Source organism: Variovorax ureilyticus (assembly GCF_037889935.1).
Taxonomy (GTDB): domain Bacteria; phylum Pseudomonadota; class Gammaproteobacteria; order Burkholderiales; family Burkholderiaceae_C; genus Variovorax; species Variovorax ureilyticus.
On record NZ_JBBKZU010000009.1, the window covers coordinates 112430 to 168870 of the forward strand.

Here is a 56441-nt window from a genome sequence, read left to right on the forward strand (position 1 = left end):
CGTCTTCGACCATCGAGAGCGCGATGCGATCCTTGATCGAGCCGCCGGGGTTGGCGCGCTCGGACTTGATCCAGACCTGCTGCGTCGCGTTGCCGAACAGTCGCTGGATGCGGATGTGCGGCGTGTTGCCGATGGTCTGAAGGATGTTGTCTGCTTTCATGTTGTTGCTCGCCCCCAGGCTGCGCGCACTTCGTGTCGCTTCGCCAACCCCCTGCCGGGGGCAATGCCAGTGGCCCGGCGAAGCCGGTTCCACGGCATTCCTGATTTGGCGAGTGTGCGAAAGCGGTGACCGATGGACTTGTGAGTGAACGGGAGCGCCATTGTGGCGATAATCGCCGCGTGAAGCACGCCGGACCGCCGCTGGTGCATGTCTCGAAAGAGCGCACTGGAGGAACGTCCGGACTGCACAGGACAGCGCAGGAGCTAACGGCTCTCCACCGCGAGGTGAGGATCAGAGCAACAGAGACGAGTCGGCCAGGGGCAACCCCGGTCGGGTGAAACGGGCAATCTCTGCGCGCAGCAACACCAAGTAGGCCAGCGTCGATGTGGTTCCGCAGAGCTGGCGGGTAGGTGGCACCGAGCCGTTTGGCGACAAACGGCCCAGAGTAATGGCGGTCACGCTGGGGTTCGCAAGAGCTTCAGTGCACAGAATCCGGCTTACAGGCGTGCTTCACACTATTTTCAACCCATCTCATGCCAACGACAGCGCGTCGAGGAATCTGCGCGCCACGACCGGTGGGGCGAACTGCGCCACGTGCGCCCTCGCGCCTTGCAGGTAGCGGCGATAGCCCGATGCTTCGCCCTGGCGCCAGTCATGGGAGCGAACCTGCGCCATGCCGGATACCACCGCGCCGGCCAATGCATCGATGTCAGCCGTCGCTACAAGTCGAGCCAAGCCGCCGGTGATGGCCGGCACGTTCGAGTTCCCGTAGGCGACGACGCTGCAGCCGCTCGCGATGGCCTCAATGATGGGAACGCAAAAACCTTCATGGTAGGTGGGCAGGACAAACATGTCCGCGGACGCGAGGATCGAATGCTTGAGCTGATCCGATGCATTTCCCTGCAGATGGATTTCGAGCTGCGGAAACGATTCGCGCAGTCGTCTGATGTCGTGATCCAGCTGAGCAAGCAGCGATGCGTCCGAAAACTGGAGGTTGCCGATGAGATCGAGCCGGACCCGTCCTGCCAAAGCGGAACAACGTTGTTCTCGCCGCAGGACGCACTCCATGGCGCGGAGAAGATCCTGCGGTCCCTTGGCGCGCGTGAAGCGGCCGACAAAAGCGATTCGGATCTGATCATCGTCGAAGCTGGGTTTGGTTTCAGGCGCGGCCAGCGCAGACGTTATTGCCAGCGGCACCACCACCGCGTCCGTCCTGATGCCGCGCCCTTCGAGGACCTGCAGATTGCTGGTGCTGTCGCAGACCACACGATCGGCCCACCGGATGTTGTCCAACTGGACGAAGGACTTCTCGATCAGCCAGTGGTCACGGGAAGGAACAAGTTCCTTCGGTGTGACGTTGTGGAAGACGACGATCCGCTTCGAGCCCTTGGGGGCAGCTGGAAGCAGGTCGAACAGCGGGTAGTAGACGCCAAAATGAAAGACGACGATGTCGCTGGCTTGAAAATGAGGACTCAGCGCGATGTTTGAAGTCCGCTCGACGCAGCTGTGCGGCAGGTCCGAATAGTCGCAGGCATGCGTATAGAGATGTACGTCCCTGTAGCCTGCATCATTCAGGAATCCGAGTTCGTCGCGAATGGCATTGGAGATAGCGTCATGATGGACACACACGCCGTTGATGTAGGAGATCTTCATTCGCTGGGTTTCCGGAAGTTTGCTTGCGCCAACCGGTACAACTCGACACTGCCCTCTGCCATGCGCGCGGCGGTGAATCGTTCCTCGAAGACGTGACGTCCGGCTTTCCCCAATCGATCCCTGGACTCAGGTGATCGAATGAGTTCGAGCAATGCCGCGATCAGTTCATCCGCATTTCCGGGCTTGACCAAGAGTCCGGTTTGCTGATGTCGGATGATTTCCGGCATGCCGCCGACGGCGCATCCAATGACGGGCTTCGCCTCGCGCATCGCTTCGAGAAACACCAATCCGAAAGATTCGAACCGGCTCGGGGCGACGAAGATATGGCAACCGGCGTAGGCGGTGCGCAACTGCTCGTCAGTCACGCGGCCTTCGAAGACGACCTTTCCCTTCCATCGCCGGCCCTCGTCACTCTTCTCGAATTCCTGCGAAGGGTTGTAGCCGTGCGGATCCGTGATCGTGTTGTCGCCCAGGATCCGGAATCGCACATCGGGCGCGCGTTCCAGGACTCGGGGGATTGCCTGCAGGAGGACATCGATGCCCTTTCGGTGTTCGAGGCGGCCTACGAAAAGCACCGTGCAGACCCCATCCGTCGGCGCTTCTGCGCTGTGTGTCTCAGATAAGAGGCCCAAGGGAAGCACCCTGAGCGTCTCTGGCCGGAAGCGCATGTCGTATGCCGCCTCGATGTCGCATCGAATCGCGTTGCTGATGGATCGCACGGCGTCGGATCCGATCATCAACGCTCGCTCCGCACGAAGCATGGGCGTCCCGAATGCTGTCATCCAGTCCGCGTCATTTCTGCGTTCGGGATGAGATTCGAGCCAAAAATGAAGTGTCGTCTGAAGGCTGGTTGTGAGCGCCCAGCGACGATCCAGCAGGAAGGCTATCCCTTCGCAATCCCAGATGGGCGCTTCCACGACATCAACGCGGCGGTGACTGGCGATGCGGGCCGTCTCCTCATGTGCCACCGCCGACCAATTCCAGATGTGTTGTGGCAATCGCAGCGTGACCGCAGCCGGAGGGCGCTCCATTTGCCTCGGAACGAGACGATGAATCCAGACGCCATTCTCGAAGTCGACGCGGTTGATGTCCGAACTTTGCGTGATGACGTGCACGGTGTTCCCGCGTGCGGCGTAGGCCTCGGCGAGATCCTTGGTAAACGTCGCAATCCCGCCACTGTGACCCGGCGGAAAGTCCTTGGAGATCAGAACGAGGGTGGACGAGTCCGTCTCGCGCAGGGGATGGAACCGATGGAAATCGCCCGCCCATTGCAGACGCTTCGCAGCCGTGAGCATCATGTCGGGCTTGGCGCCTTCAAGGCCCCGTTGCAGGCCCACGGTGAGCGCAAGATCGATGTCGTTCTGGAAAGCTTCGTGTTCGCTTTGCGATATCAGACCATCGGACGCGGCCCACGTCATTTCGTCGCGTTGGCGTTGGACGAAGTCAGCCTGCTCCTTGAGCACCCGATCCATGGAATGAAACTCCCGCCCATGCTTGAGCGAGAAATAGACCTTGTTCTTGATGATCGGGTAGCGATTGCGCACAACACGGTTGACGCCTCTCAGATTGCTGGATGCGAATTTGTGATGAACATAGGCATTGGGCAACTGCGCGATCAGGTAGCCCGCATCCACGATGCGCAGGCAGACGTCCGTCTCGTCGAGGAAATACTCGTACTCTTCGTCGAATCCGCCGATTTCAAGGAGGGCCTGGGTTCGGAACGAAGAGTTGGCGCCGAGAAGATGCGGGAAGCGGTAGCTCTTGGGAAAGCAGAGGTCGGGCGTTGCGCCGGAAGGCGTCAGGTCGGCATTGCCGAACCGGTCGACCAGACAGTAGCGATACTGGAACGAGTAGCCGGTATGGTCGAACACAAAGCCGCCAGCGGCGCCGACCATCGGGTTGTCGTAGGCCGACGCCAACTGATCGAGCCACTCTGGTTCGGGTATCGCGTCATCGTCGATGAATGCGACGATTTGACCGCGCGCCATGCAGATCCCTATGTTTCTGGATACGGACAGGTTGGCGACGGGGCAGCGCGCAGTTCTTATGGACCCGCTCCATTGCTCGATGACTTGCTCGGAATGGTCCGTCGAGGGTCCGTTGACGACGATGACTTCGAACGCTCCGGTGTAGCGTAGCCAGCGAAAGCTCTCCAAAGTGGCCTGCAGGCTGGAGGCTCGGTCCAGGGTGTTGATGACAATCGACACCGAGGGACGGTGCGGGGATGCCCCGATCTGCGGTGAACTCATGGCGAATCCGTCTGCTTCGTCGCCACGATCTCGAATTCGTAGCAATCACCGTTCCGGCGCCCGCTTTCAACGATGCGCACATTCATGAAGCCCGCTTCTTGCATCAGTTCGGTCAGGGATGCCGGCGTGAACATGTTGAAGTGAAAATCGCCCTCATAGTCTTGACCGCCAAAGGTGACTTCTCGAAGCGACTGGTATGGGTATTCGCCGCGCGAGTAGTGCTCCATCATGGCCTCTGCGTCCGGCACCACGGCGCGCAGCATTCCGCCCGCCCGGAGCAGGCGATGCCAATAGGGCAACAGCGATCGACGTAGTTGTTCTTGTGGAAAGTGCTCGAGGACGTGAGCGGAGTGGATTTCCGCGATTTCCCTGTCCTGGAATGGCAGGTCGTCGATCTCCGCGACGAGATCCACGCCCGGGAGTGCGCGCCGATCGACGTTGAGGTATCCATCGAGCGGTACATGTCCGCATCCGAGATTGAGCCTGAGGCCCTTTTCCCTCGCATCCTTCAGCTTTTCCGGGGCCAGTATCTGGGTGGTTGCTTGGAGTCTTTCGCCTGCGCGGTGCTCCATCGAGGCGCCATAGCGAAGCTCGTACAGCAGTTCACGTCGAACGAACTCGACGCGCCCGAACAGATAGCCGGTTGCGTTTGACAACTCCGAGACTTTTTGGTCCTGCCTCCCGTTGATTTCTTCAGTGCTGGCAATCCGTTGCCCGAGTTCGATGCTCTGATGATGGATGTCTCGTCGAATGGCGCGCAGGGCCACAGGAACCGATTGCGCGAGGGATTCCTGTTCCGCGGCAATCCTGGATTGGCGGTGATTGATCTCGGACAGTGATTCGAGAATCTTGGGGAACTCGTGATGGAAGAAGGCCGTAAAGCGCTCGTTGTCCGCAAGCAGTTGCGCCTGCCGCTCGCGCAGCTGCGCGTGTGAATCGGCCAGGTGCACCTGCGCCTCCGTCAGTTGCGCGCGGGCATCCAGTAGCTGCGGGCCCCGGATGATTGCCACGCCGATCCGGGCGAACCGCCCCACCAACGGCCAGCTACCGATGCGGCGGATCGTGCGTCGCAGGCGAGGCTTCAAGCCTTGTGCGGCGATGTCGCTCACGGTTGCGCTCCCGACGCATGCGCGCACGGGGCAACCGATCGGATGCGGGCTGTCGTTGAATGGTATGACGAGGCTGTTGGCATTTACTTCTCCCTGAGTTGCAATGCTGCGCCGGTGGTGGCGCAGCGGATAGTCGAAATCTGGTGCAGAGCCCGCACGTGCGGCCGGTGACACGGCGCTCGCGGGGCGACCGATAGGCGATCGGTCTCTCGAGGTTCGATCAGTCGATGAGGTCGGCGATCCGTACGTGGCGCGGGCTGTCGCCGGGAATCGCGAGGATGTTGATGAAGCCGCCAGACGCAGGATCAATGTCGGAGGAAAGTCGCGCCTGCAGGCGCCGACGGGTGAGCGTGACCAGTCTCGGATGGGCCTCCGAGACCTCGTACATCAGATAGCCCAACTGCTCGAGCCGATCCGGAACCGCATGGGGTCCATCGCCGGAATGCTGAAGGCCAAAAGGCCAGAACTCGAGCAGCATCACGGGCCGCCAGCCGGCATCGAGGAGCTGGCGCGCTCCCGAGAGCATCCGCGCTTCCGAGCCTTGCGTATCCGACTTGACGATGTCGGGAAGACGCTGTTCTCCACCGAGAACGGTGTCGAGACTGCCGATAGGGACATCGACGAACGAGCGCGATGTGCCGTCGTCGAAGACCCGATGGTCGCCGAGATTCGTGTCTGAAAGGTAGAGCCGTGCGGTTCCATTGGTTTCGCCGACCGCTTCGCAGCGCAGTTCGGCAAGAGGAGCCACCGCGTTGCGCCCGACGTTGCGGCGAAGCAGCGCATGGTTGAGCGGATCCGGTTCGAAGCACATGAGACGTCCGCGTTCGCCGATCAGCTTCGAGGCGACGACCGAGTACCAGCCAATGTTGGCGCCAATGTCCAGCACGAAGTCACCGGGACTGCAGAGCCGCCGAAATACCTCGGTCTCGAATGGCTCCCAGACATGGTCGCGCGCCAGGTCACCGGAGATGTATTGGTCCGGCTTGCGGTGAATCTCGAATTGAAAGTGCGGGAGATTCGGCGCGCGGGCTTCGATGATCCAGGGACGTTCGACGCACTGCCGTATTACTGCGCTCTTCAGCCAGCGGAGGCTGCTGCGATGTCCGCTTCCATGCCCGGCGAGCCAATATCGCGGGGGTTGATACAGCGTTCGCGCCGTATGGACTGGAAAGCAATGGGCGAGATCCTGCCGGACAAAGAAGGCGTTGACTCCGCTCAGCCCGCAGCTGACCAGCCGATAGCCTTCCAGGCCATCCACCCAGGTCTCGAGGGATGCGCCGAAATAGTCATCGCCCGACCAGCGGTGGTCGGGGTCGTAGTCCATTTCGAGACGGCACGGTGGTGGGAACTTCGCGTTGTATTCGACGCACAGCAGCTTGGGCCGCACCCATTCGAGCGCGGCCCGCGTCAAATGCGTGTCGTTGCCGTCGATGTCGAGCGAAAGGAAATCGACTTCATCGGTGCCGAGAAAGGCTTTGGCATCCCGGACGACGTTGTCGATGGAGTCGAGCGTCAGGAATGCATGGAGGACGTGCAGCATCGGAGTCTGGAGGCTTCCGAGCTGTGACTCGATGAACTTGATCTTCGCTGCGTCGCCATCGACCCAGAACCCGGCGAAGCCTTCCAGAGCCAGTTGGTGCGTATTGTTTTCGAGGCCGTCGGAACAGCCGATTTCGATGAACGTGCGCGAGAGCGGAGTGGCGTTCGCAATGCGCTGGAGACACTCGCCAATGATCCCGTCTTCATCGCATTGCGAATAGGAGCGCCAGCCCTGGATCGCAGGATTGCCCGGTGTGGTCCGGGCCAATGCGATCTTCAATGCGGCGATGCATTGCTCCGCTTCGTGTTGAAGGTTCGGCTGCGCAGGTGCTGAAACCCGACGCAGAAGCTCGATCGAGCCTGAGTCGATGTGCTCCACCCGGCCATCGCTGACGGATGGCACGCGCGCGGCCGCAATTGACGCTGCTTCGGCCAATGATGTTCTCCCTGAACGTTTTGAATCATTGTATTCAACCGAATTTGCGCCGAGCACCAGATTTGTCAGAAACGCTCGTGCGGCAAGAGATAGCGCCACTGGCTGGGGAGCAGCCCCGCCAGAGGTATGCGCCCGATCCGGATACGCTTCATCGACAGGATGCGCAGCCCGGCCTGGGTGCACAGGTTGGCGATCTGCCCGGGGCGCGGGCCCTTGATCGCGAAGCGCAGGCCGGTGTGGCCCTCGCCGCGCTGGCCGACGCTCACGCGCGCGGGCGAGCGGTCGAAGTGCGCGAGGGTCTCGGGGCCGATCGCGCCTTCCACATCCACCATGATCTCGTGCTCGATGATGGCGGCGTCCTCCTGCAATCTGCGCTCGATGCGCCATTCCTGCGTGAAGACGATCAGGCCGCTGGCGCCGGTCTCGAGCGGCGTCATGCAGCGCTGTCCGGCGACGTGGCGCGGCAGGAAGCGCAGGCCGGCACGTTCGGGATCGTGGTGGTTCGCAGGCACGAGCAGCCGATGCGCGTTGTCTGTCGGCATGCCGGCGGGCTTGTGCAGCAGCAGGGTGACCGACACCACCGGCTGGGGACGCGCGCCGGGTTCGATCTCCACGCGCTGGTGCGGCAGCACGCGCATCTGCGGCACCAGGGAGGGTTCGCCGTCGACGCGGACTGCGCCGTTCTCGATCAGCAATTCGGCCTCGCGTCGCGAGCAACCGGCGAGCGCCGCCACGCGCTTGGCGAGACGGATGCCTTCTTCCGCGTCGGTCATCGCACGAACCTCATGCCTGCGAGACCTGGCGGATGCGCTCGACGTGCGCCGCCAGCGAACGTGCCGCCACCGGCCACATGCGCTGCGGCACGTCGTCGTAGGCGAGCGGCAGCCAGTCTTCCGGCGTGCCTTCGGGCAGCTTGCGCATCGCGGCCGCGATCTTGGCTTCGCGCTTGAGCCGGTGCGCTTTGAGATGCGCGAGCGCCGCGCGCGCATGGCCGAGCACATAGCCGTGCGCGGGCAGGATGAAGTCGATGCCGCCCTGCTCGCAAGCTGCGTCGAGCTTGTCGAGGGAGTCGAGGTAGGCGTTCATGTTGCCGTCGGGTGGGTCGATGACTGTGGTGCTGCCGTTGAGCACATGGTCGCCGGAGAAGAGCAGGCCGTCTTCCTCCAGCACCAGGCACAGGTGGTTGGCCGCGTGGCCCGGCGTGTGGACCGCGCGCAGGGTGTGCGTGTGCGTTCCCGAGCCGAGGACGACCCGTTCGCCATCCACCAGTTCGCGGTCGGGCGTGAAGCGCGCGGACGATCGCGCAGTCCACGCCGACGCCAGTCCGAGGATCGGCGGGGGCGTCTTGCACAGCCGCTGCAGCGGCGCGGCGCCGGGCGAATGATCGGCGTGCGAATGCGTGCAGACGATCACGCGGATGTCGCCGCCGGTCGCGCGCCAGAGCCGGTCGATGTGCCCGGCGTCGTTCGGGCCAGGATCGATCACGAGGTAGCCGGTGGACGCATCACCCACGATGTAGCTGTTGGTGCCGGGGCCGGTCATCGCGCCAGGGTTGGGCGCCGTCAGGCGCCGCACGTTCTTCAGCAGCGGCACGGGCTTGTCGCACTGCCAGTCGAGCGTGTGCACGATCTGGCCGTCTGGGCTCACCAGCGCGAGTTCGCCGAAAGCCGACTCGTGTTCCATGAAGCGCGCGTCCTTCCCGCGAAGCAGGCCGGCACGCGGGCAACTGGTCCACAGCGGACCTTCGCCGCCCTCGCGGTTCCCGCAGGCATCGAGCAACGCATCCACCGACTCGTAGGCGGCGAGCCGCTCCAGTGTGCGCAGCGTCGGGAAGATCATGAAGAAGGTGCCGGCCTCGTGGCGTGCCAGTGCATCGGCGGGTCGCACCCAGCACGGCTCGAACTGCTCGGCTTCGTCGGCGCTCGGCGTCTGGCCTTCGGGCATGCGCGCCACGAGGAAGGGCACGTCGAAGCGCTTGGGCAGATCGCGATCGGTGATCCAGTGCGCGAGCGTGAAGACCTGGTCGGTGGACAGCCGCAGGCCGCGCTGCGCGCACTGCTCGGCGAAGGCGACCGTGGTCGCGGCGGTGCTGCGGTCCATGGTGGCGAATTCATCGGCGGTCACCGGCCGTCCATCCGGGTGGTGGGCCAGCAGCACGCCCAGTTCCTCGAAGCTTTCTCGAATCGCGGCGATGGCCTGCGTGAGCTGCTCGTCGCTCTGCGTGCCGCGGCGCGTGGCAATGGCACGTGCGGTCGCGTCGCCCTCGTCGATGCGGCCGCCCGGGAAGACGTACGCGCCCGGTGCGAAGCTGGCGTTGGCCGATCGGCGCGTCATGAGCACTTCGACGCCTTCGGGCGTGTCGCGCAGCAGGAGCACGGTCGCAGCGGAATAGGGGCGCGCCGGTTCGCGCTGCGGATGGAGCAGTTGGGTGGGTCGTACCATGATCCAGGGATTATCGGGAGAAGCCCGCCGGCGCGCCCCGCAGCGCTTGCCGGTGCATAAGCTCCGAACGGATCGGGCATGAGCGACGCGCCACAATCCTGCCGTTGACCCGATCGAAAGAACGCCCATGACCGCTCCATCTTCCGGCCGCATCTGCCGACTCCTCGTGCTCGCCGCGCTGGCGGCCTCCGCGGTGGCGCCGGCCGCCTTCGCCCAGTCCGACTGGCCGCATCAGCCGATCACGTTGATCATGGGCTTCCCGGCCGGCTCGGGCGTCGACGTGGTCGCGCGCACGATCCAGGAGCCGTTGCAGCGCAAGCTCGGACAGCCGGTGGTGATCGACTACCGCGCCGGCGCGGCCGGCAACATCGCCAGCGAATACGTCGCGCACGCCAAGCCCGACGGCTACACGCTCTCCTTCGGCACCGCGGCGACGCACGGCAGCAATGCGGCGCTCTACAAGAAGCTGCCCTTCGACGTGGAAGCCGACTTCGTGCCGGTCGCGCCGGTGCTCGATGTGTCGAACGTGCTCACGATCAACCCCGACGTGATCAACGTGAAGACGCTCAAGGAATTCGTCGACGTGGTGAAGGCGAACCCCGGCAAGTACAACTACGCCTCCACCGGCAACGGCGCCGGCACGCACATGGCCTTCGCGGAGTTCAATTCGCGCCTCGGGCTCGACATGGTGCACGTGCCTTACAAGGGCGGCCCGGAAGCCATCACCTCCGTCGTGCGCGGCGAGACCTGCTGCATCATGAACCAGGTCCAGACGGTGCTGCCGCAGTACAAGGCGGGCAAGGTGCGCCTCTTGGGCGTGACGACCGCGACGCCGGTGGCGGCGGTCAGGGAAGTGCCGACCATCGCGTCGAGCGGCATTCCGGGCACCAAGGGCTTCGACAGTTCGATCTGGTTCGGCGTGTTCGCGCCCAAGGGCACCGATCCGCGCATCGTCGAGAGGCTCAACGCGGCGATCCAGTCGGTGCTGGAGCAGCCCGACATCCGCGAGAAGTTCGAGAGCCAGGGCAACACGATCCGCATCGAGTCGCCGGCGCAGTTCAGGCAGACGGTTCACGCCAATCGCGTGAAGTGGGCCGAAGTCGCGAAGACCGCGAACATCAGCATTGACTGAACTCACCCCCAGGCTCGCGCACTTCGTGTCGCTCTCCACCCCCGACCGGGGGCAGCACCGGCGGCCCGGCGGAGCCGGTTCCGCGGTGCTTCACCAACGGGCCTGGCTGCGCCGGCCCAGCATGCATTCTTGGCGGCGCGCAGCGCACGCCCGCTCGTGGACTGCCGCGGAACCGGCTTCGCCGGGCCGCTGGCTGTGCCCCCCGGCGGGGGGTGCCCGAGCCACACGAAGTGGGCGAGGCCGGGGGGTCATTTCTTCTTGTAGTCGGCGATCTTTTCCTTGAGTTCGGTGTACTGCTCGCAGGGCAGCCAGCACAGCTTGTCCAGCGCCTTGAGGTGCACCTCGGCATCCGCCACGCGGCCCACCTGCAGGTAGGCCTCGCCGATGTATTCGTGGGCGTCGCGATGCTTCGGGTTGATCTGCAGGGCGCGCTCGTAGTGCTTGAAGGAGTTGTCCATGTCGCCGATGTGCCGGTAAGAGAAACCGAGCAGGTTCCACGCATCGGCATTGTTCGGGTCGACCTGGATCACCAGCGTGAGGCGGCCAATGGCTTCCTTCCACTGCTCAGCCTTGATGGCGGCCTGGGCCGCAGCGTAGTTGGGGTCGACGGGCTTCGTTTCGACGGTTCCGCCACCCCCACCTCCGCCGCCGCCACCACCCGCGGGCCAGGCGGGCAGATTCAGAAGGGCGACGCACACCGCTGCTGCCAAAGCTGTCTTGCGCATGTCGATGCTCCCGGGATGAATCATCGGGGCTGAATTCAATTCCGGCGCCTTGCGGGTGTCAACGCGGCGCCGGGCATACGCATCTCGCGTTCAGGGTGTTTCTCTCGTTTGCTCTGCTGCGATGCCATGTGACAGCGTCCCTCCCGCTCCCTAGAATGAAACGATGAGGTCCGCCAGAGCATGGTTGACGGGACTGGTCCTCTCCGCCTTCGCGGCAGGAGCGGCCGATGCCCAAGCCGTGCCCGCCGCGCCGGCCGCCGCCGCGAAGCCCGGGACGGTGGTGCTGATGGAACTCGATGGCGCCATCGGCCCCGCGTCCGTCGACTACATCCGGCGCGGACTCAAGCAGGCGGACAAGGCGGATGCGCGCCTCGCGGTGATCCAGATCGACACGCCCGGCGGGCTCGATGCCTCGATGCGCAGCATCATCAAGGACATCCTCGCATCGCCCGTCCCGGTGGCGACCTTCGTCGCACCCAACGGGGCGCGCGCCGCGAGTGCCGGCACCTACATCCTCTACGCGAGCCACATCGCGGCCATGGCGCCGGCTTCCAATCTCGGCGCGGCGACACCGGTCGCGATCGGCATGCCGAATCCGGCCGGGCCGGCCCCCAAGCCCGAGTCGTCGGGCAAGGGCGAGCCCGAGGGCGACGCGATGACCGCCAAGCGCCTTTCCGATGCCTCCGCCTACATTCGCAGCCTCGCGCAGCTGCGCGAACGCAACGCGGAGTGGGGAGAAAAGGCGGTGCGCGAATCCGTGAGCCTGTCGGCGCAGGAGGCGAAGGAGAAGAACGTCGTCGACTTCGTGGCGCGCGATGTGTCGGACCTGCTGATGCAGGCCAACGGACGCGAGGTGCGCACCATCAACGGCAAGGTGAAGCTCGCCACGCAGCGCGCCGAGTTGCTGGTCATCGATGCGGACTGGCGTACCCGGCTGCTGTCGGTGATCACCGAGCCGAGCCTGGCGCTCATCCTCCTGATGATCGGGGTCTACGGCCTGTTGTTCGAGTTCTCGAACCCCGGCTTCGTGCTGCCCGGCGTGGCGGGCGCGATCAGCCTGATGCTCGCGCTTTTCGGGCTGCAGATGCTGCCGGTCAACTATGCGGGGCTGGGGCTCATCTTCCTCGGCGTGGCGTTCCTGATCGCCGAGGCCTTCCTGCCGACCTTCGGCGTGCTCGGCGTCGGCGGCGTGGTGGCCTTCTGCATCGGCGCCGTGCTGCTGATCGACAACGAGGCGCCGGGCTTCGGCGTGCCGCTATGGCTCATCGGGCTGCTGGCGGCGGGATCGGCCGCATTCATCCTCGTCGTCGGCGGGGTTGCGGCGAAATCGCGACGACGGCCACTGGCGGTCGGCGTCTCGACGCTGGTCGGCGCGACCGGCGAGCTGGTCGAGTTCGCCGACGGCGAAGGCTGGGCACAGATCCAGGGCGACTATTGGAAGGTGCGCGGCTCCGATGCCCTGCGGCCCGGACGGCGCATCCGCGTCACACAGGTCCAGGGCCTCGCACTGCAGGTGACCGACGAAGAAGGACAGCAAAGCCCCGCCGGGGCCTGAAGCGAGGCAACCACCATGTTCATCAACTTCAGCCTCGTGCTCGTCGCCTTCTTCGTCGTGCTGCTGGCCATGCTGGCCGCCGCCTCGCTGCGCATCCTGCGCGAGTACGAACGCGGCGTGGTGTTCCAGCTCGGCCGGTTCTGGAAGGTCAAGGGGCCGGGGCTCGTGATCCTCATCCCAGGCATCCAGCAGATGGTGCGGGTGGGGCTGCGCGTGATGGTGCTCGACATCCCGAGCCAGGATCTCATCACCCGCGACAACGTTTCGGTCAAGGTGAACGCGGTGCTGTACTTCCGGGTGATCGATCCCGAGAAGGCGATCATCCAGGTCGAGAAGTACTTCGAAGCCACCAGCCAGCTCGCGCAGACCACGCTGCGCGCGGTGCTCGGCAAGCACGACCTGGACGGCCTGCTCGCCGAGCGCGAGCGGCTCAACCTCGACATCCAGAAGACCCTGGAGGCGCAGACCTTCCAGTGGGGCATCAAGGTCACCAACGTCGAGATCAAGCACGTCGACCTCAACGAGACCATGATCCGCGCGATCGCCCGGCAGGCGGAAGCGGAGCGCGAGCGGCGCGCGAAGGTGATCCATGCCGAAGGCGAGCTGCAGGCTTCCGTCAAGCTCGCCGAGGCGGCTGAGATCCTGGGGCGACACCCGCAGGCGCTGCAGCTGCGCTACCTCGAGACGCTCACGGTGATCGCGGCCGACAAGAACTCGACCATCGTGTTTCCGCTGCCCGTGGACGTCATCGGACCGTTCATGCAGGTCATGCAGGCCATGCAGCACAAGCCGGACGCACCGAAGCCCTGACTGCGGGACTCAGCGCGCGAACGGGTCCAGTCCCTGCACCAGCCGCTTCGCAAGCCGGGGCTGCCGCAGCTGGTCGAGCCACCACTGGAGGGCGCGGCCCTCCTGACCCTCCTGCTCGCCGCGCCAGGCGACATAGAGCGTGTTGGGCTCGCGCGGATTGGCGGTCTTCTTCTCGACCAGTTCGCCGCGCGCGAGCAGCGAGGCGGCGCGCTGCCGCGGCAGCCAGCCGACGCCCAGGGCCTCGCGCTGCGCGAGGATCTTGGCGCGCATCGTCGGCACCGCCAGCGTGGCCTGCCCGCCCTGGACGCCGTAGGCGCTGCCGCCGGTGGCGCGCGAGCTGTCGGCCACGACGACCGCGCGGTGGCTCGCGATCAGGTCGCGGCCGAGCGGCTCCTTCGCCTTGGCAAGCGGATGACGCGGCGACACCGCGAAGACCCATTCCATGACGCCGAGCTCGAACCAGCGCACGCCCTGGTAGGCCGGCGGTTCGTTGGTCGCGCCGACCACCAGATCGGCGCGGCCGTCGCGCAGCGCTTCCCAGGTGCCGCGGAGCACTTCGTGCGTCACACGCAGCGGCACGCCGGACTCGAGCGCATCGAAGGCGGCGATGACCGGGAGGAGCGTCTCGAACTCGATGACCTCGTCGGTCACGATCCAGAGGCGGTCCTCCCAGCCGCTGGCGACCTGCCGCACACGCTGCGAGAGCCGCGAGACATCGAGCGCCAGCCGGGCCGCTTCCTGCGCGAGCAGCTGTCCCGCGGGCGTGAGCTGCAGGCGGTAGCGCCGGCGGTCGAAAAGCAGGGCGTCGAATCTCTCCTCGAGCTGCCGGGCTGCATGAGAGACGGTCGAGGGCGCCTTGCCCAGCCGGGCGGCCGCGCGCGACAGACTCCCGCTCTCGCGGATCGCCTCCAGCAGCGCGAGTTCATCGTTCGACAGCATGTTCGGTCCCCTCCGGCGAGTTCGACGCCATGATGGCATGTCGTGCCAAAACGTTCGATGCTTTCGAACATGTTCATCGCGAAGGCGGTACGTCAAAAACCGCCGGGAAGCCGACCATTCATCCACGGTGATCGCACCGCAACCCAATGGATTCGAATGGAGAACATCATGGAACGCTTTCAAGACAAGACAGTCCTCGTCACCGGCGGCACGAGCGGCATCGGCCTCGCCGCAGCCAGGGCCTTCATCGCGGAAGGCGCCCGCGTCGTCATCACCGGCCGCGATACCGCGGCGCTCGACAAGGCGCAAGCCGAACTCGGCCCGCGCGCCGTCGCCGTGCGCAACGACGCCGCGGCGCCCGGGGCTGCGAAGGAACTCGCCGCGGCAATCTCGGGCCACGGCCTGAAGCTCGACGCGGCATTCCTCAACGCCGGCATCGCGAAGTTCGCGGGGCTGTCCGACGTGACCGAAGCCCTCTGGGACGAGACCTTCGACATCAACGTCAAGGGCTTGTTCTTCCAGGTGCAGGCCCTCGCGCCGCTGCTCGCGCAGGGTGCGTCGATCGTGATCAACGGCTCGATCAACGCCCACATCGGCATGCCGGGCAGCGCGGTCTATGCGGCGAGCAAGGCGGCGGTCGTTTCGATGGCGAAGACGCTGTCGGCCGAGCTGCTGCCGCAAGGTGCGCGGGTCAATGTCGTGAGTCCCGGGCCGATCCGCACGCCGTTGTACGGCAAGCTCGGCTTCGACGCGAGCGCGCTGGAAACGGTCGCCGCGCAGATCCAGGCGCAGGTCCCGCTCGGCCGCTTCGGCACGCCGGAAGAGTTGGCATCGACCGTGCTGCATGTGGCAGCGCCGGAGTCGGCCTTCATCGTCGGCACCGAGATCATCGTGGACGGCGGCATGAGCCAGCTCTGATCGCCCGCTGGACATGGCGGCCCATGGCAAGATGGGCCGTCTTTGTCTCCCGGGGGTGAACCGCATGCTCGTCAACTGCGTGGTCTACGAAAACGGCAACAAGCTGGCCGACATCCCGGTCGCGAGCATCAGCGAATACCTCCAGCTCCCGGGCTGCTTCGTCTGGGTGGCATTGCACGATGCGACGCCCGAAGAGCTGGAAGAGGTACGGCAGGAATTCGCGCTGCACCCGCTGGCGGTCGAGGACGCGCAGCACGGCCACCAGCGGCCGAAGGTGGAGGAATACGGCGATTCGCTCTTCGTGGTCATGCACCTGCTGGAGCCCGGGGGTGATGGGCAGCCGACACTCGGCATCGGCGAGGTCGACGTCTTCGTCGGCCAGAACTACGTGGTGTCGGTGCGCAACCGCAGCGAGCACGGCTTCACCGAAGTCCGCGCGCGCTGCGAGCGCGAGCCGGAGCTGCTGAGGAACGGCCCGGGCTTCGTTCTCTATGCGCTGATGGACGCGGTGGTGGACCGCTACTTCCCAGTCATCGATGCCTTCGAGGTCGAACTGGAGACGATCGAGGAGCGCATCTTCACCAAGGGCGAGGCGCGCGAGAACGTGCAGCGGCTCTACGAACTGAAGCAGCGGCTCACCCTGCTCAAGCATGCGGTGGCGCCGCTGCTGGAGGGCGCGGGCAAGCTTTACGGCGGCCGGGTGCCGCAGATCTGCATGGGGTCGCAGGCCTACTTCCGCGACGTGGTCGACCACCTCGGGCGCATCAATGCGTCGACCGACACGATCCGCGACACCATCGGCACCGCGATCAGCGTGAATCTCTCGATGGTGACCATCGAGGACAACGAAGTCACCAAGCGCCTCGCCGCCTGGGCCGCGATCTTCGCGGTGTGCACCTCGTTCGCGGGCATCTGGGGCATGAACTTCAAGAACATGCCGGAGCTGGAATGGCGCTACGGCTATCTCGTCGCGCTGGGGCTCATCGCCTCGCTCTGCGGCTACCTGTATTTCCGGTTCAGGCGCGCCGGCTGGGTTTGAGCCGGCGCGTCGTGCTCAGCGCTGCGGCGGTGGTGGGGGCATGAAGACCAGCCGCCCGTCCGGCGCGCGCTGGCAGGTGCCCTTGAACGGCTCGCCGTGGCGCCCGCTGAGCTGGACGACCGCGCCTTCCTGCTGACCTTCGCAGGCGCGCATGACTTCCGGCGGCGGCGGGCGTAGTTCGTGATGATGGGGCGGCGGGGGTGGCGGGGGTGGCGGAGGCGGCGGCATCACGCAGCCCTGCAGCGCGGCAGCAAGGCCGAGCAGGCTCCATCCACAGGTACGAGTCACGGGGGTATTCCTTCCTTCCATTGCGGCTTCGATGCTCGCCCGCAACTTCGGAGGAATGTGGGAGCACGCCAGTGGCGGTTCAGTCCTCCGGCGGCTCGAACGCGAAGCCGACGCCATAGACCGATCGGATCCAGTCGTGCTCCGAGCCGGTCGCGGCCATCTTGCGCCGGAGGTTCTTGACGTGGCTGTCGACGGCGCGCTCGGTCACCTCGGCGGCGTCGTCATAGGCGAGGTCCAACAGTTGCGAGCGCGAGAAGATCCGCCCGGGCTGCCGCGAAAGCGCCTGCAGCAGCCGGAATTCGAGTCGCGTGAGCGTGAGCTGCACGCCGTCGAGCGACGCGCGCCACAGCGAGTCGTCCAGCTCCAGCCGGCGATCGGCCGGCGCGGCCGGTTCGTCCTGCGCGGCGCTGCGGCGAAGCACGGCGCGCACCCGCGCGACGACTTCGCGCGGAGAGAAGGGCTTGCAGACGTAGTCGTCCGCGCCGAGCTCGAGCCCGACGAGCCGGTCGACCTCCTCGATCCGTGCGGTCAGCATGATGACCGGCCGCGCGTTGTGCTTGCGGATCTCGCGCAGCACCGACATGCCGTCCAGGCGCGGCAGCATCACGTCGAGCAGCGTGAGCGCAGGCGGGTCGGCCAGCATGCGCTGGAGCGCGCTCTCGCCATCGGCGACGCGCTCCGGCTCGTAGCCCGCGTGACGCAGGTAGTCCACCAGCACCGAAGCGATGTCGTCTTCGTCTTCGACCACGAGGATGCGCGTCGTCATGCGGCATTCTCCAGCGGCAGGGTGACGGTGAGGCGCAATCCGCCGAGCGGCGATGGCGCGGCGTCTATCGATCCGCCGTGCGCCTCGAAGGTGATGCGGCAGATGGCGAGCCCGAGCCCGGAGCCGCCGAGCGCGCGGCTGCGCGACGCCTCGCCGCGGAAGAGCCGTTCGAAGAGGCGCGGCATTTCCTCGGGTGGAACGCCGGGCGGGCTGTCGTCGAAGCGAAGCACCAGGCGGTCCCTGCCTTCGCTGGTCTCGATATGCGCATCGATGCGCATGCGACCCCCGACGTCGGTGTAGGAGAGCGTGTTCTCCAGCAGATTCATGAAGGCCTGGTGCAGCCGGCGCGCGTCGCCGCGGGCCGCGGGCGGGTGCCTGCCGGCGAGGGCGTCCAGCGCGGTGGCATCGAGCGAGATCATGCGCTGGGCGAAGCGTTCGCGCGTGAGCGCGAGCGACTCCCTGAGGATCGCCAGCGGATACACCGTGACGAAAAGAGATGAACTCTCGCTCTGCTCGCGCATGCTGCTGCGCAGATCGTCCACCAATTGCCCGAGCCGCATGACCTGCCGGTGCAGCCGCAGGGCGGTCTTCGCGTCGAAGGTGCGGATGCCGTCCTGCAGCGCCTCGATCTCGGCGCGCATCGCGGCGAGCGGCGTGCGCAGTTCGTGCGCGACGTCGGCCAGCCATTCGCGGCGCGACGCCTCGATGCTGTCGAGGCGCTCGGCCATGTCGTTGAAGGTGCGGCCCAGCAGCGCGAGTTCGTCGCTTCCGTGCACCGGCACGCGCGTGTCCAGCCGGCCCTGCGCAATGCGTTGCGCGCCCTGCGTGAGCGCGTCGATCGGCGCGAACCAGCGTCGCGCGAGCAGCCACGCGAGCAGCAGCGCGAGCGCGAGACCTGCCACGCCCGTCCAGATCACGAAGCCGGACTGGCGCGCGACGAAGGCGCGGTCCGCATCGGTCTCCAGCCCCTCCAGCGGCGCGAGCACCAGCGTGCCGATCACGCGGTCGCCGTCGCGCAGCGGCAGGCGCGCGGCGGTCGATGGATCGACCTTGGCGCCGACCACCCACGTGCCGTTCGCGTCGAGCAACCCGAGTCGTCGGTAGACGGAGTCCGGATTGCGCAGCAGAGCGCCCAGCAGGCCGGGCGGCGGGGGAAATGACTGCCGCGGCGGCAGCAGTTCGGGCGGCCCCGGCGGGCGCGAGTGAAACTCGCCGCCGGAGGGGCCGATCTCCCACGACGGCGGGCGGAAGTCGTGCGGCGGCCATGGCGGGACGCGCCGCGGCGGCTCGCCGGGCGGGCCGCCGATGGCGGAGTTGTGCTCGACCGCGCCGAAGGCCGTCATCGGCAGGCGCAGCCATGCGGCCTCGTTGCTGCGCAGGTCGTCCCAGTTGCCGTGCGCGGCATGGTGCTTGCGGAGCAGTTCGGCGAACCAGTCCATGCGGCGGATCTCGATCTCGGCCACGTAGGCGCCGAGGCCGCGCTGGAGGCCGAGCCACGAGAAGGTGGTGAAGATCGCAAGCAATGCCGCGAGCAACAGCACCAGCGCGAGAAGGATTTTCCGGAAGAGGGTGAGGCGGGGCATGGCGGCGGATGCGGGGGCGCCGCATTGTGCGGCATCCATGGCTGGCGACTGGTGGGTGCTCAGGCTGCGATGAGGCGACGCGCAACGGCGCACGCGCAGCCCTGCAACTTCATTTGGCGGCGCACTTCCTGTCGGTCGCGGTGAGCGGGGCGTGCGCGGGGCTGGTGGCCATGATCGGCGCCAGCGTCGAAGGATTGGTCGGTGCCATTGCGTTGCCGCAGGTGGTGCCCGTGGCTGCGAACAGTCCCAACACACCGATCGCGCAGATCGCACCGAGGGCATGGCCCAGGCCGGGGGCGCGGAGTGAAGACAGGACCATGTTCGTGGCTCCGGGGAGCGCGAAGCGAGAGGCGGCGAGTCTGCGCGGCGATGTGGGAGAAAAGACGGAGCTCAATACACGCTCCCGATCGCGTCCTGCAGCGGAAGCCGCAAGGTGATGCCCAGGCTGCCCAGGGGCGAGGGCGCAGCGTAGATGCGGCCCCGATGCTCGGAAACGATCTGCGTGCACAGCGCGACGCTCGCCGCCGTGTCGCCGTCGCCGCGCCCTGCTGCGGTGGCCGTGCCTGCCGCATCGAAGCAGCGCGCGAGGCGCGGTTCGCCGGCGCCGGGCGCGGCATCCATGAAGTTGACCACCGCGTGCGTGCCCTCGACGCGGCCGAGCACGCGCAAGGTGCTGCCGGCCTGCATGGCGCGGCATGCGAGATCGACGATGTGCGCAAAGACCTCCTGCATGCCCGAGCGATCGAGCAGTACCGGGAGCGGGTCGGCGGGAAGCATCATCTCGAGCGCCATGCCGGCGGCCTGGAGCCGCACGCGCAGCGAGTCCGACATCTGGCCGAGCAGCTGGCGGATGTCGGCGGCGTGTTCCGGCCGGCTCGCCATGCGGCCCTGCTGCGCGATCGATGCGGCCGGACTGGGTTCGTCGCTTTGCCGCAAAAGGATGCGCCAGAATGCATAGAGCAGGATGGTGACGAAGACGACGAGGCTGATCTGGGCTGCTTTCATGCAGTTCGACTGTTGTTGCGGTGCGTCGGATTAACGCTTGCCGAGGGCCTTTTCGCAACAACGCCCCGACCGGGCGACCGGCCTTCAAGATGTCTCCTCAATCCTGGTTCATGGAAGGAAAGAACGATGTACGAAGAGAAGTTCATGCAGCGCGCGATTGCGCTGTCGGCACAGGCGCTGGAGACGACGGGCACGGAGCCCTTCGGCGCGGTGATCGTCCGCGACGGCGCGGTGGTGGGCGAGGGCTTCAACCATTCCGTCGCGCACTTCGATCCGACGTCGCATGGCGAGGTCGAAGCCATCCGTGATGCATGCCGCAACCTGAAGACCGTGAACCTCGGCGGATGCGAACTCTACACCTCGTGCGAGCCGTGCGCATTGTGCGTGGCCGCAATGCGCATCGCGGGCATCCGCAAGCTCTACTACGCAGCGTCGCTCGCGCAGTCGGGCGAGGCCTTCGAGGGCGTGCCGGTGGCGGCGCGGCATCCGATCGACGTGGACGCGCTGCGCGCGGAAGCCGGAGCGCCGCTCGAAGCGCGCGCCATGCCGTCCGAGCAGAAGATGGATCGCGAAGCCGTGGCGGTGCTCGAAGCGTGGGCCGCTGGCCGTCGCGCATGAAAAAACCTGCGTGCTCCGCCAGGAGCAGCAGGTTCGTGGGCTGAAGAAAAGAAGGCGGGCTACGCCTGATTCGGCGTGGCGTGCGACTGGGACTGGCTATCGGACAACAGCGCACGGTAGATCAGCGCACCGATCACCGCGCCTGCCAGCGGGGCGGCCCAGAAGAGCCAGAGTTGGTCCATCGCCCAGTGCGGAGCGAACAGGGCCGGGCCGGTGCTTCGTGCCGGATTGACCGAGGTGTTCGTCACCGGGATCGACACCAGGTGGATGAGCGTGAGGCACAGGCCGATCGCGAGGCCCGCCATGCCGCCGGTCGCGCGGCTCGCCGTCGCGCCGAGGATCACGATCAGGAACACGGCCGTCGTCACCACTTCGGTGATCAGCGCGGCGGTGATGCCGTAGCCGCCGGGCGAGTGCTCGCCGAAGCCGTTGGCCGCGAAGCCACCGAGCTCGGCTCCGGGCTTCCCGCTGGCGATGAGATAGAGGATCGCGGCGGCGACGCAGGCGCCCGCCACCTGCGAGACCACGTAGCCGGGCAGCCGCCCGATCGGCATGCGGCCCGCCGCGACCAGGCCGAGCGAGACAGCGGGATTGAAGTGCCCGCCCGAGATCGGTCCGAACGCATAGGCGCCGGTGACGACCGTGAGGCCGAAGGCGAGCGAGACGCCGAGCAGGCCGATGCCGAGTTGGGGAAAGGCCGCCGCGAGCACCGCGCTGCCGCAGCCGCCGAAGGTCAGCCAGAAGGTGCCGAGGAATTCGGCGGACCAGACTTTGAGATTGCTGTTCATGTGGTTTGTGACTCCCTGAAAAAAAACCGTCCGCAATATAAGCAGCGCCTTGAATGATTCGATGTAACGAGGCGCCGATCCGATGCAAATCTCACGCGCGGCATGCACGGTGAGAAGATTCACCGATCGATCGAGGAAATCACATGAACATTGCAGTGATGGGCGCCGGCGCTGTCGGCTGTTACTACGGCGGCATGCTCGCGCGCGCCGGGCATGCGGTGACGCTGATCGGCAGGCCGCAGCATGTGGAGGCGATCCGGCGAGACGGCCTGCTGCTCGACACCCGCACCTTCAGGCAACACGTGCGGCTCGAAGCGAGCACCGAGGTGAACGCGGTGCGGGGCGCGGATCTGATCCTCTTCTGCGTCAAGTCGACCGACACCGAAATCGCCGCGGACGAGATGAAGCCTCACCTGAAGCCGCAGGCGCTGGTGCTCACGCTGCAGAACGGCGTCGACAACGCCGAGCGCCTGCAAGCGCGTCTGTCGCAGGTCGTGGTGCCGACCGTGGTGTATGTGGCCACGGAGATGGCCGGCCCGGGTCATCTCAAGCACCACGGGCGCGGCGAACTGGTCATCGCGACGACCGCCGCGAGCGAAGGCATCGCGAAGACCTTCGCAGAGGCCGGCATCCCGACGCAGGTGTCCGACAACGTGATCGGCGCGCTGTGGATGAAGCTCATCCTGAACTGCGCCTACAACGCGCTGTCGGCGATCACGCAGCTTCCCTACGGCCGCGTGGTGCCCGGCGAAAGCGTGGAAGGCGTGATGCGTGACGTGGTGCAGGAGTGCGTCGCGGTCGCGCAGGCCGGTGGCGTCAGGCTGCCCGGCGACGCGTGGCAGGTGGTTGCCGGTCTCGTGCAGACGATGCCGACGCAGTATTCGTCCACCGCCCAGGACCTCGCGCGCGGCAAGCGCAGCGAGATCGACCATCTCAACGGCTACGTGATGCGCAAGGGCGAGTCGCTCGGCGTGCCGACCCCCGTCAACCGCACGCTCTTCGCGCTCGTCAAGCTGATCGAGGCGCGGCAGGCGACGGCCGCCTGAGCCTCGCGGCTCACGCGTCGGAGGCCGGCGGCACGTACCAGCGGGTGGCGATGAGTTCCGGCTCGTCGTGCGCCTGCAGGCGGTCCCAGTGGCGGTCCGCGTCTTCGACGAACAGGTCCCGCGCGATGCCTTGCGCGAGCCGCGCGGCGCCGATGGCGAGACCCGGAATGTCCCCCGCCAGGGCGCCGTGGCTCATCGTCGCGCCCCAGTTGAAGAGCCGCATGCGCGCGAGCGCCGCCGCTTGAGGGTGCGCTGCGTCGGCACTTCGCATCTCGAACCCTGCGCCCAGATACGGGAAGCGGGCAGGCTCCGGGTGTCGCTCGGCCTCGGTCGCGGAGACGTGGTGGGCCCACGTGTCGATCTGTGCCGTGTAGGCCGCGATCTCGGGCCGGTCGAGCAGATCCACGTCGAAGCCGGTGCCGAAGATCACCGCGTCGAAGCGCTCCATGCCGCCGTTGGGCAGCGTGACGGTCACGCCGTCCTCGTCGGGCGCGACATCGACCCACGGCGTTCCCAGCCGCAGCTCGAAGGCATCGTGCGCGTCGCAGCGGCGGACGGTTTCCCACGGCGGCGGAACCTGCTCGTCGAAGATGTAGGTGTAGACGCGCCATTTGCGCGCGTCGTCGAGGCCTTCGAAGCCGCGCAGGAAGCCGTGGTTCGACGCGGCCTTGCTCTTGTTGACCTGCGGCAGGTGCGCGCGGCGCGCGAACAGGGTGACGTTGGCGGCGCCCGCCTCGAGTGCGCAGGCCGCGTTGTCGAAGGCCGAGGCGCCGGCGCCGAGCACGCCGATGCGGCAGCCTTCCCAGCCCTGGAAGTCGATCGGATCGGCGGAATGGAACACGCGCGCGGCCGCCAGCGGATCGTCCCGGCGCAGCGACGGAAAGTCCGGCCATCGCGGCGCGCCGCTTCCGTCCCGGCCCAGCGCGAGCACCAATTGGCGTGCACGCACCGTCTCCCGGCGGCCGTCCGCGTGTTCGAGCGTGATGTGCAGCAACTGGCCGTCGTCCGAATGCGAGACCGAATTCAGCGCCACGCCGTTCTCGACCGGCAGCCCGACCGTGTCGCGCACCCACAGCAGGTAGTCGCGCCAGTCCACGCGGCCGATCTTGTGCAGCGCCTGCCAGCCGGGCGCGCCCAGTCCGGACAGCACCGCACCCTCACCGTGCTGCGCCTCGTACCACGCGCGAAAGCTCAGCGATGGCACGCCGAGTTCGGGGCCGCCGATGTGCTTGGGGCTGCGCAACGTGAGCATGCGCGCATAGGTGCCCCACGGGCCTTCCTCGCCGCGCGCGGCACGGTCGATCACCCGGACATCGGTGACTCCTTCGCGGCGCAGCGCGAAGGCGGCCGTCTGGCCGCACATGCCGGCGCCGGCCACCAGCACGTCGAGCACCGGCGACTCGGGAGTGGACGATTCGGCCGGCAGCACCCAGGCGGGCGGCGGCACATTGATGCGTTCGAGGTCGGCACGCGCCTGCGCGGTCAGGCGGTCGAGCGCCTCCGTGTGGCGCGGGCTCGCGACGAATTGCAGAGGAACCGCAGGAAGCGCCGGTTCAGCGGGCGTGGGCACGGGGTCTTGGGAAGCCATCGCGCAAAGATAATCCAGATCATGATCGCGCTCGACTGCTACTACAGCCTGTCTTCTCCCTGGGCCTACCTCGGCGGCCCGCAACTCCAGGACATCGTGCGGCGCCACCATGTGAAGCTCACGCTCAAGCCCTACGACTTCCAGGCGGTGGTGCCTCAAACCGGCGGGATTCCGCTGAAGACCCGGCCCGAGGCGCGCCGGACGTATCACGCGCTCGAACTGGAGCGCTGGCGCGACTACCTCGGCATGCCGCTCGTGCTCGAGCCCGCTCACTATCCCAAGGGAGCGCCGAGCGATCGCGACTGGAACAAGTATCCCGGCTGGATGGTGATCGCCGCCCAGCTGCAGGGGCTCGACGCGCAGCCGCTGTCCCATGCGCTGCTTCGCGCCCTCTGGGCGGAAGAGCGCGACACCTCCGACGCGGCGGTGCGCATCGCGGTCGCCGACGAGAACGGCTACGACGGCGCGGCGCTGCAGGCGATGGAGCAGAAGGCCGAGACGCAGGCGGTCTATCGCGCCTACACCGCCGAGGCGGTGGACAAGGGGGTGTTCGGCTCGCCGATCTTCATCCTCGACGGCGAACGCTTCTGGGGACAGGACCGGCTGGTGTTCCTCGACCGCGCGATCGACCGCCTCCGGGCGGCGCGCGGCGCTTAGGGCCTGCTGACACTATTTTCATAGTGCCCGTTGCCCCACAAAGGTGGTGGCTGCAAGGCGCAAACCGCAGCCGGGCTGCCTGCCCGGCGAGGATTTGCAACGCCGCAGACGCCGCCTTTGCGGGGCAACCCTTCGGGCAAGGCAGTAAAAGGCCGCACTCGTCGTTGCGCGCCTTGTCCATGCATTAGCATGGACTGCGGCACGCGCCTAGATTGCGGCCTTTTACTGCCTTGCGGGCACTATGAAAATAGTGTCAGCAGGCCCCAGTCGCGGGCGGCAGCAGATAATTCCCCGATGCGAATCCGCTTCACCAAGATGCAGGGCGCCGGCAACGACTTCGTCGTGCTGGACGAAACCCGCGGGCCGCTCGGCCTCGGGCCTGCGCAATACCGCTTCCTGGCCGACCGCCATTTCGGCGTCGGCGCCGACCAGATCCTGTCGGTGCGGCCCTCGCCCGGCGAAGGCGTCGACTTCCAGTACGTGATCCACAACGCCGACGGCGGCGAGGTCGAGCAGTGCGGCAACGGCGCGCGCTGCTTCATGCGCTTCGTGCACGAGCACGGCCTCACGCCCAAGCGCACGGTGCGCGTGCAGACGCTCTCCGGCGTCATCGAGCCGCGCATGGGCGCCGACGGCCGCGTGACCGTGGACATGGGCGCGCCGATCTTCGAACCCGCACGCGTTCCGTTCGACACGGCGGGGCTCACGCCGCTGCACGAGAACGGCTGGCACAAGTGGCACCTGGCGCTCGGCACGCATGCCGACAGCGCGATCGTCTCGGTCGCGGTGCTGTCGATGGGCAATCCGCATGCTGTGCAGCTCGTCGACGACGTCGACACCGCGCCGGTGGCGAAGCAGGGCCCGCTGATCGAGCACCATCCGCGCTTTCCGCAGCGGGTCAACGCCGGCTTCATGCAGGTGGTCGATCGTTCGCACGTGCGGCTGCGCGTCTTCGAGCGCGGTGCCGGCGAGACCCTGGCATGCGGCACCGGCGCCTGCGCGGCGGTGGTCGCCGGCATCCGGCTCGGCCTGCTCGAATCGCGCGTGGATGTGGAAACGCGCGGCGGCCTTCTCACCATCGAGTGGGCCGGGGACGGCGCGCCGGTGCTGATGACCGGCCCCGCGGTTACCGTGTTCGAAGGCGACATCGAAGTCCCGGACCTGCCATGAAGAATTTCAACCAAGACGTCATGAATCCGATCACCGAAGACGACATCGCCAACTACCTGTCCAACACCCCCGATTTCTTCGAGCGCCACGCGCAGTTGCTCGGGCAGGTGCAGCTCACCAGCCCGCACGGCAACCGCGCGGTCAGCCTGCAGGAGCGGCAGGCCGAGATGCTGCGCGAGAAGATCAAGGCGCTGGAGCACCGCATCATGGACATGGTGCGCCACGGGACCGAGAACGGCGTGACGGCCGACCGGCTCCAGCGCTGGACCCGCGCGCTGCTGACCACGCGCGATCCGCGCCGGCTGCCGACCGAGATCGCCGCGCAGTTGCAGGACCTCTTCCTGGTGCCGCAGGCGGCCATCAAGGTCTGGGACTGCGACAGTGCCTACCAGGGCGAGCCCTACACCCAATCGGTGAGCGACGACGTGAAGACGCTCGTCACTTCGCTCACGGCCCCTTACTGCGGGCTGAATTCCGGTTTCGAGGCGGCGGGCTGGCTGGCCGAACCGCAAGCCGCGGTATCGATAGCGCTGATCCCGCTGCGCGATTCGGCCGAATCGCCGGCGTTCGGCCTGCTCGTGCTCGCGTCGCCCGATGCTCAGCGCTACAACGCCGAGATGGGCACCGACTTCCTGGAGCGCATCGCCGAGCTCGCCTCGAGCGCGCTGTCGCGGCTGCGGTCTTGAGTCCTGCGCTCCGGCGCGGCCTGTGGGGCGCGCTGCTGGTCTTCCTGCTCGGCTATCTCTCGATCTCCTTCACGGTGTGGCGCCATGCGCGCGAAGTGCTCGCGCATCCGCCGCAGCGCGCGGCGGACGTGGCACTGGTGCTCGGCAACCGGGCCTATCGCGACGGCAAGCCCAATCCCTGCCTGACCGGCCGCGTCGATGCCGGCATTGCGCTCGCCAAGGCGGGGCTCGTGCAGAGACTGGTCTTCAGCGGCGGCGTGGACAGCGAGGATGGCCGCATCGAGGCCGAGGTGATGGAACTGCATGCCCGTGCCTCCGGCTATGCCGGTCCGCTGCTCCTGGAGCCGCGCTCGCAATCCACGCTCGAAAACCTCCTGATGTCCGGCCCGCTGATGCAGGCGGCCGGGGTGCGCAGCGTGATCGTCGTTTCCGAGCCCTACCACCTTTGGCGTGCCGAGCGGCTGGTCCGGGGGGCCGGCTTCGACCGGACGTTCGACGTCCAGTACGCCGCCGCGCCCACGTCCTGCTGGAAGCGCTGGGGCATGGTGTTCAAGGGTGCATTGCGCGAGCCCTTCGCGATCGTGAAGAATGCCGTGAACTATTAGCTCGCCCCCAGGCTTGCCCACTTCGTGTGGTCGACCCCTGCCGGGGGGCAGCACCGGCGGCCCGGCGGAGCCGGTTCCGCGGTGTTTCTGGAAGGAATGGTCGTTGCCTCCGTTGATTGAGCGCTATCTTGAATATGTTCGCGTCGAGCGCCGCCTCGCTGCGCGCACGGTGGAGCTTTACAGCATCCACCTGAAGACGCTCGCCGAGAAGGCCGAGGCGGCCGGGGTGGCGCTCGACGAGGTCCAGACCGCCCATATGCGCCGCTGGATGGCCCAGCTCCACAGTGCCGGGCGCGAGTCGCGCGGCATCGCGCTGGTGCTGTCGTGCTGGCGCAGCTTCTATCGCTGGCTCGGCCATGAAGGGCTGGTGGGGTCGAACCCGGTGCAGGACGTTCATGCGCCGAAGGCGGACCGGCCATTGCCCAAGGCACTCGCGGTCGACGACGCCGTGCAGCTTGCGGATCTCCACGACGCGGAGGCCGACCCATGGACCGAAGCGCGCGACCGCGCCATCGTCGAGCTGCTCTACGGCTGCGGCCTGCGCGTGGGCGAATTGACCGGGCTGGACGCGCGTCCCAGCCCCGTGGCGCGCGGCTGGGTCGACCTCGAAGCGGCCGAAGCCAATGTGCTCGGCAAGGGCAGCAAGCGGCGCATCGTGCCCGTGGGTCGCAAGGCGGCGGAAGCCCTGCGTGCCTGGCTCGCGGTACGGGACGACTGTCCGGCTGCCCCGGCGGCGCGGCTGCGCGACCCTGACAGTGCGGCGGCGCTCTTCATCGGCCGCAACGGCCTGCGCTTCTCGGCCCAGTCGGTGTGGAAGCAGTTGCGGCAGCGCAGCCTGAAAGCCGGACTCGCGGTGCCGGTCCATCCGCACATGCTGCGCCACTCCTTCGCCAGCCATGTGCTGCAATCGAGCAGCGACCTGCGCGCGGTGCAGGAGCTCCTGGGCCACGCGAACATTTCCACCACGCAGGTCTACACGCGGCTGGATTTCCAGCATCTCGCGCGGGCCTACGACGCTGCCCATCCGCGGGCGCGTGCCCGGGACGAGCAAGAGCCGCCCGCGGGCGAAAGAAAGATCAAGAGCAGCAAATCATGAAAGTCCTCCGTCTCCGGCCCGGCAAGGAGCGCTCGCTGCAGCGGCGCCATCCGTGGATCTTCGAATCCGCCATCGCCAAGGGCGGCGCCGATGCGGGCGAGACCGTGCGCATCGAATCTGGCGACGGCCAGTTCCTGGCCTGGGCGGCATTCAGCCCGAATTCCAAGATCCGGGCGCGGGCCTGGAGCTTCGACGAGAAGCAGCGCATCGATGCCGCCTTCTTCGCGGCCCGGGTGGCCAGTGCGGTCGCAGCCCGGGAACTGTTCGACCTGCAGAGCGACGGCGTGCGGCTGATCCATGGCGAGGCCGACGGACTGCCGGGGCTGATCGTCGACCGCTACGGCGACACGCTGGTCGCGCAGTTCCTCTCGGCCGGCGTCGAGCGCTGGAAGGGCGCGCTGGCGGATGCGCTGCTGGCTGCCACCGGCCTGCAGAAGCTCTACGAGCGTTCCGACGCCAGCGGGCGCGAGCGCGAAGGACTGCCCCCGGTCACCGGCTGGCTGCGCGGCCATGGCGAGACCGAGCTGACGATCCGCGAGCATGAATGGCGCCTCGGCCTCGACGTCGCGACGGGCCACAAGACCGGCTTCTACCTGGACCAGCGCGACAGCCGCAAGCGCTTCGCCGAACTGGCCGCGCGACGCCGGTTCCGGCGCGTGCTCAACTGCTTCTGCTACACGGGCGGATTCACGGTCGCCGCGCTGGCGGGGCTGAAATCGGCAGGCGCGGTCTCCGGAGCCGAGCTCATCTCGATCGATTCGTCGCTGCCCGCGCTGGAGCGTGCGCGCGCCCATCTGGCGCTCAACGGGTTCGAGGAAGCCCAGGCAGAGTTCCTCGACGCCGATGTCAACGCGTCGCTGCGCCGCTTCGTCGAGGAGGGCCGGAGCTTCGATGCCATCGTGCTCGATCCGCCGAAGTTCGCGCCGACCGTCGCGCATGCCGAACGGGCCGCGCGGGCCTACAAGGACCTCAACCGGCAGGCCTTCAAGCTGCTCGCGCCGGGCGGCCATCTGCTGACCTTCTCGTGCTCCGGCGGCATCGGCGCGGACCTGTTCCACAAGATCGTGGCCTCGGCCGGCATCGATGCCGGCGTGGACGGCTACATCACCGAGCGCCTCGGCGCCGCCCCCGACCACCCGATGACCATCGAGTTTCCGGAAGGCGAGTACCTGAAAGGCTTGGTCGTGGTGCGCAAATGAGCGGCGCCGGGCCGCCCCAAGCTGCGAAGGCCCCCTCGGGGGCAGCGAGGACACGCCAGTGCTGGGCGTGGGGGCCGGATGAGTTTTGACCCTGGCCGCAGCGCGCCCGCCAGGCCATCGCTAAACTTTCGGCTTTTCACAACCACCCGCTTCACCACAACATCTGAAACTGGCCCGACCAAGCCAGGGCACCCGCGGAACCGGCTTCGCCGGGCCGCCGGGTGCGCCCCCGGAGAGGGGGTGCAGAGCCACACGAAGTGGGCGAGGCTGGGGGAGATTTCATACTTATGGCCCTCATCCCTGCGACCATCCTCACCGGCTTTCTCGGCTCCGGCAAGACCACGCTGCTCAAGCGCATCCTGACCGAGGCGCACGGGCAGAAGATCGCCGTCATCGAGAACGAGTTCGGCGAGGAAAACATCGACAACGACATCCTGGTGACCGAATCCAAGGAGCAGATCGTCCAGATGAGCAACGGTTGCATCTGTTGCACGATCCGCGAAGACCTGCGGGAGGCGCTCCAGTTGCTGGCCGCCAAGAAGCGCAAGGGGCTGCTCGACTTCGACCGCGTCGTCATCGAGACCACCGGCCTGGCCGACCCGGGCCCCGTCGCGCAGACTTTCTTCATGGACGACGAGATCGCCGAGAGCTACCTGCTCGACTCGATCCTGACCCTGGTGGACGCCAAGCACGCGCCCCAGCAGCTCAACGACCGCCAAGAAGCGCGCCGCCAGGTGGGCTTTGCCGACCAGATCTTCATCAGCAAGACCGACCTCGTCGCCTCGGACGAAACCGATGCGCTGATCCATCGCCTCAAGCACATGAACCCGCGCGCGCCGCAGCAGAAGGTGCATTTCGGCGAAGTGCCGCTCAAGGATGTGTTCGACTTGCGGGGCTTCAACCTCAACGCCAAGCTGGATATCGACCCGGACTTCCTCAAGGAAGAGGACGAGCATGACCATGACCACGCGCATGGCGAGCATTGCGACCACCCCTCGCACGATCACGACGGTCACGGCCACCACCATCACCATGACGACGACGTCAAGAGCTTCGTCTACCGCGCGGACCGGCCGTTCGATCCGGCGCGGCTCGAGGATTTCCTCGGCGCGGTGGTCAACATCTACGGACCGAAGATGCTGCGCTACAAGGGCGTGCTGCACATGCAGGGCACCGAGCGCAAGGTGATCTTCCAGGGCGTGCACCAGCTCATGGGCAGCGACCTGGGTCCCGCGTGGGGCCCCGACGAAAAGCGCAACAGCCGAATGGTCTTCATCGGCATCGACCTGCCGCGCGAAATCCTGGAGCAGGGCCTGGACCAGTGTCTGGTCTGAGACCGGCGCCGGGCCGCCCCAAGCCGGTTTGAGGCCGCCGTGGGGGGCGGGACGGCGCGCAGTGGGGAGCGTGGGGCTGTCCCACCGGGCGATTCCACTTCTCTATACAATCGCGCGCCTGTTACGGGAGCCACCCCGCCCTTCTTTTGGGGCGAGGTGTGACTTCCGGCATAAGACTGCGTGCGTTTTTGGGTCGTTTTCAGGGGTATAACCCTTGGGTTCGCCGTCGGCGAGCACCCGTGGAATTCACGGGGGAGACATCCATTGAATGTGCGTTTCGAGTTCGTCGAAGGAGCCAGTCACTGTGAAGAAGCCTGTCGCCAACGCCAAGCCAGCGTCGAAGCCTGCCGTCAAGAAGACGGCGGTTGCCCAGCAGGCTGTGCCCGCGGCGAAGAAGGTTTCAGTTGCCAAGCCCGCCCAGCCCGCCGCCGCATCCACGGCCTCCGCCACAAGCAAGGTCAAGGCGGCGACTGCCGGCGCCTCGTCCTCCAAACCGGCCGGTTTCCACGCCGTGCCACCTGCACCACCGACTCCCATGAAAAAAACGGCTGCCTCCGAATCCTCCACCGCCACGGTGACTCCTGCTGGAACCGCCTCGTCCGTGCCCGCCCGCAGCGCGCGCCCGTCGTCCCGGCTGTCGCAGGTGACCGTGCCCTCCATGCCGCAGGCGGTCGCGTCGACCGCAGCGAAATCCAGCTTCGTGCAGACCACGTCCAATCCGCTCGTGCCACCGCCGCCGGTCGCGATCAAGAAGGACCCCAAGCTCGCGAACAACTGGAAGGCCAAGTCCGCCGAGGAACTGACCGATGCCGAAGTCATCGCGATGCCGGATTCGGAGTACATGAACGACAAGCAGATGGCGTTCTTCCGCCTGAAGCTGCTGGAACTCAAGCGCGGCATCCTCGAGAACGCCGGCGAGACGACCGAGCATTTGCGTGAAGACACCGTGGTCGTGCCCGATCCGGCCGATCGCGCAACGATCGAGGAAGAGCACGCGCTCGAACTGCGCACCCGCGACCGCGAGCGCAAGCTCCTCAAGAAGATCGAGCAGTCGATCCAGCGCATCGATGCGGGCGACTACGGCTACTGCGACGAGACCGGCGAGCCGATCGGCGTCGGTCGCCTTCTGGCTCGTCCGACCGCCACGCTGTCCCTCGAGGCGCAGCAGCGTCGCGAACTCAAGCAGAAGATGTTCGGAGACTGATCCCGCGGGAGCCGGACGGAGACGAAGCGCATGGGCAAGGAAGAAACCGGCCGCCTGCTTTCCAAGGTCGCGAAGTTCGTTCGCAATCCGCTGAAGGACTGGTCGGAGCTCGACGCCGATGATTCGGCGTCGCTCGAGAACGGCTACAGCCGTGAAATGCTCAAGGAGATGATCGAGCGGCGGCAGCGGAACGACTTCGTTCGCCGCCGCGAGTTCGACATGCTCCGCAAGCTGCGGCAGCGCGAGGCCGCGGGCGGCCGCGATGCCGCTGCCACGCCGTCTTCCTTCAACGTCAGCAGCACCTCCGGCAAGTCCGAGGGCAGGGCGCTCACGCTCAAGAAGATCGACGAGATCGAAGAGCAGATGTCGCAGCAGTGGTGGAAGGCACGCAACGGCCGCTCCGAGGACAAGCCCGAAGGCGAGGCGACCGCCGAGCCGATGGCCGTGCAGCACTCGCGCGCCTACGCCGACACGGTGCCGGGCGTGCCGCAGGGCGGCGCTGCCGCACAGGCGCCTGCCGATGTGCCCACGCACGACGGCAGCATCGAGGAGGCCTCCATCCGCTTCGCCCATGGCGACGACGTCGGCGCCGAGGCGGTCCTTCTGCAGGTGCTGGCGCCCGACAGTCCCACGGGGGACCACGACGACACGTGGCGCACGCTGCTCGACTTCTATCGCGCCACGGGCGACGCCGAAAAGTTCGTCGCGACGAGCACCCGCTACGCGCAGCGCATGAAGCGCACGCCGCCCGAGTGGATCTCGTTCCGCGCGCTCGCGAATTCCGTGCGCGCGGCCTTGCCGGTGCAGCCGTCACCCGACGTGCCGAAACCGGCCGGTGCGGATTGGTCGAGCCCGCCGCGCCTGACGCGGGAGGCGCTGATCGGCCTCACGCGCGCGCTCGGTGCGGCCGGCCCCTCATGGAAGCTCGACTGGAACGCCCTCGACACCATCGAGGCCGACGCGGCCGGGCCGCTGCGCGCGCTGTTCAATCACTGGGCGGATTCGACGGTCCAACTGCGCTTTGCGGGCGCGGACCAGCTTCTTCTGGTCCTGGCGGAAGCGACGCCGGCCAACGAGCGCAGCGTCGATGCGGTCTGGTGGCAGCTCCACATGGCCGCCCTGCGCGTGATGCATCGGGCGGACGAGTTCGAACTGCTCGCGCTCAACTACTGCATCACGTACGAGGTGTCACCGCCGCCCTGGGAAGATCCCAAGGGCGACTACGCCCCGCTGCTCCTCCCGAAAGCCGCAACGCCGGCGCACAGCGGCTTCGCGCTCGGGCCGGATGGCGTGTCGAGCCCGGCCCCGTCGGCGGCCGGCGTGGCGTTGAGCGGCGACCTCGCCGGCGAGTGCGTTTCCACCTGGCAGCGGCTCGACGGCGAACTCGGCGATACCACGGCGCCGATCATCTCCTGCGCGGCCCTGGTCCGGATGGACTTCACCGCGGCGGGCACGTTGCTCAACTGGGTGACCGCGCGCCACGCACGTGGGCAGAGCGTCCAGTTCACCGATGCGCATCGCCTCATCGCGGCGTTTTTCACCGTCGTCGGCATCGCGGACCACGCGAGCGTCAAGACGCGGGGCTGAGCCCGGCACGGCCCGCCCGGGCCCGCCCTGATCGCCCCGCGCCGGAGGTGGGTGCGCACCCCCAGTACGGCGGGGCGGGGGGCGACCAAAGATAATGTCGCATGGAACAATTTCACGGAACCACGATCGTCAGCGTCCGTCGCAAGACCGCTGGCGGCGACCAGGTGGCCATCGGCGGTGACGGCCAAGTCACCCTCGGCAACATCGTCATCAAGGGCAGTGCGCGCAAGGTTCGCAGGCTCTATCACGGCAAGGTGCTCGCCGGATTCGCCGGCGCGACCGCCGACGCATTCACCCTGTTCGAACGCTTCGAGGCCAAGCTCGAGAAGCACCAGGGGCATCTGGCCCGCGCCGCGATCGAGCTCACCAAGGACTGGCGCACCGACCGTGTGCTGCGCCGTCTCGAGGCCATGCTGGCGGTGGCCGATGCGACTACCTCGCTGATCATCACCGGCAACGGCGACGTGCTGGAGCCCGAGAACGGAATCGTTGCGATCGGCTCGGGTGGCGCGTATGCGCAGGCCGCAGCCAAGGCGCTCCTCGACAGCACGGAGCTCACCGCCGAGCAGATCGTGCGCAAGTCGCTCGAGATTGCCGGCGAGCTCTGCATCTACACCAACATGCACCACACCATCGAAAGCCTGTGAGACCTCCCATGTCAATGACGCCACAGGAAATCGTTTCCGAACTCGACAACCACATCGTCGGCCAGCCCGAGGCCAAGCGCGCCGTGGCGATCGCGCTGCGCAACCGCTGGCGCCGGCAGCAGGTCGAGGAGAAGCTGCGCGCCGAGATCACGCCCAAGAACATCCTCATGATCGGCCCGACGGGCGTCGGCAAGACCGAGATCGCACGGCGCCTCGCGCGGCTGGCCGATGCGCCCTTCATCAAGGTCGAGGCGACCAAGTTCACCGAGGTGGGCTACGTCGGCAAGGACGTCGACTCGATCGTTCGCGATCTCGCCGAAATCGCGGTCAAGCAGACGCGCGAGGCCGAGAGCGCCAAGGTCCGCATGCGCGCGGAGGATGGGGCCGAAGAACGCATCCTCGACGTGCTCCTGCCGCCCGCTCGCCTGCCGGACGGCGGCAGCACTTCCGACACCGGCAACGCCACCCGGCAGGCCTTTCGCAAGAAGCTGCGCCAGCACGAGCTGGACGACAAGGAAATCGAGATCGAACTGGCCGACACCAAGATGCCGCTCGAGATCATGGGCCCGGCCGGCATGGAAGAGATGACCGAGCAGCTTCGCGGCATGTTCGGCCAGCTCGGTGGGGGCAAGCGCAAAACGCGCAAGCTCAAGATCTCCGAGGCGATGCGCCTGCTGATCGAAGAGGAAGCGGCCAAGCTGGTCAACGAGGACGAGATCCGCAGCCAGGCCATCCAGAACGCCGAGCAGAACGGCATCGTCTTCATCGACGAAATCGACAAGGTCGCCTCGCGCGCCGAGGGGCAGGGCGCGGATGTCTCCCGCCAGGGCGTGCAGCGCGACCTGCTGCCGCTGGTCGAAGGCACGGCCGTGAGCACCAAGTACGGCGTGGTGCGAACCGACCACATCCTCTTCATCGCGAGCGGCGCTTTCCACCTGAGCAAGCCGAGTGACCTGATCCCCGAGTTGCAGGGGCGCTTCCCGATCCGGGTCGAGCTGCAGTCGCTCTCGGTGTCGGATTTCGAAAGCATCCTGACGCAGACGCAGGCTTCCCTCGTGAAGCAGTACCAGGCGCTGCTGGCGACGGAAGGCGTGACCCTCGAATTCACGCCCGACGGCATCACCCGGCTCGCGAGCATCGCCTTCGAGGTGAACGAGCGCACCGAGAACATCGGCGCGCGGCGCCTGTCGACCGTCATGGAACGCCTGCTCGACGAGGTCAGCTTCGACGCTACCCGCCTGGGCGGCCAGTCGGTGCGCATCGATGCCGCCTACGTGGATGGGCGGCTTTCGGCATTAAGTCACGACGAAGATCTCTCTCGTTTCATTCTCTGATTCCCGCCTGTGTAACGAGCGCTTCACGCAACACATTCATTGCGTGAGCTAAGTGCTTAATTTGCAACGGAATTCGCTTTTCAGTGGTTGCAAAAACAGCGCTAAGTCGTTGATTCCATTACAAAAAATTCCGGCAACCTCCCGTTGCGCAGTAGACGTTTCCTGCTACAGTGCAAAAAAGTGCAGTTAAGTGGGAAAAAGTGTCGAGAACTGCCGCAGTGACTCATGCGGCGGCTCTTCCAACGGGGTTTTCAGGTCGTGTTTCAAGGCGCTTCATCGCTCAGTCTCGATGCCAAGGGGCGGCTCTCGGTGCCGACCCGGCACCGTGACGTCCTGAGCGCGACGGCGGGCGGCCAGCTCACGATCACCAAGCACCCCCATGGCTGCCTCATGGTGTTCCCGCGCCCCGAGTGGGAGAAATTCCGTGAGCGCATCGCCGAGCTGCCGATGTCGGCGCAATGGTGGAAGCGCGTCTTCCTCGGCAATGCGATGGACGTCGAGATGGACGGCACCGGCCGCGTGCTGGTGTCGCCCGAGCTGCGCGCCGCCGCCGGCATCACGCGCGATGCCCTGCTTCTCGGCATGGGCAACCACTTCGAGCTCTGGGACAAGGCGACCTACGATGCCAAGGAGGCCGAGGCCACCCAGGGCCAGATGCCGGACGTATTCCAGGACTTTTCGTTCTGAGGCGCGAAGTGGACGAGCCATGGACTCACACGACCGTCATGTTGAAGGAAGCGGTGGATGCCCTCTTCCTCGACGGTCCGGACGCGTCTGCGCCTTTCGGCACCTACGTGGATGCCACTTTCGGCCGCGGCGGACACAGCCGAGCGATCCTCGCGAGGCTGGGGCCGCAGGGCCGCCTCATCGCGTTCGACAAGGACGCGGAAGCGGTGGCCGAAGCAGCGCGCATCCAGGATGCGCGTTTTTCCATCCGTCACCAGGGATTCAAGGACCTGGGAGAGCTCCCGCCGGCCAGCGTGTCAGGCGTGCTGCTGGACCTTGGAATCAGCTCTCCCCAGATCGACAACCCCGCCCGGGGTTTTTCTTTTCGTTTCGAGGGCCCGCTCGACATGCGCATGGACACCACGCGCGGGGAAAGCGTGGCCGAGTGGCTGGCAACGGCCGACCAGCAGCAGATTGCGGAGGTGATTCGTGACTATGGCGAAGAACGGTTTGCTGTTCAGATTGCAAAGGCGATTGTTGCTCGCCGACAAGAACGGGGCGCAATTTCAACCACCACCGAGCTGGCCCAGCTCGTGGCTGGCGCGGTCAAAACCCGCGAGCCGGGCCAGAACCCTGCAACGCGCACATTTCAGGCTCTTCGGATTTTCATCAACGCCGAGCTTGAGGAGCTGCAACAGGCGCTAGAAGCGAGTCTCGTCGTGCTCAAGCCCCAGGGTCGGCTCGCGGTGATCAGCTTCCATTCACTGGAAGACCGCATCGTGAAGCAGTTCATCGCCAAGCATTCGCGCGAGGTCTACGACCGCCGCGCGCCTTTTGCTGCGCCGAAGGCGATGAAGCTCAAGTCCCTGGGCCGCGTGAAGCCTTCGCAAGCCGAAGTGGACGGCAATCCGCGTGCGCGCAGCGCGATCCTGCGTGTGGCCGAGCGCACGGCGGACGGGAGCTGAGCCATGGCCCGCCTGAACCTGCTCCTGCTGATCGCCGTGCTGGGCTCGGCCATGTACCTCGTGCATACGCAGTACCTGTCGCGGCAACTCTTCACCGAGCTGCATCGGGTGGAGCTGGAGACCCGGCGGCTCGAACTCGACCAGGACCGCCTGCAGGTCGAGAAGCGCGCGCAGGCCACGCCCCTGCGCATCGAGAAGCTCGCGAAGGAGCAGCTCAAGATGCGCACGGCCACGCCCGCGATCACGCAGTACGTGCGTCAGGACGGCACCGTGATCCCGGCCGTCGCCGCGCCTGCGCCTTCGACCACGACGCCGGCGCCGGCGCAGCGCCCCGCCGCCACGCGAGGAGCGCACTGACATGGCACGGCGCAGCGTCCAGTACACGACGAGCCCCCTGCTCGCGAGCAAGACCCCGGTCTGGCGGAGCAAGTTCATCGTCGCGGGCATCGCGCTGGGCTTCGGTGTGCTCGGCGCGCGCGCTGCCTACGTGCAGGTGATCGGCAACGCCTTCTTCCAGCGCCAGGGCGAGGTGCGCTTCACCCGCACGCTCGAGCTGCCGGCGAATCGCGGGCGCATCCTCGACCGCAACGGCCTGCTGCTCGCGCAGAGCGTCGTCGCACCGAGCATCTGGGCGATTCCGGAGGACATCGAGCGCGACGATCCCGAGGTCAAGGCCAAGCTGCGGCAGGTGGCCAAGCTCCTCGGGATGTCGCAGAAGGACTTCGACAAGAAGCTCGAGGACGAGGACAAGTCCTTCGTCTGGGTCAAGCGCCAGGTCGACGAGCCGATCGCGAAGGAAATCGCGGCACTCAACATCAAGGGCATCTACCAGCGCAAGGAATACAAGCGCCAGTACCCCGAAGGCGAGTCCGCGGCGCACGTGGTGGGCTTCACCAACGTCGAGGACAACGGGCAGGAAGGCATCGAGCTCGCCTTCAACAAGGACCTGGCGGGCAAGCCAGGCTCGCGCCGCGTCATCAAGGACCGCCTCGGCCGCGTCGTCGAGGGCGTGGGCGAGCAGGTGCCGCCATCCGAGGGCAAGGACATCCAGCTCAGCATCGACAGCAAGGTGCAGTTCTTCGCCTACCAGAAGCTGCGCGACGCGGTGACCTTCCACAAGGCCAAGGCCGGCAGCGTGGTGGTGCTCGACGCGGTCACGGGCGAGGTGCTCGCGCTGGCCAACTACCCGAGCTACGTGCCGGACAAGCGCCAGAACCTCACCGGCGAGCAGCTTCGCAACCGCGCGCTGACCGACGTCTTCGAGCCCGGTTCGACGATGAAGCCGATCACGGTCGCCACCGCGCTGGAGGCGGGGCGCATCAAGCCGCAGACCATCATCGAAACCTCGCCGGGGCGCTACAGCCTCGGCGGCTTCACGATCAGCGACACCCACAACTACGGCTCGCTCACCGTCGAAGGCGTGATCCAGAAGTCGAGCAACATCGGCGCGCTGAAGATCTCGCAGAAGATGACGCCCCACGAGATGTGGGACAGCTACACCGCACTTGGCTATGGCCAGAAGCCGCAGATCCAGTTCCCCGGTGCGGTCACGGGCCGTCTGCGCCCGTGGAAATCGTGGAAGCCGGTCGAGCAGGCCACGATGGCCTACGGCTACGGGCTGTCGGCCTCGCTGTTCCAGATGGCGCATTCGTACACCGCCTTCGCGCACGACGGCGACGTGATCCCGGCGACCATCCTCAAGAGCCCCGAGCCGGCGGTCGGCGTGAAGGTGTTCTCTCCGCAGACAGCCGCCTCGGTGCGCCGGATGCTGCAGATGGCGGCCGGGCCCGGCGGGACCGGTCCGCTCGCGCAGACCATCGGCTATTCGGTGGGCGGCAAGTCCGGCACCGCGCACAAGCAGGTCGGGCGGGGCTACGCGAGCAAGCAGTACCGCTCGTGGTTCACCGGCCTCGCGCCGATCGAGAAGCCGCGGATCATCGTGGCGGTGATGATCGACGAGCCGAGCAATGGCCAGTACTTCGGCGGCATCGTGGCCGCCCCGGTCTTCAGCGAAGTGGTCCAGCAAACGCTGCGCATGATGAACGTGGCGCCGGACCTCGCGGTCAAACCCCTGGTGATCACCAAGGGCGTGGAAGAGAGCTTCTGATGGCCACGACGATGCTTCGCACACCGGACGATGCCGCACGCTGGCTGCGGATGCGCGTTCGCGGGGCGCTGCATGCGGACAGTCGCTCGATCGGCGCCGGCGACGGCTTCATCGCCTGGCCCGGCGCAGCGACCGATGGCCGGCGCTTCGTGCCGTCCGCGCTGGCGCAGGGCGCGGCCGCCTGCCTCGTCGAGGCGGAAGGCAGCGGGGACTTCGGATTCGAGGGTGAGGCGATAGCGATCTATCCCGGCCTCAAGGCCGCGACGGGGCCGATCGCCGCCGCCTATTACGACAACCCGTCCGAACAGCTCGATGTGCTCGCCGTCACCGGCACCAATGGCAAGACTTCCACCGCGTGGTGGCTGGCACAGGCGATGTCGCGCGGCGGTCGGCCGCCGTGCGCGGTGGTCGGCACGCTGGGCGTCGGCGTGCCGCCCGAACTGACTTACACGGGGCTCACAACCCCCGACCCGGTGCTTCTGCAGCGCGAGCTGCGCGGCTTCGCCGATCGTGGCTTCGGTGCCTGCGCGATCGAGGCTTCCTCGATCGGCATCGTCGAGCGACGCCTTGATGGCACGCGCATCGCGGTCGCGGTGTTCACCAATTTCACCCAGGACCATCTGGACTACCACGGCAGCATGGATGCGTACTGGCAGGCCAAGGCCGAGCTGTTCCGCTGGCCCGGGCTGCGTGCGGCGGTGGTCAACGTCGACGACGTGCACGGCGCAGCGCTGGTCGGCAATCTGATCGAGACCGGCGTCGGCGCGCTCGATGTCTGGACCGTGTCCGCGGCCGGCGCGGCCGCGCGGCTCGTGGCCGAGGACATCGGCTATGACGCGGAAGGTCTCGGCTTCACCGTTCGGGAACAGGGCGTGCCGCCGGTGGGGCTGTCGACGCAGCTGATCGGGCAGTACAACGTGTCGAACCTGCTCGGCGTGATCGGTACGCTGCGAGCGGTCGGGCTGTCGCTCGAAGACGCGGTGGCCGCGTGCACCGGGCTCGACAGCGTTCCGGGGCGCATGGAGCGGCTGAGCGTGCCGGGGCATCCGCTGGCGGTGGTCGACTACGCGCACACGCCCGACGCGCTCGACAAGGCCCTTGCAGGGCTGCATCCGCTCGTGCAGCAACGCGGCGGCAAGCTGTGGTGCGTCTTCGGCTGCGGCGGGGATCGCGACTCCGCCAAGCGTCCGATGATGGCGGCGGTTGCCGAGAAGCAGGCCGACCGCGTGGTCGTGACCAGCGACAACCCGCGCAGCGAGAAGCCCGCGGCGATCATCAGCCAGATCCTGCTGGGCCTGGCGAGCCCGGAGGCCGCGCAGGTCGAGCCCGACCGCGCCAAGGCCATCGCCGACACGCTGGCCCAGGCCCGTCCCGAGGACGTGGTGCTGATCGCGGGCAAGGGCCACGAGGCCTGGCAGGAAATCGCCGGCGAGCGCATAGCATTCTCCGATCGCGTGCATGCCATCGACGCGCTCACACTGAGGAGCGGCGCATGACAGAGGCCAACGCGATGGCGCCCATGATGACCCTCGGCCAGGCGCATGCCTGGATCCAGGGTTCGCGCCTCGTCGGCGATCCAGCGACGCCGATCCTGCGCGTGCACACCGACACGCGCACGCTCGCCGCCGGCGATCTGTTCGTCGCGCTGAAGGGCGAACGCTTCGACGCCAACCAGTTCCTCGCCGATGCGAAGGCGCGCGGCGCTGTCGCGGCCATTGCGCACGCCGGTCTCGAAGCCGCGGGCCTGCCGGGCCTCGAAGTGCCGGACACGCTCGCGGCCCTCGGCGCGCTGGCGGCCGGCTGGCGCAGCCAGTTCGATCTGCCGCTCATCGCCGTCACGGGCAGCAACGGCAAGACCACTGTGACGCAGATGATCGCCTCGATCCTGCGCGTCGCCAGCGGCGAGGGCGCGCTCGCGACCGCCGGCAACTTCAACAACGAGATCGGCGTGCCGCTGACCCTGCTGCGTCTTCGGGCGCGGCACCAGCGCGCGGTGGTCGAGCTCGGGATGAATCATCCCGGCGAGATCGCGCGGCTCGGAGCGATCGCGAAGCCCACCATCGCACTGGTCAACAACGCGCAGCGCGAGCACCAGGAATTCATGGCCACCGTCGAGGCAGTGGCGCGGGAGAACGCGTCCGTCTTCTCCGCGCTGCCCGATGGCGGCACGGCGGTGTTCCCCTTCGGCGACGAGTTCACGCCGCTCTGGCAGGCCATCGCACGCGAAGGCGCGGTGCGGCGCACGTTGACCTTCGGCGTGCATCCCGACGCAGACATCGCGCTGGCATCCGCCGAATGGCAGCACGGCGCTTGGCAGTTCGAGGCGCGCACGCCGGTGGGCGAGGTGCGCTCCACGCTGCGCATCGCGGGCCGCCACAACGTGGTCAATGCGCTCGCCGCGATCGCATGCTCGCTCGCCAGCGGCGTCTCGCCGGACAAGATCGGCGAAGGGCTGGCCGCGTTCGAGCCGGTCAAGGGCCGCTCGAAGGCCGCCGAACTGAAGTTGGCCGACGGCCGCACGATCACGCTCATCGACGACACCTACAACGCCAACCCCGATTCGATGCGCGCCGCGATCGACGTGCTCGCGAGCCTGCCTGGGCCGCGCGTGCTGGTCATCGGCGACATGGGCGAGGTCGGCGACCAGGGTCCTCAATTCCATTCCGAAATCGGCGCCTGGGCGCGCGAGCGCGGCATCGAAACCGTGTTCGCGCTCGGCAGCGAGACCGTGCACAGCGTCTCGGCCTACGGCTCGCCCGCCGAGGGCGAGGCCCGGCATTTCGGCGACATCGATTCGCTCAACGCCGCCGTGCTCGCGCAATTGCCGCGCACCGCGAGCGTGCTGGTGAAGGGTTCGCGCTTCATGCAGATGGAGCGCGTGGTGCAGGCCGTCATCGCCTCGGCGCCACAACAACAAGACAGGGAGGCCGGCCATGCTTCATGAGCCGCGCGCGTTCACATCATGCTGATGACATTGGCCCAATGGCTGCAGGCGAGCTCGCCGGAATTCGGTTTCCTGCGCGTGTTCCAGTACCTCACCTTCCGCGCCATGATGGCCGCGCTGACCGCGCTGCTGCTCGGGCTGGCAGCGGGGCCCTACGTGATCCGCCGCCTCACTGCGCTCAAGATCGGCCAGCCGGTCCGCGGCTATGCCATGGAGACACACCTCACCAAGAGCGGCACGCCGACCATGGGCGGCGTGCTGGTGCTGTTCTCGATCGCGCTGGCGACCCTGCTCTGGTTCGACCTGTCGAACCGCTTCGTGTGGATCGTGCTGTGGGTCACGCTCGGCTTCGGCGCGATCGGCTGGGTCGACGACTGGCGCAAGGTGGTCAACAAGGACCCTGAAGGCATGCGCTCGCGCGAGAAGTACTTCTGGCAGTCGGTGGTGGGGCTGGTCGCGGGCTTCTATCTGCTGTTCAGCATTTCCGAGAGTTCCAACTGGCGCGTGCTCGAACTGTTCTTCTCGTGGGTGCGCTCCGGCTTCGACCTGAACTTCCCGCCCAAGATCAACCTGCTGGTGCCCTTCTTCAAGGAAGTGAGCTATCCGCTGGGCGGCATCGGCTTCGTGATCCTGACCTACCTGGTGATCGTCGGCGCAAGCAACGCCGTGAATCTCACCGATGGGCTCGACGGGCTCGCGATCATGCCCGTGGTGATGGTCGGCTCGGCGCTGGGCGTGTTCGCCTACGTCACCGGCAGCGCGGTGTATTCGCGCTACCTGTTGTTCCCGCACATTCCCGGCTCGGGCGAGCTGCTGGTGTTCTGTTCCGCGATGGCGGGCGCGGGGCTCGCCTTCCTTTGGTTCAACACGCATCCGGCGCAGGTGTTCATGGGCGACGTGGGCGCGCTCGCGCTCGGCGGCGCGCTCGGCACCATCGCAGTGATCGTGCGGCAGGAGATCGTGTTCTTCGTGATGGGCGGCATCTTCGTGGTCGAGGCGATCTCGGTGATGGCGCAGGTCACCTATTTCAAGTACACCAAGAAGCGCTTCGGCGAAGGGCGGCGCGTGCTCAAGATGGCGCCGCTGCATCACCACTTCGAGAAGAGCGGCTGGCGCGAGACGCAAGTCGTCGTGCGTTTCTGGATCATCACGATGCTCCTGTGCCTCGTGGGTCTTTCCACCTTGAAGCTGCGGTAGGACGAGCATGCTGCATCTCAAGGACCTCCACGTTCTGATCCTGGGCCTCGGCGCATCCGGGCTCGCGATGGCGCGCTGGTGCGCTCGCCACGGCGCAAATGTCACTGTGGCCGACACGCGCGAAGCGCCGCCGCAACTGGCGACGCTGCGCGAGGAGCTTCCCGGCATCGCCTTCGTCGGCGGGCCGTTCACGGCATCGCTGGTCGAGGGCACGCCGGTGCGTGCGGTGTACCGCTCGCCGGGGCTTTCGCCGGCCACCGTGGCGGCGGTGGTCGATGCCGCGCGCGCGGTCGGGCTGGCGGTGGGCGGCGAGCTGGATCTGTTTGCGCAGGCGCTGGCCGATCTGCGGACGATGGAACTGGCCGAGGACGGAGAAGCGCCCGAGATCGCCGACGTGGGAGAGGCGCAGGCGGCGACGGAGCCGCAGACACCCGGCGAGGTTGAAACGATCGAGCCCGCAGCCGGGTCGGCGACTGAGCCGGCGACTGAATCCGCGCCTCCGCTTCTGGACGATGACGATGACTCGTTCACGCCGACGCCCGAAGTCATCGCGCCCCCGCCGAAGCCCCAAGGCTACACGCCCGCCGTGCTCGCGATCACGGGAACCAACGGCAAGACGACGGTCACCTCGCTCACCGGCCAGCTGGTCGAACGCGCCGGCAAGACCGTCGCGGTGGCGGGCAACATCGGTCCGACGCTGCTCGATACCCTCTCGGCGCACATGGACGCCGGCACGCTGCCCGACGTCTGGGTGCTGGAGCTGTCGAGCTTCCAGCTCGACGGCGTGCAGGACTTCGAGCCCACGGCCGCCACGGTGCTCAACATCACGCAGGACCACCTCGACTGGCACGGCGACATGGCGGCCTACGCGGCGGCCAAGGCGCGCATCTTCGGCAGGCAGGGTGCGATGGTGCTCAACCGCGACGACGAAGCCGTGATGGCGATGCGCCCGGCGCCGGTCAAGCTCGCCAAGGGGCAGGTGCCGCGCACCGTGGTCACCTTCGGTTCGGGCATGCCGAAGCGCCCCGGCGACTACGGCATCGAGCGGCTGCACGGCATGACATGGCTGGTCCGCGCGCTGGAAGCCGACGAGACGCAGAAGCGCAAGCGGGGCGCGCCGGTCGAGGAAGAGGAGATCCACATCCAGCGCCTGATGCCCGCCGATGCCTTGCGCATTCGCGGCCGGCACAACGCGCTCAATGCGCTCGCGGCCCTCGCGCTCGCGACGGCGGCGGGGTGCCAGCTCGCGCCGATGCTCTATGGCCTGCGCGAGTACCAGGGCGAACCCCACCGCGTCGAGCCGGTCGCCATCATCGATGGCGTCGAGTACTTCGACGACAGCAAGGGCACCAACGTCGGTGCGACCGTCGCCGCGTTGACCGGCCTGGGCGAAGACCGCCGCGTGGTCGTGATCCTCGGCGGCGATGGCAAGGGCCAGGATTTCACGCCGCTCGCCGCGCCGGTGCAACAGTACGCGCGCGCCGTCCTGCTGATCGGCCGCGATGCGCCGCAGATCGAGGTGGCACTCGAATCCACGGGCATCTCGATGCAGAACGCCGCGTCGCTGCCCGAAGCTGTAAGGCTCGCTTCCGAGCGCGCGCAGCCCGGCGATGCGGTGCTGCTGTCGCCGGCTTGCGCGAGCTTCGACATGTTCAAGGACTACGCGCACCGCGCGGCCGTGTTCTGCGAGACGGTGCAGGAACTCGCGGCCGAAGGAGGGCTCGCATGAGCGCCGCCCGGCCGCCCGAAGGCGCTCGCACCGCAGTGCGAAGCACGGAGGTTGCTCGCATGCACGCCGCCCGGCCGCCCGAAGGCGCTCGCGCCGCAGTGCGAAGCACGGAGGTTGCTCGATGAGCGCAGCCGCGCCCAACGCCAAGCCCGGCCGCTTCGCCGGCTGGTTCAGCCGTGCCAAGAGCAGCATGGACGCCTTGCCGATCCACCTGCCGGTGCGCCTGGGCAGCGCCGGCATGACGCAGACCAAGGCGGCGCCGGTGCGTGTGCTGGGCTTCGACCAGGCGCTGGTCTGGGTCACGGTCGCGCTGCTGGCCTGGGGGCTCGTGATGGTCTATTCGGCCTCGATCGCGATGCCGGACAACCCGCGCTTCGCACGCGCCGGCTACAGCCCGACCTTCTTCCTTACGCGCCATGCCGCATCGCTCGCGATCGCCTTCGTCGGCGGCATGCTGGCCTTCCAGGTGCCGATGCGAACCTGGGAGCGCGCTGCACCGTGGCTCTTCGTCGTGTCGCTGCTGTTGCTGGTGGTGGTGCTGGTCCCGCACGTCGGCATCAACGTCAACGGCGCGCGTCGCTGGCTGCCGCTGGGCTTCATGCGCTTCCAGCCGTCGGAACTGGCCAAGCTCGCGATGATCCTCTACGCGGCCAGCTACATGGTCCGCAAGATGGAGATCAAGGAGCGCTTCTTCCGCGCGGTGCTGCCGATGGGCGTCGCGGTGGTCGTGGTCGGCATGCTGGTGATGGCCGAGCCCGACATGGGCGCCTTCATGGTGATCGCCGTGATCGCGATGGGCATCCTCTTCCTGGGCGGCGTGAACGCGCGCATGTTCTTCGTGATCGCCGCGCTCGTGGTGGTGGCCTTCGGGACCATCGTGGCGACCAGCCCGTGGCGGCGCGAGCGGATCTTCGCCTACCTCGATCCGTGGAGCGAGGAGCACGCGCTCGGCAAGGGCTACCAGCTTTCGCATTCGCTGATCGCGATCGGCCGCGGCGAAGTGTTCGGCGTCGGCCTCGGCGGCAGTGTCGAGAAGCTGCACTGGCTGCCCGAAGCGCACACCGACTTCCTGATGGCCGTGATCGGCGAGGAGTTCGGCCTCGTGGGCGTGCTGCTGGCCATCGGCCTCTTCCTCTGGCTCACGCGGCGGATCATGCACATCGGCCGGCAGGCGATCGCGCTCGATCGCGTGTTCTCGGGCCTCGTGGCGCAGGGCGTGGGCATCTGGATCGGCTTCCAGGCCTTCATCAACATGGGCGTGAACCTCGGCGCGCTGCCGACCAAGGGGCTCACGCTGCCGCTGATGAGCTTCGGCGGCTCGGCCATCCTGATGAACGTGATCGCGCTGGCCGTGGTGCTGCGCATCGACTACGAGAATCGCGTCCTCATGCGGGGAGGTCGCGTATGACCAGAACGGCACTCGTCATGGCGGGCGGCACCGGCGGGCACATCTTCCCGGGCCTGGCCGTGGCGGAGGCGCTGCGCGATCGCGGCTGGCGCGTGCACTGGCTGGGCGCGCCCGGCAGCATGGAGCAGCAGCTCGTGCCGCCGCGCGGCTTTGTCTTCGAGCCGGTGCAGTTCGGCGGCGTGCGCGGCAAGGGACCGCTCACGCTGGCGCTGCTGCCGGTGCGGCTGCTGCGCGCGTTCTGGCAGAGCCTGCGCGTGGTGCGCCGCGTCAAGCCCGACGTGGTGGTGGGCCTCGGCGGCTACATCACCTTCCCGGGCGGAATGATGAGCGTGCTGCTTAACAAGCCGCTGGTATTGCACGAGCAGAACTCGGTCGCGGGCCTGGCCAACAAGATCCTTGCGGGTGTGGCGGACCGTGTGTTCACCGCGTTCCCGAACGTGCTCAAGAAGGCGCAATGGGTGGGCAACCCGTTGCGTGCGGCGTTCACCTCGCAGGGCGAGCCCTCCAGCCGCTTCGCCGGTCGCACCGGGCCGCTCAAGCTCCTGGTGGTCGGCGGCAGCCTCGGCGCGAAGGCGCTCAACGCGGTAGTGCCCAAGGCGCTCGCGATGATCGCGCCCGCCCAGCGCCCGAGCGTCACGCACCAGAGCGGCGCCAAGCAGATCGACGAGCTCCGCGCCAACTACGCCCAGGCGGGTGTCGAGGGCGAGCTCACCCCTTTCATCGACGACACCGCACGCGCCTACGCCGACGCCGACCTCATCGTCGCGCGCGCCGGCGCGAGCACCGTCACCGAAATCGCGGCCGTCGGCGCAGCAGCGCTGTTCGTGCCTTTCCCATCCGCGGTGGACGACCACCAGACCACCAACGCGCGCTTCCTCGTCGACGCGGGCGGTGGCTGGCTCGTCCAGCAGACTGAACTGACACCCGAATTGCTGGCTGATCTATTACAGAAAACGGGGCGCGATGCGCTCCTGGATCGGGCCCTGAAGGCCCGGACGATGCGAAAAACCGAGGCGGTGGACGCTGTGGTCCGCGCCTGCGAGGAACTCGCCGAACCTAGACGTGGAGGCCGCGCATGAAGCACGCTATCCGACGCATCCACTTCGTCGAGTCCAGCAAGGCCGACGAAGGTTCTCGCAGGCATGGAGGCCGCGCATGAAGCACGCCATCCATCACATCCACTTCGTCGGCGTGGGCGGCTCGGGCATGAGCGGCATCGCCGAAGTGCTGCTCAACCTGGGCTACAAGATCTCCGGCTCCGACCTCGCCGACAGCGCAACGCTGCGCCGGCTCGCGGGACTCGGCATCACGACCTACGTGGGCCACGACGCGGCGCACATCGCAGGCGCCGATGCGGTCGTCACGTCGACCGCGGTGAACGCCGACAACCCCGAGGTGGTCGCGGCGCGCGAGAAGCGCATTCCCGTGGTGCCGCGCGCACTCATGCTGGCCGAACTCATGCGCCTCAAGCAGGGCATCGCGATCGCCGGCACGCATGGCAAGACCACCACCACGAGCCTCGTCGCGAGCGTGCTCGCGGCCGCGGGGCTGGACCCGACCTTCGTGATCGGCGGCCGGCTCAACAGCGCGGGTGCGAATGCGCGGCTCGGCAGCGGCGACTACATCGTCGTGGAGGCTGACGAGTCGGATGCCTCGTTCCTGAACCTGCTGCCGATCATGGCGGTGGTCACGAACATCGACGCCGACCACATGGAGACCTACGGGCACGACTTCGCGAAGCTCAAGAAGGCCTTCGTCGATTTCCTGCACCGCATGCCTTTCTACGGCGTTGCGATTCTCTGCACCGACGATCCGGCGGTGCGGCAGATCGTGACCGAGGTGTCCTGCCCCGTCACCAGCTACGGCTTCGACGAGGGTGCGCAGGTGCGGGCGGTCAACGTACGGGCCGTGGGCGCGCAGATGCACTTCACGGCGCAGCGCCGCAACGGCGTGACGCTGCCCGATCTCGACATCGTGCTGAACCTGCCCGGCGAGCACAACGTGCGCAATGCGCTGTCGGTGATCGCGGTGGCGGTCGAACTCGGGATTCCCGACGAGGCTGTGCAGCGTGGTCTCGCCGACTTCAAGGGCGTCGGGCGACGCTTCCAGCGCTATGGAGAAGTCACGGCGAAGGACGATGCGGCCGGCAGCTTCACGCTGATCGACGACTACGGCCATCACCCTGTGGAGATGGCCGCGACCATCGCGGCTGCGCGCGGGGCATTCCCTGGGCGCCGTCTGGTGCTGGCCTTCCAGCCGCACCGGTTCACCCGCACGCGCGACTGCTTCGAGGACTTCGTCAAGGTCATCGGCCAGGCCGATGCGGTGCTGCTCGGCGAGGTCTATGCCGCCGGCGAAGCGCCCATCGTGGCAGCCGACGGACGTTCGCTCGCCCGCGCGCTGCGCGTCGCGGGCAAGGTCGAGCCGGTGTTCGTCGATGACATCGCGGCCATGCCGCAGGCGATCATCGACAACGCGCGCGCCGGCGATGTGGTGATCTGCATGGGGGCGGGCTCGATAGGCGCCGTGCCCGCCAAGGTTGTTGAAATGGTGCGCGAAGGGAGTGCGCAGTGAGCGTGATCGACCCCAAATCCCTGGGCAAGGTTGCCGTGCTGTTCGGTGGCAGTTCCGCCGAACGGGAAATCTCCATCATGTCCGGTACCGGCGTGCTGGCCGCGCTGCAGTCCTGCGGCGTCGATGCGCATCCGTTCGATCCGGCGGAACACGATCTGGCCGACCTGCGCCGCAATGGCTTCCAGCGCTGCTTCATTGCGCTGCACGGCCGCCACGGCGAGGACGGCACGGTGCAGGGCGCGCTCGAACTGCTCGGCATCCCCTACACCGGCTCGGGCGTGATGGCCTCGAGCGTGGCGATGGACAAGGTCATGACCAAGCGCATCTGGCAGGCCGACGGGCTGCCGACGCCGCACTACGTGCGCCTGGCCTTCGACCAGCAAAGCCGCGAACAGATCAACGCGGTGCCCGACGTGCTCGGCCTGCCGCTGATCGTGAAGCCGCCGCGCGAGGGTTCGTCCATCGGCGTGACCAAGGTCGAGGGCTATTCGCAGATGCAGGACGCGGTCGCGCTCGCGGTGCGCTACGACGCCGACGTGCTCTGCGAGGAATTCATCCAAGGCGAGGAAGTCACCTGCGCGGTGCTGGGCAGCGGCCTCGATGCGGTCGCGCTGCCGGTGGTGCGCATCGCCGCACCCGAAGGCGCCTACGACTACCAGAACAAGTACTTCACCGATGACGTGAAGTACCACTGCCCGAGCGGTCTGCCGCCTGCGGAAGAGGCGGAGATCCGCCGCATCACGCTGGCGGCCTACCACCAGCTCGGCTGCCGCGGCTGGGGCCGTGCCGACCTGATGATCCGCGCGAGCGACCGCAAGCCGTTCCTGCTGGAGATGAACACCTCGCCGGGCATGACGAGCCATTCGCTGGTGCCGATGTCGGCGCGTGCGGCCGGCATTCCCTACGAGGAGCTGTGCCTGCGGGTGCTCGCTTCGGCCACGCTCGATTCGGGCAACGAACGCGCGGAAGGATGAGCATGGCCCACAGCGCCCCCGTGCCCTTCGACGTCAAGCTCATGAACGTGACCGCGACCCTGGTGTTCGCGCTGTTCGCGCTCATGATGCTGGCCGCGGGCGCCTGGTGGGTGCTGCGTCAGCCCTTCTTCCCGCTCGCCGGCATCAAGGTGGACGGCGAGGTCACGCACAACAACGCGGTGACCCTGCGCGCCAACGTGGCGCCGCAGCTCGCGGGCAACTTCTTCACGGTCGATCTGGCGCGCGCGCGCATGGCCTTCGAGTCGGTGCCGTGGGTGCGCAAGGCCGTCGTGCGCCGCGAGTTCCCGAACAAGCTGCGGGTGACGCTGACCGAGCACCAGCCGGTCGCGCACTGGGGCGATGACGCCGCCTCGCGGCTCATCAATGGATTCGGCGAGGTCTTCGACGCCAATGTGGCGGAGGTCGACGACGACCTGCCGCGCCTGGATGGGCCGGTCGAGCAGGCGGGGCAGGTGCTCGGCATGTACCGGGTGCTCGCGCCGCTGTTCAAGCCCTATGACCTTGCGATCGACGAGCTGTCGCTGTCGAGCCGCGGAAGCTGGCGCGCGACGCTCGACAGCGGAGCGGTGCTCGAACTCGGGCGCGGCCGGGGCGAAGAAGTGGTGGCGCGCACGCAGCGGTTCCTGCGCACGGTCACGCCGGTGGCGAGCCAGTACGGTCGAACGGTGGCGTCGGTCGAGGGCGCCGATCTTCGGCACAACGAAGGCTATGCGCTGCGCCTGCGCGGCGTGACGACGGTCGTGCCCGACCAGCCGAAGAAAAAGTAAGCACTAGAGAGAAAGCGAACAGAGGAAGCTTCATGTCCAAAGACTACAAAGATCTCGTTGTCGGCCTCGACATCGGCACCGCCAAGGTGATGGCAGTGGTTGCCGAAGTGCTGCCCAACGGCGAGCTCAAGCTGGCGGGGTTGGGCATCTCGCCGAGCAACGGTCTCAAGCGCGGCGTGGTGGTGAACATCGACGCGACGGTGCAGAGCATCCAGCAGGCGCTCAAGGAGGCCGAGCTGATGGCCGACTGCAAGATCAGCCGCGTCTACACCGGCATCACCGGCAGCCACATCCGCGGCATCAATTCGAGCGGCATGGTGGCGGTGAAGGACAAGGAAGTCACGCCGGCCGATGTCGCGCGCGTGGTCGAGACGGCGCGCGCGATCAACATCTCGAGCGACCAGCGCCTGCTGCTCGTCGAGCCGCAGGAGTTCGTGATCGACGGCCAGGACGTGAAGGAGCCGATCGGCATGAGCGGCATGCGCCTCGAGGCCAAGGTGCACATCGTGACCGGCGCGCAGAGCGCGGCCGAGAACATCATCAAGTGCGTGCGCCGCTGCGGCCTCGAAGTGGATCAGCTGATGCTCAACCCGCTCGCATCGAGCCAGGCGGTGCTGACCGAGGACGAGCGCGAACTCGGCGTGGTGCTGGTCGACATCGGCGCGGGCACGACCGACGTGGCGATCTTCACCAACGGTGCGATCCGGCACACGGCGGTGATCCCCATCGCGGGCGATCTCATCACCAGCGACATCGCGATGGCGCTGCGCACGCCGACCAAGGATGCCGAGGACATCAAGGTCGAGAACGGGTTCGCCAAGCAGCTGCTCGCCGATCCGGAGACGCAGGTCGAGGTGCCTGGGCTCGGCGATCGCGGCCCGCGCCTCCTGAGCAAGCAGGCGCTCGCGGGCGTGATCGAGCCGCGCATCGAGGAGATCTTCTCGCTGGTGCAGCAGGTGATCCGCGAGTCGGGCTACGAAGAGGTGCTCTCGTCCGGCGTGGTGCTCACCGGCGGCAGCGCGGTGATGCCGGGCATGGTGGAACTTGGCGAGGACATCTTCCTGAAGCCGGTGCGCCGTGGCATTCCTAAATATTCGAGTGCGCTGTCCGATATGGTGGCGCAGCCGAGGGCCGCGACCGTGATGGGACTGCTCGAAGAGGCTCGTTATGCGCGCCTCCGAGGCTTCAAGGTGGCGCAGAAGAATGGTTCCGTGAAGACGGCTTTCGGCCGTTTCAAGGACTTCATCGTGGGGAATTTTTGAATGACCCCCAGGCTCGCGCACTTCGTGTCGCTCTCCACCCCCTTCCAGGGGGCGACACCGGCGGCCCGGCAAAGCCGGTTCCGCGGTGTCTCTGGCATGGGAGTGCGTCCATGAATCGTTGTGCACTCTGGCTGGCGCGCGCAGGGCCGCCGCGGCACTTCAACGAGCGATGGCGAAGAACCGGACCACCGCGCTGAAGAAGACGTCAACGGTTCCAACAACAAATTCATTCACAAACATGGCAACTGCATATTCAAGGAGTCAGAACATGGCAATCGAAATGATCGAGATCGAGGAGTTCAACCAGGGAACCCAGATCAAGGTGATCGGCGTCGGTGGCGGCGGCGGCAACGCGGTCGCGCACATGATCGATCGTGGCGTGCAAGGTGTTCAGTTCATCTCCGCCAATACCGATGCGCAGGCGCTTTCGCGCAGCAACGCGCACAAGACCATCCAGCTCGGCACCAACGGGCTGGGCGCGGGCAGCAAGCCCGAGAAGGGGCGTGACGCCGCCGAAGCCGCGGTGGACGACATTCGCGAAGCCATCTCCGGCGCGCACATGCTGTTCATCACGGCCGGCATGGGCGGCGGCACCGGCACCGGTGCGGCACCGGTGATCGCGCGGGTCGCGAAGGAAATGGGCATCCTCACCGTCGGTGTGGTGACCAAGCCCTTCGACTGGGAAGGCGGCCGTCGCATGACCAATGCCGAGACCGGCCTGAACGAACTCGAAGCCAACGTCGATTCGCTGATCGTGGTGCTCAACGAGAAGCTGCTCGACGTGCTCGGCGAAGACGTCACGCAGGAAGAGGCTTTCGGGCATGCCAACGACGTGCTCAAGAACGCGGTGGGCGGCATCTCGGAAATCATCAACGAGTACGGTGGCGTCAACGTCGACTTCGAAGACGTGCGCACGGTGATGGGCGAGCCCGGCAAGGCGATGATGGGCACGGCCGCCGCGAGCGGTCCGGATCGCGCCCGCATCGCTGCCGAGCAGGCCGTGGCCTGCCCGCTGCTCGAAGGCATCGACCTCTCGGGCGCGAAGGGCGTGCTGGTGCTGGTGACCGCATCGAAGGCTTCCCTGAAGCTGAGCGAATCGAAGCTCGCGATGAACACCATCCGCGCCTACGCGTCGCCCGATGCGCATGTCATCTATGGCGCCGCCTACGACGAGAACCTCGGCGACGAGATGCGCGTGACCGTGGTCGCGACCGGCCTCTCGCGCCAGGATGCCCGCCGCCAGGCGCCGACGCTCGAAGTGATCCGCACCGGCACCGACAACATCCCGTTCACCGTTCCGACGCTTGGCGCGGGTGTCGGCCATGCCGCCGCCCAGCCCAACTACGACGGCATGGCGGTGCCCAGCGTGTGGCGTACCAATCGCACGATGGCCGCTGCGAAGGTGGATGCGCTGTCGTCGGGTGGCATGGACGATTTCGAGATCCCCGCCTTCCTCCGCCGGCAAGCTGATTGACCACCCCCCCCGCCTCGCCCACTGCGTGTGGCTCTGCACCCCCTTCGAGGGGGCGCACCCTGCGGCCCGGCCAAGCCGGTTCCGCGGGAGCCCGCGGATGGGCTGGGCGCTCGGTGCCCCAGATGGCGGCTATTGCTGACATAGCGAGGCGCGTCGTGCGTCGGGAGGGGGGCGCTTCTAAAATGGCGCCCGTGCTTCCACAACGTACCCTCAAAGCAATCACCCGCGCCGTGGGCGTGGGGCTTCACAGCGGCCAGCGCGTGGAGCTCACGCTGCGTCCTGCGCCGGTGAATCACGGCATCGTGTTCCGGCGCGTGGATTTGCCGGAGCCTGTCGAGATCCCGATGACCGCCGAAGCGGTCACTGACACGCGTCTCGCGTCCACCGTTTCCTCGCGCGGCGCCAAGGTGCAGACCGTCGAACACCTGATGTCGGCCTGCGCGGGCCTCGGCATCGACAACCTCGTGATCGACATCACCGCCGACGAGGTGCCGATCCTCGACGGCTCCGCATCCTCTTTTGTCTTCCTGCTGCAAAGCGCGGGCATCGAGCTGCAGAACGCGCCGCGCCGCTTCATTCGCGTGACACGGCCCGTGGAAGTGCGCGAAGGGCAGGGCGCCGACGCGAAGTGGGCCCGGCTCGAGCCGTACCACGGCTTCAAGCTCAGTTTCGAGATCGACTTCGACCATCGCGTGGTCAATTCGACCGGGCAGCGCTTCGAGTTCGACCTCGGCAGCGGCTCCTACAGCCAGGACATCGCCCGTGCGCGCACCTTCGGGTTCACCAAGGAAGTCGAATACATGCGCTCCAAGGGATTGGCCCTCGGCGGCGGTCTCGACAACGCGATCGTCATGGACGACACCAAGGTGCTCAATGCTGGGGGGCTGCGCTACGACGACGAGTTCGTCAAGCACAAGATCCTCGACGCCATGGGCGACCTCTATGTCATCGGCCAGCCGCTGTTGGCGGCCTACAGCGCGTTCCGTTCGGGCCATGCGCTCAACAACAAGCTGCTGCGCGAGCTGCTCGCGCACGAGGATGCGCACGAGATCGTGACCTTCGACGACGAGCGCCGCGCGCCGGCCGGCTTCGCCGAAGTCGCCCGCGCCTGGTAACGCGCCAAGACGATGCTGCTTTTTCGCTGGGCCATCCTGCTTCTTCTGCTGGTGGCCGGCGCTTCGTTCGCGTTCTACGCGGGCACCGGGCAGGTGAAGTACCGGCACTTCGGCTGGGTCGTCCTCAAGTGGACGCTGCTCGCGGCCTTTGGTTTCTTTGCCGTGTTGATTGCGGAGCGCGCCTTCTAGCGCGTGCGGCCCTGCCGGTACCTTCCGGCAAGACCCTTCTCCAGCATCGCCGCCGTCTCCAGGCGCGCCATCGAACTTCCCACGTGCGCATGCGTGATCGCGATGCCCAGCGCATCCGCCGCATCGCTGCCGGGCACGCCGGGCAGGCGAAGCAGGCGCTTCACCATTTCCTGCACCTGCGCCTTGGCGGCGCTGCCGTGGCCCGCCACCGCCTGCTTCATCTGCAGGGCGGTGTATTCCGCCACGCTCAGGTTGCACGCGACCAGCGCCGTGAGGCACGCGCCGCGCGCCTGCCCGAGCAGGAGCGTGGACTGCGGGTTGACGTTGACGAACACGATCTCCACCGCCGCCGCATCGGGCTTGTAGCGCTCGTTGATCTCGCCGATGCCGTCGAACAGCACCTTGAGCCGCGTCGGCAACTGGCCCTTGCCGATGTGGCGGGTGCTGATGGTGCCGCTGGCCACGTAGCTCAGCGAATGGCCGTCGACGTCCACCACGCCGAAGCCGGTGGTCTGCAGGCCGGGATCGATACCGAGGATGCGCATCGGGTCCTTAGGCGTTGAAGTACCAACGTACGGCATGGAAGAACACCGGGGCCGCAAAGCACAGCGCATCCACGCGGTCGAGCAGCCCATTGGCGCCGGTTACCCCCACGCCGCGCTGGCCCCAGTTGGGGATGCCGCGGTCGCGCTTGAGCGCCTTCATCACCAGGTGGCCCATGGAGCCCGCCGCGCAGGCGATCAGCGACATCGCGAGCGCCTGCCCGTACTTGAACGGCGTGATGAACGAGAGCAGCGCGCCGAACAGGCTCGCGATCACCATGCCGAGCGCCCAGCTCGTCCAGTTGAAGCTGCGGCTGACATTGGGCGCGAAGGGCGGCTGCATGAAGAGGCGATGCCTGAGCGGCCCCAGCAAGCCCTTGGGTATCTCGTTCGAAGGCGCGCCGGTGGCCGGCATCGACTTGCGGCGCGAGACGAGGTGCTGCACCAGCATGCAGGTCTGCACGACGACCACCAGATAGAACACCAGGAACGCACTCTTGCCCTCGTAGCGTGGAAAGGAAAGCAGCAGCAGCGCCGGCACATGGCTGAGCCCGTAGACGCAGACCATGATGCCCCATTGCAGCTTGGCATTGCGTTCGA

Annotated in this window: 53 protein-coding genes and 1 other RNA gene (2 of these 54 running past the window's edge); 36 read left to right on the plus strand and 18 right to left on the minus strand. The window is 67.1% G+C overall.

Going from position 1 to position 56441, the window contains the following annotated elements:
• On the minus strand, nt 1-160 hold the 5' end (the start) of the coding sequence (cysK, locus tag WKW77_RS20755; protein ID WP_340358773.1) for a cysteine synthase A. It extends 761 nt beyond the left edge of the window; the window shows 160 of its 921 coding nt (coding positions 1-160); it begins with the start codon at nt 158-160; its stop codon lies beyond the left edge, outside the window.
• A 181-nt stretch (nt 161-341) separates the two neighbouring features.
• Here cysK and rnpB point away from each other — a divergent pair.
• Nucleotides 342-676: RNase P RNA component class A (gene rnpB, locus WKW77_RS20760), an RNA gene on the plus strand.
• A gap of 15 nt (nt 677-691) precedes the next feature.
• On the opposite strand, the gene WKW77_RS20765 is transcribed toward rnpB, so the two are convergent.
• The 6 genes from WKW77_RS20765 to WKW77_RS20790 all read right to left on the minus strand — a co-directional run bounded on the left by WKW77_RS20765 (nt 692) and on the right by WKW77_RS20790 (nt 9588).
• The gene (locus WKW77_RS20765; RefSeq protein WP_340358775.1) at nt 692-1813 is read right to left on the minus strand and encodes a glycosyltransferase family 4 protein; all 1122 of its coding nucleotides are present in this window, start codon (nt 1811-1813) and stop codon (nt 692-694) included.
• A complete protein-coding gene (locus WKW77_RS20770; protein ID WP_340358776.1) occupies nt 1810-4062 on the minus strand; it encodes a glycosyltransferase in 2253 nt (750 codons plus the stop codon). The genes WKW77_RS20765 and WKW77_RS20770 overlap by 4 nt, the downstream gene beginning before the upstream one ends.
• Nucleotides 4059-5171, minus strand: coding sequence for a class I SAM-dependent methyltransferase (locus tag WKW77_RS20775; protein ID WP_340358777.1), 1113 nt, complete (start codon nt 5169-5171; stop codon nt 4059-4061). The genes WKW77_RS20770 and WKW77_RS20775 overlap by 4 nt, the downstream gene beginning before the upstream one ends.
• A gap of 220 nt (nt 5172-5391) precedes the next feature.
• Complete coding sequence (locus tag WKW77_RS20780; protein ID WP_340358778.1) at nt 5392-7146, minus strand: FkbM family methyltransferase; 1755 nt, start codon at nt 7144-7146, stop codon at nt 5392-5394.
• 65 nt (nt 7147-7211) lie between these two features.
• A complete protein-coding gene (locus WKW77_RS20785) occupies nt 7212-7919 on the minus strand; it encodes an RNA pseudouridine synthase (protein ID WP_340358779.1) in 708 nt (235 codons plus the stop codon).
• A 10-nt stretch (nt 7920-7929) separates the two neighbouring features.
• Nucleotides 7930-9588, minus strand: coding sequence for an MBL fold metallo-hydrolase (locus WKW77_RS20790; RefSeq protein ID WP_340358780.1), 1659 nt, complete (start codon nt 9586-9588; stop codon nt 7930-7932).
• A gap of 127 nt (nt 9589-9715) precedes the next feature.
• Between WKW77_RS20790 and WKW77_RS20795 the strand changes: the two genes are divergently transcribed.
• The gene (locus tag WKW77_RS20795; RefSeq protein ID WP_340358781.1) at nt 9716-10720 is read left to right on the plus strand and encodes a Bug family tripartite tricarboxylate transporter substrate binding protein; all 1005 of its coding nucleotides are present in this window, start codon (nt 9716-9718) and stop codon (nt 10718-10720) included.
• A gap of 248 nt (nt 10721-10968) precedes the next feature.
• Here the strand turns inward: WKW77_RS20795 and WKW77_RS20800 are convergent, their stop codons facing one another.
• Nucleotides 10969-11445 carry a tetratricopeptide repeat protein gene (locus WKW77_RS20800; RefSeq protein ID WP_340358782.1) on the minus strand — a complete coding sequence of 159 codons (477 nt, stop codon included), beginning with the start codon at nt 11443-11445 and terminating at the stop codon, nt 10969-10971.
• A gap of 163 nt (nt 11446-11608) precedes the next feature.
• On the opposite strand from WKW77_RS20800, the gene WKW77_RS20805 reads away from it, so the two are divergent.
• Entirely contained in the window at nt 11609-13000 is a 1392-nt protein-coding gene (locus WKW77_RS20805; RefSeq protein ID WP_340358783.1) for an NfeD family protein, read from the plus strand.
• Nucleotides 13001-13015: 15 nt separating this feature from the next.
• Nucleotides 13016-13810, plus strand: a complete 795-nt coding sequence (locus WKW77_RS20810; RefSeq protein ID WP_340358784.1) for a slipin family protein — start codon at nt 13016-13018, stop codon at nt 13808-13810.
• Nucleotides 13811-13819: 9 nt separating this feature from the next.
• Here the strand turns inward: WKW77_RS20810 and WKW77_RS20815 are convergent, their stop codons facing one another.
• Complete coding sequence (locus WKW77_RS20815; RefSeq protein WP_340358785.1) at nt 13820-14749, minus strand: LysR family transcriptional regulator; 930 nt, start codon at nt 14747-14749, stop codon at nt 13820-13822.
• 168 nt (nt 14750-14917) lie between these two features.
• Between WKW77_RS20815 and WKW77_RS20820 the strand changes: the two genes are divergently transcribed.
• On the plus strand, nt 14918-15667 hold the full coding sequence (locus WKW77_RS20820) for an SDR family oxidoreductase (RefSeq protein WP_340358786.1): 750 nt from the start codon (nt 14918-14920) through the stop codon (nt 15665-15667).
• Nucleotides 15668-15731: 64 nt separating this feature from the next.
• Nucleotides 15732-16706: a magnesium/cobalt transporter CorA gene (corA, locus tag WKW77_RS20825; RefSeq protein ID WP_340358787.1), complete on the plus strand. Its 975-nt coding sequence runs from the start codon at nt 15732-15734 to the stop codon at nt 16704-16706.
• A 15-nt stretch (nt 16707-16721) separates the two neighbouring features.
• Here corA and WKW77_RS20830 read toward each other — a convergent pair whose 3' ends face one another.
• The 5 genes from WKW77_RS20830 to WKW77_RS20850 all read right to left on the minus strand — a co-directional run bounded on the left by WKW77_RS20830 (nt 16722) and on the right by WKW77_RS20850 (nt 20348).
• Nucleotides 16722-16994, minus strand: coding sequence for a hypothetical protein (locus WKW77_RS20830; protein ID WP_340358788.1), 273 nt, complete (start codon nt 16992-16994; stop codon nt 16722-16724).
• Nucleotides 16995-17073: 79 nt separating this feature from the next.
• Entirely contained in the window at nt 17074-17760 is a 687-nt protein-coding gene (locus WKW77_RS20835; RefSeq protein WP_340358789.1) for a response regulator, read from the minus strand.
• Nucleotides 17757-19343 (minus strand): ATP-binding protein, encoded by a 1587-nt coding sequence (locus WKW77_RS20840; protein ID WP_340358790.1) that lies wholly within the window; start codon nt 19341-19343, stop codon nt 17757-17759. The genes WKW77_RS20835 and WKW77_RS20840 overlap by 4 nt, the downstream gene beginning before the upstream one ends.
• A gap of 109 nt (nt 19344-19452) precedes the next feature.
• Complete coding sequence (locus WKW77_RS20845; RefSeq protein ID WP_340358791.1) at nt 19453-19662, minus strand: hypothetical protein; 210 nt, start codon at nt 19660-19662, stop codon at nt 19453-19455.
• A gap of 71 nt (nt 19663-19733) precedes the next feature.
• Nucleotides 19734-20348: an ATP-binding protein gene (locus WKW77_RS20850; RefSeq protein ID WP_340358792.1), complete on the minus strand. Its 615-nt coding sequence runs from the start codon at nt 20346-20348 to the stop codon at nt 19734-19736.
• 126 nt (nt 20349-20474) lie between these two features.
• Here WKW77_RS20850 and WKW77_RS20855 point away from each other — a divergent pair, with 126 nt between their 5' ends.
• Complete coding sequence (locus tag WKW77_RS20855; RefSeq protein WP_340358793.1) at nt 20475-20966, plus strand: nucleoside deaminase; 492 nt, start codon at nt 20475-20477, stop codon at nt 20964-20966.
• Nucleotides 20967-21025: 59 nt separating this feature from the next.
• On the opposite strand, the gene aqpZ is transcribed toward WKW77_RS20855, so the two are convergent.
• Nucleotides 21026-21754, minus strand: coding sequence for an aquaporin Z (gene aqpZ, locus WKW77_RS20860; protein ID WP_340358794.1), 729 nt, complete (start codon nt 21752-21754; stop codon nt 21026-21028).
• Nucleotides 21755-21897: 143 nt separating this feature from the next.
• On the opposite strand from aqpZ, the gene WKW77_RS20865 reads away from it, so the two are divergent.
• Nucleotides 21898-22800 (plus strand): ketopantoate reductase family protein, encoded by a 903-nt coding sequence (locus tag WKW77_RS20865; RefSeq protein WP_340358795.1) that lies wholly within the window; start codon nt 21898-21900, stop codon nt 22798-22800.
• A gap of 10 nt (nt 22801-22810) precedes the next feature.
• On the opposite strand, the gene WKW77_RS20870 is transcribed toward WKW77_RS20865, so the two are convergent.
• Nucleotides 22811-24388, minus strand: a complete 1578-nt coding sequence (locus WKW77_RS20870; RefSeq protein WP_340358796.1) for a SidA/IucD/PvdA family monooxygenase — start codon at nt 24386-24388, stop codon at nt 22811-22813.
• Nucleotides 24389-24409: 21 nt separating this feature from the next.
• Between WKW77_RS20870 and WKW77_RS20875 the strand changes: the two genes are divergently transcribed.
• From WKW77_RS20875 to WKW77_RS21010, 28 genes are all read left to right on the plus strand, one after another.
• Nucleotides 24410-25045: a 2-hydroxychromene-2-carboxylate isomerase gene (locus WKW77_RS20875; protein ID WP_340358797.1), complete on the plus strand. Its 636-nt coding sequence runs from the start codon at nt 24410-24412 to the stop codon at nt 25043-25045.
• Between the two features lie 294 nt (nt 25046-25339).
• A complete protein-coding gene (gene dapF / locus WKW77_RS20880; RefSeq protein ID WP_340358798.1) occupies nt 25340-26215 on the plus strand; it encodes a diaminopimelate epimerase in 876 nt (291 codons plus the stop codon).
• Nucleotides 26212-26901, plus strand: a complete 690-nt coding sequence (locus tag WKW77_RS20885; RefSeq protein ID WP_340358799.1) for a DUF484 family protein — start codon at nt 26212-26214, stop codon at nt 26899-26901. Before dapF ends, WKW77_RS20885 begins: the two co-directional genes overlap by 4 nt.
• Nucleotides 26898-27506: a YdcF family protein gene (locus tag WKW77_RS20890; RefSeq protein WP_340358800.1), complete on the plus strand. Its 609-nt coding sequence runs from the start codon at nt 26898-26900 to the stop codon at nt 27504-27506. The genes WKW77_RS20885 and WKW77_RS20890 overlap by 4 nt, the downstream gene beginning before the upstream one ends.
• 103 nt (nt 27507-27609) lie before the next feature.
• Nucleotides 27610-28602, plus strand: a complete 993-nt coding sequence (locus WKW77_RS20895; RefSeq protein WP_340358801.1) for a tyrosine recombinase XerC — start codon at nt 27610-27612, stop codon at nt 28600-28602.
• Entirely contained in the window at nt 28599-29801 is a 1203-nt protein-coding gene (locus WKW77_RS20900) for a class I SAM-dependent rRNA methyltransferase (protein ID WP_340358802.1), read from the plus strand. Before WKW77_RS20895 ends, WKW77_RS20900 begins: the two co-directional genes overlap by 4 nt.
• 287 nt (nt 29802-30088) lie before the next feature.
• Nucleotides 30089-31135: a CobW family GTP-binding protein gene (locus WKW77_RS20905; protein ID WP_340358803.1), complete on the plus strand. Its 1047-nt coding sequence runs from the start codon at nt 30089-30091 to the stop codon at nt 31133-31135.
• Nucleotides 31136-31439: 304 nt separating this feature from the next.
• Nucleotides 31440-32339, plus strand: a complete 900-nt coding sequence (gene dksA, locus WKW77_RS20910) for an RNA polymerase-binding protein DksA (protein ID WP_422823237.1) — start codon at nt 31440-31442, stop codon at nt 32337-32339.
• A gap of 30 nt (nt 32340-32369) precedes the next feature.
• A complete protein-coding gene (locus WKW77_RS20915; RefSeq protein ID WP_340358804.1) occupies nt 32370-33926 on the plus strand; it encodes an STAS domain-containing protein in 1557 nt (518 codons plus the stop codon).
• A gap of 101 nt (nt 33927-34027) precedes the next feature.
• Nucleotides 34028-34573, plus strand: a complete 546-nt coding sequence (gene hslV, locus WKW77_RS20920; RefSeq protein WP_093164302.1) for an ATP-dependent protease subunit HslV — start codon at nt 34028-34030, stop codon at nt 34571-34573.
• 8 nt (nt 34574-34581) lie between these two features.
• Nucleotides 34582-35907, plus strand: a complete 1326-nt coding sequence (gene hslU / locus WKW77_RS20925) for an ATP-dependent protease ATPase subunit HslU (RefSeq protein WP_340358805.1) — start codon at nt 34582-34584, stop codon at nt 35905-35907.
• Nucleotides 35908-36165: 258 nt separating this feature from the next.
• Complete coding sequence (mraZ, locus tag WKW77_RS20930) at nt 36166-36594, plus strand: division/cell wall cluster transcriptional repressor MraZ (RefSeq protein WP_340358928.1); 429 nt, start codon at nt 36166-36168, stop codon at nt 36592-36594.
• 8 nt (nt 36595-36602) lie between these two features.
• A complete protein-coding gene (rsmH, locus tag WKW77_RS20935) occupies nt 36603-37538 on the plus strand; it encodes a 16S rRNA (cytosine(1402)-N(4))-methyltransferase RsmH (protein ID WP_340358806.1) in 936 nt (311 codons plus the stop codon).
• Nucleotides 37539-37541: 3 nt separating this feature from the next.
• Nucleotides 37542-37895 (plus strand): cell division protein FtsL, encoded by a 354-nt coding sequence (ftsL, locus tag WKW77_RS20940; RefSeq protein ID WP_340358807.1) that lies wholly within the window; start codon nt 37542-37544, stop codon nt 37893-37895.
• 1 nt (nt 37896) lies between these two features.
• Entirely contained in the window at nt 37897-39645 is a 1749-nt protein-coding gene (locus tag WKW77_RS20945; RefSeq protein WP_340358808.1) for a peptidoglycan D,D-transpeptidase FtsI family protein, read from the plus strand.
• Nucleotides 39645-41141: a UDP-N-acetylmuramoyl-L-alanyl-D-glutamate--2,6-diaminopimelate ligase gene (locus WKW77_RS20950; protein ID WP_340358809.1), complete on the plus strand. Its 1497-nt coding sequence runs from the start codon at nt 39645-39647 to the stop codon at nt 41139-41141. Before WKW77_RS20945 ends, WKW77_RS20950 begins: the two co-directional genes overlap by 1 nt.
• A complete protein-coding gene (locus WKW77_RS20955) occupies nt 41138-42589 on the plus strand; it encodes a UDP-N-acetylmuramoyl-tripeptide--D-alanyl-D-alanine ligase (protein WP_340358810.1) in 1452 nt (483 codons plus the stop codon). Before WKW77_RS20950 ends, WKW77_RS20955 begins: the two co-directional genes overlap by 4 nt.
• Before the next feature lie 18 nt (nt 42590-42607).
• Complete coding sequence (mraY, locus tag WKW77_RS20960; RefSeq protein ID WP_340358811.1) at nt 42608-43786, plus strand: phospho-N-acetylmuramoyl-pentapeptide-transferase; 1179 nt, start codon at nt 42608-42610, stop codon at nt 43784-43786.
• 7 nt (nt 43787-43793) lie between these two features.
• Nucleotides 43794-45515, plus strand: coding sequence for a UDP-N-acetylmuramoyl-L-alanine--D-glutamate ligase (murD, locus tag WKW77_RS20965; RefSeq protein ID WP_340358812.1), 1722 nt, complete (start codon nt 43794-43796; stop codon nt 45513-45515).
• Between the two features lie 121 nt (nt 45516-45636).
• A complete protein-coding gene (gene ftsW, locus WKW77_RS20970; protein ID WP_340358813.1) occupies nt 45637-46923 on the plus strand; it encodes a putative lipid II flippase FtsW in 1287 nt (428 codons plus the stop codon).
• The gene (gene murG, locus WKW77_RS20975) at nt 46920-48002 is read left to right on the plus strand and encodes an undecaprenyldiphospho-muramoylpentapeptide beta-N-acetylglucosaminyltransferase (protein WP_340358814.1); all 1083 of its coding nucleotides are present in this window, start codon (nt 46920-46922) and stop codon (nt 48000-48002) included. The genes ftsW and murG overlap by 4 nt, the downstream gene beginning before the upstream one ends.
• Nucleotides 48003-48078: 76 nt before the next feature.
• Nucleotides 48079-49497: a UDP-N-acetylmuramate--L-alanine ligase gene (gene murC, locus WKW77_RS20980; protein ID WP_340358815.1), complete on the plus strand. Its 1419-nt coding sequence runs from the start codon at nt 48079-48081 to the stop codon at nt 49495-49497.
• Complete coding sequence (locus WKW77_RS20985; RefSeq protein ID WP_340358816.1) at nt 49494-50471, plus strand: D-alanine--D-alanine ligase; 978 nt, start codon at nt 49494-49496, stop codon at nt 50469-50471. Before murC ends, WKW77_RS20985 begins: the two co-directional genes overlap by 4 nt.
• Before the next feature lie 2 nt (nt 50472-50473).
• On the plus strand, nt 50474-51259 hold the full coding sequence (locus tag WKW77_RS20990) for a cell division protein FtsQ/DivIB (protein WP_340358817.1): 786 nt from the start codon (nt 50474-50476) through the stop codon (nt 51257-51259).
• 32 nt (nt 51260-51291) lie between these two features.
• The gene (ftsA, locus tag WKW77_RS20995) at nt 51292-52521 is read left to right on the plus strand and encodes a cell division protein FtsA (RefSeq protein ID WP_093164273.1); all 1230 of its coding nucleotides are present in this window, start codon (nt 51292-51294) and stop codon (nt 52519-52521) included.
• A 268-nt stretch (nt 52522-52789) separates the two neighbouring features.
• Nucleotides 52790-53995, plus strand: coding sequence for a cell division protein FtsZ (ftsZ, locus tag WKW77_RS21000; protein WP_184524616.1), 1206 nt, complete (start codon nt 52790-52792; stop codon nt 53993-53995).
• 191 nt (nt 53996-54186) lie between these two features.
• Complete coding sequence (lpxC, locus tag WKW77_RS21005; protein WP_340358818.1) at nt 54187-55110, plus strand: UDP-3-O-acyl-N-acetylglucosamine deacetylase; 924 nt, start codon at nt 54187-54189, stop codon at nt 55108-55110.
• Nucleotides 55111-55122: 12 nt separating this feature from the next.
• A complete protein-coding gene (locus WKW77_RS21010) occupies nt 55123-55299 on the plus strand; it encodes a hypothetical protein (protein ID WP_340358819.1) in 177 nt (58 codons plus the stop codon).
• Here WKW77_RS21010 and ruvC read toward each other — a convergent pair.
• Together ruvC and WKW77_RS21020 are read right to left on the minus strand one after the other, a co-directional pair.
• Entirely contained in the window at nt 55296-55844 is a 549-nt protein-coding gene (ruvC, locus tag WKW77_RS21015; RefSeq protein ID WP_340358820.1) for a crossover junction endodeoxyribonuclease RuvC, read from the minus strand. The two genes, WKW77_RS21010 and ruvC, sit on opposite strands and share 4 nt — an antisense overlap.
• A 7-nt stretch (nt 55845-55851) precedes the next feature.
• Nucleotides 55852-56441: the 3' portion of a phosphatidate cytidylyltransferase gene (locus WKW77_RS21020; protein WP_340358821.1), read on the minus strand. It continues 475 nt past the right edge of the window; the window shows 590 of its 1065 coding nt (coding positions 476-1065); its start codon lies beyond the right edge, outside the window; its stop codon occupies nt 55852-55854.

Coding starts and splice junctions, on each gene's coding strand:
- WKW77_RS20765 (WP_340358775.1), bottom strand. CDS start 1,813: ATGAAGATCTCCTACATCAACGGCGTGTGTGTCCATCATGACGCTATC.
- WKW77_RS20770 (WP_340358776.1), bottom strand. CDS start 4,062: ATGAGTTCACCGCAGATCGGGGCATCCCCGCACCGTCCCTCGGTGTCG.
- WKW77_RS20785 (WP_340358779.1), bottom strand. CDS start 7,919: ATGACCGACGCGGAAGAAGGCATCCGTCTCGCCAAGCGCGTGGCGGCG.
- WKW77_RS20790 (WP_340358780.1), bottom strand. CDS start 9,588: ATGGTACGACCCACCCAACTGCTCCATCCGCAGCGCGAACCGGCGCGC.
- WKW77_RS20795 (WP_340358781.1), top strand. CDS start 9,716: ATGACCGCTCCATCTTCCGGCCGCATCTGCCGACTCCTCGTGCTCGCC.
- WKW77_RS20800 (WP_340358782.1), bottom strand. CDS start 11,445: ATGCGCAAGACAGCTTTGGCAGCAGCGGTGTGCGTCGCCCTTCTGAAT.
- WKW77_RS20805 (WP_340358783.1), top strand. CDS start 11,609: ATGAGGTCCGCCAGAGCATGGTTGACGGGACTGGTCCTCTCCGCCTTC.
- WKW77_RS20810 (WP_340358784.1), top strand. CDS start 13,016: ATGTTCATCAACTTCAGCCTCGTGCTCGTCGCCTTCTTCGTCGTGCTG.
- WKW77_RS20815 (WP_340358785.1), bottom strand. CDS start 14,749: ATGCTGTCGAACGATGAACTCGCGCTGCTGGAGGCGATCCGCGAGAGC.
- WKW77_RS20820 (WP_340358786.1), top strand. CDS start 14,918: ATGGAACGCTTTCAAGACAAGACAGTCCTCGTCACCGGCGGCACGAGC.
- corA (WP_340358787.1), top strand. CDS start 15,732: ATGCTCGTCAACTGCGTGGTCTACGAAAACGGCAACAAGCTGGCCGAC.
- WKW77_RS20835 (WP_340358789.1), bottom strand. CDS start 17,760: ATGACGACGCGCATCCTCGTGGTCGAAGACGAAGACGACATCGCTTCG.
- WKW77_RS20840 (WP_340358790.1), bottom strand. CDS start 19,343: ATGCCCCGCCTCACCCTCTTCCGGAAAATCCTTCTCGCGCTGGTGCTG.
- WKW77_RS20845 (WP_340358791.1), bottom strand. CDS start 19,662: ATGGTCCTGTCTTCACTCCGCGCCCCCGGCCTGGGCCATGCCCTCGGT.
- WKW77_RS20850 (WP_340358792.1), bottom strand. CDS start 20,348: ATGAAAGCAGCCCAGATCAGCCTCGTCGTCTTCGTCACCATCCTGCTC.
- WKW77_RS20855 (WP_340358793.1), top strand. CDS start 20,475: ATGTACGAAGAGAAGTTCATGCAGCGCGCGATTGCGCTGTCGGCACAG.
- aqpZ (WP_340358794.1), bottom strand. CDS start 21,754: ATGAACAGCAATCTCAAAGTCTGGTCCGCCGAATTCCTCGGCACCTTC.
- WKW77_RS20865 (WP_340358795.1), top strand. CDS start 21,898: ATGAACATTGCAGTGATGGGCGCCGGCGCTGTCGGCTGTTACTACGGC.
- WKW77_RS20870 (WP_340358796.1), bottom strand. CDS start 24,388: ATGGCTTCCCAAGACCCCGTGCCCACGCCCGCTGAACCGGCGCTTCCT.
- WKW77_RS20875 (WP_340358797.1), top strand. CDS start 24,410: ATGATCGCGCTCGACTGCTACTACAGCCTGTCTTCTCCCTGGGCCTAC.
- dapF (WP_340358798.1), top strand. CDS start 25,340: ATGCGAATCCGCTTCACCAAGATGCAGGGCGCCGGCAACGACTTCGTC.
- WKW77_RS20885 (WP_340358799.1), top strand. CDS start 26,212: ATGAAGAATTTCAACCAAGACGTCATGAATCCGATCACCGAAGACGAC.
- WKW77_RS20900 (WP_340358802.1), top strand. CDS start 28,599: ATGAAAGTCCTCCGTCTCCGGCCCGGCAAGGAGCGCTCGCTGCAGCGG.
- WKW77_RS20905 (WP_340358803.1), top strand. CDS start 30,089: ATGGCCCTCATCCCTGCGACCATCCTCACCGGCTTTCTCGGCTCCGGC.
- WKW77_RS20915 (WP_340358804.1), top strand. CDS start 32,370: ATGGGCAAGGAAGAAACCGGCCGCCTGCTTTCCAAGGTCGCGAAGTTC.
- hslV (WP_093164302.1), top strand. CDS start 34,028: ATGGAACAATTTCACGGAACCACGATCGTCAGCGTCCGTCGCAAGACC.
- hslU (WP_340358805.1), top strand. CDS start 34,582: ATGTCAATGACGCCACAGGAAATCGTTTCCGAACTCGACAACCACATC.
- ftsL (WP_340358807.1), top strand. CDS start 37,542: ATGGCCCGCCTGAACCTGCTCCTGCTGATCGCCGTGCTGGGCTCGGCC.
- WKW77_RS20945 (WP_340358808.1), top strand. CDS start 37,897: ATGGCACGGCGCAGCGTCCAGTACACGACGAGCCCCCTGCTCGCGAGC.
- WKW77_RS20950 (WP_340358809.1), top strand. CDS start 39,645: ATGGCCACGACGATGCTTCGCACACCGGACGATGCCGCACGCTGGCTG.
- WKW77_RS20955 (WP_340358810.1), top strand. CDS start 41,138: ATGACAGAGGCCAACGCGATGGCGCCCATGATGACCCTCGGCCAGGCG.
- mraY (WP_340358811.1), top strand. CDS start 42,608: ATGCTGATGACATTGGCCCAATGGCTGCAGGCGAGCTCGCCGGAATTC.
- murD (WP_340358812.1), top strand. CDS start 43,794: ATGCTGCATCTCAAGGACCTCCACGTTCTGATCCTGGGCCTCGGCGCA.
- ftsW (WP_340358813.1), top strand. CDS start 45,637: ATGAGCGCAGCCGCGCCCAACGCCAAGCCCGGCCGCTTCGCCGGCTGG.
- murG (WP_340358814.1), top strand. CDS start 46,920: ATGACCAGAACGGCACTCGTCATGGCGGGCGGCACCGGCGGGCACATC.
- murC (WP_340358815.1), top strand. CDS start 48,079: ATGAAGCACGCCATCCATCACATCCACTTCGTCGGCGTGGGCGGCTCG.
- WKW77_RS20990 (WP_340358817.1), top strand. CDS start 50,474: ATGGCCCACAGCGCCCCCGTGCCCTTCGACGTCAAGCTCATGAACGTG.
- ftsA (WP_093164273.1), top strand. CDS start 51,292: ATGTCCAAAGACTACAAAGATCTCGTTGTCGGCCTCGACATCGGCACC.
- ftsZ (WP_184524616.1), top strand. CDS start 52,790: ATGGCAATCGAAATGATCGAGATCGAGGAGTTCAACCAGGGAACCCAG.
- WKW77_RS21010 (WP_340358819.1), top strand. CDS start 55,123: ATGCTGCTTTTTCGCTGGGCCATCCTGCTTCTTCTGCTGGTGGCCGGC.
- ruvC (WP_340358820.1), bottom strand. CDS start 55,844: ATGCGCATCCTCGGTATCGATCCCGGCCTGCAGACCACCGGCTTCGGC.